The following is a 57197-nucleotide window of genomic DNA, read 5'->3' on the forward strand; positions in this document are numbered from 1 at the left end:
CCGGACTGCTTTCCTCACCGCGCTTCGCGCGAGCTGCGACGCTTTACGTCCGGACACGCACCTCCTCCGACCCCGACCCCCTCCCCCCGGCGGTCCCCCGCGACCCACCGCCCGGCTGGGGATCGGGGGCGGGTGCGGCCCGTGGCCCCGGTCATTCGCCGGCCCAGTAAGGGCGCGTTGGCCAGCGGGCCCCGCCGCTCGCTGCCCTGGTGAGGCCGGGTGCGGGAGATCGCCGCCGCCTCCCCTGCCCGCCCTCGCGCACGGACCCGTTGCTTGTGCGGGCGGTGAAGGGGGGCGCGCAGGGGTCGTGTCCGGGACACTAAAGCGTGATTTGTGGCGCGTGACCGCCCGAACCCATCGTCAGGCCAGCTGCGCGCCGTAAAGGACCGAACCACCCGCACCCGGAAACCGGCCTCGGCCCACAGCTAGCCGAAGAACACCCCCGCCTCGTCGTACAACTCCGGCCGCACCGTCTTCAGTTGGGCCGTCGCCTCCGAGATCGGGACGCGGACTATGTCCGTACCCCGCAGCGCGACCATCGTGCCGTAGTCGCCGTCGCGTACCGCCTCGATCGCGTGCAGGCCGAAGCGCGTGGCCAGCCAGCGGTCGAAGGCGCTGGGGGTGCCGCCGCGTTGGACGTGGCCGAGTACCGTCGTCCTGGCCTCCTTGCCCGTGCGGCGTTCGATCTCCTTGGCCAGCCATTCGCCGACGCCCGACAGCCGGACATGGCCGAAGGAGTCCAGCGTGCCGTCCTTGAGGACCAGGTCGCCGTCCTTCGGCATCGCGCCCTCCGCCACGACGACGATCGGGGCGTACGACGCCTTGAACCGGGACGTCACCCAGGCACAGACCTGGTCGACGTCGAAGCGCTGCTCCGGTATGAGGATGACGTTCGCGCCGCCGGCCAGGCCGGAGTGGAGGGCGATCCAGCCCGCGTGGCGGCCCATCACCTCGCAGACCAGGACGCGCATATGGGATTCGGCGGTGGTGTGCAGCCGGTCGATCGCCTCGGTGGCGATGCCGACCGCGGTGTCGAAGCCGAAGGTGTAGTCCGTGGCCGAGAGGTCGTTGTCGATGGTCTTGGGTACGCCGACGCAGGGGATGCCGTGGGTGTCGGAGAGCTGGGCCGCCACCCCGAGGGTGTCCTCGCCGCCGATCACGATCAGCGCGTCGACGCCGTGCGCGGCGAGGGTCTCCCTGATGCGGCGGACGCCGTCCTCGGACTTGAGGGGGTTGGTGCGCGAGGAGCCGAGGATGGTGCCGCCGCGGGGCAGGATGCCGCGTACCGCGGGGATGTCGAGCCGTAGGGTGTCGTCGTCCAGCGGTCCTCGCCAGCCGTCCCTGAACCCGGTGAATTCGTAGCCGTATTCCTGGACACCCTTGCGTACGATGCCGCGGATGACCGCGTTGAGCCCGGGACAGTCGCCGCCCCCGGTCAGTACTCCGACGCGCATGGAAAACACTCCCCTTCGCCATCGATCGGGTACCCGGGCCACAGGAAGGGTGACTCAGGTCACTCCGGCATGGTGCGCAGGGTCAATTGCGTTACACCAGAGGGCGGATGGAGGCTTGTGAGGATTCTCCGGGGGCGGGCCGGCTCAGACGTCGTCGAGGCCGCGTTCGATGGCGTACCGCACCAGCTCGACGCGGTTGTGGAGTTGGAGCTTGCCGAGGGTGTTCTGCACATGGTTCTGCACGGTGCGGTGCGAGATGACCAGGCGTTCGGCGATCTGTTTGTACGAGAGGCCCTTGGCGACCAGCCGCAGCACTTCGGTCTCGCGCTCGGTCAGTTCCGGGGCCTTGGGTTCGTCGGGGGCGGCGGGCGCGGGCTCGGAGGCGAGTCTGCGGTATTCGCCGAGCACCAGGCCCGCGAGGCCGGGGGTGAAGACCGGGTCGCCGACGGCGGTGCGGTGTACGGCGTCGATCAGGTCTTCCGTACGGGCCGACTTGAGCAGATAGCCGGTCGCGCCGGACTTCACCGCCTCCAGGACATCGGCGTGCTCGCCGCTGGCGGAGAGCACCAGGACGCGGAGTCCGGGAAGGAAGCCGACCAGCTCCTTGCAGACCTGAACGCCGGGCATACCGGGCAAGTTGAGGTCGAGGACGAGCACCCGCGGGGTGGTGGCCTTCGCGCGGCGCACCGCCTGCGGGCCGTCCTCGGCGGTCGCGACCACCTCGAAGCCGGCCGCCTCCAGATCGCGGGCGACGGCGTCGCGCCACATCGGGTGGTCGTCGACCACCATCACCCTGATCGGGTCGGTCTGTTCACTCATCGCTGTGTCTCCCCCCGTGGAACCTTCAACTCGACTTCCGTGCCCTGTCCCGGCACCGAGATCAGCTCGGCCGTGCCGCCCAGGTCCCGCAGCCGGCCGCGGATCGAGAGGGCGACGCCGAGCCGGCCCTCCCCCTCGGCCTGGGCGAGCCGGCCCTCCGGGATGCCGGGGCCGTCGTCCCGTACGGTCACGATCACTTCGTCCGGCCACTCCTCGACCAGGAGCCAGGCGTGGGCGTCGGCGCCCGCGTGTCTGCGGACATTGTCCAGGGCGGCACTGACAGCGGCCGCCAGTTCCTCGGCGGCGGCCGGCGGCAGCAGGACCGGAGCGCCCGGTTCCGAGAAGGTGATCCGTGAACCGGCGTACGGCGCGAGGAGCGTGCGCAGGTCGCACGGCTCGTCGTCCTGGCCGGCCGTACGGACCGCCGTGTCCTGGGACGCGCGGGAGGCGGGCACCAGTCCGCTGGAGACCAGGGTGCGCAGGGCGATCTCCTGCTCCCCCGCCAGCCGGCCCAGTTCGGCGGCCTCGCCGCCCAGCGCCGTACCGCGCCGCTGCACCATCGCGAGCACCTGGAGGACGCTGTCGTGGATGTCACGGGCCAGCCGTTCGCGCTCCCGGGTCGCGGCCTCGATCTCCAGGGCGCGGGCGAGGGTGCGTTCGGAGGCGCGGGCGACCTCGACGACGTATCCGATGGCGATGGAGGCGACCCAGACGAGCAGGACATTGTGGAGCGTGTCCCGGCTGGGGTGCGCGCGCTCGATGAGGTTGGCGACGGCCACGACGGAGGACGCGACCGCGGCCCAGCGCCAGCCGCCCTTGATGGCGAAGGCGAGGACCGAGCCCGCGGCCCATATCGACGGCAGGGTGGGGCCGTCGATCTGCTGGGCATGGGTGTCGGCGAGCGGCGTGAGCAGGATGCCGGTGACCGCGACGGTCAGATCGGCGACGAGGAAGCGCTTGGTGCAGCTGACGGCGTTGGCCACTCTGGGGAGCGTGGCGAGGGTCCATACGGCCAGGAACGCGAGGAAACCGGCGGCGATCCAGGGGCGTTCGAACCGCTCGCGCTCGAAGATGAAGATCAGGACCGCGTAGACCATCGTCAGCGCGCGGTACGCGGTCAGCGCCCGCCACAGCGGCTGCTCCACGGACATCCGTACGACGCGCTCGCGCCTGGCCACTCGCCCCCCTTGTTCCGCTGCGGCCCGTTCGCCTCCGGCTCACTCCCCGCCGGTGTCCGCCGCCTTCGCCGCCTCCGCGAGTTGGCGCTTGGCCGCCGTCGCGTAGATGTCGACATACTCCTGGCCCGAGAGCTTCATGATCTCGTACATCACCTGGTCGGTGACCGAACGCAGGATGAACCGGTCGCCCTCCATGCCCTGGTAGCGGGTGAAGTCCAGCGGCTTGCCGATCCTGATCCCCGGGCGCATCAGCTTCGGGACGACCTTGCCGGGCGGCTGGATCTTCTCCGTGTCGATCATGGCGACCGGGATGACCGGCGCACCGGAGGCGAGCGCCACGCGCGCGAGGCCACCGGGCTTGCCGCGGTAGAGGCGGCCGTCGGGCGAGCGGGTGCCCTCCGGGTAGATACCGAAGAGTTCACCGTTCGCCAGGACCTTTATGCCGCTCTGGATCGCGGCCTCGCCCGCGCCGCGCGCGCCCGAGCGGTCCACCGGCAGCTGTCCCACGCCCTTGAAGAAGGCGGCGGTGAGCTTGCCCTTCACTCCGGGCGAGGTGAAGTACTCGGCCTTGGCGATAAAGGTGACCTTGCGGTCGAGCACGGCCGGGAGGAAGAACGAGTCCGAGAACGAGAGATGGTTGCTCGCGAGGATCGCCGGACCGTCGGCGGGAATGTTCTCCAGGCCCTCCACCCAGGGCCTGAAGGCAAGCTTCAGCGACCCTCCGATGGAGAACTTCATGGCGCCGTAGATCAACTCGAATGCCTCCTGTGTGCTGTCGCACTGACCTTAACCCGTGGGGCCCGCGCACTCTCCTTCATGGGTGCCCGACGGATCTGGTCGGTGTCGGTCCGGTCGCGTACGGTGAAGTACATCGTCCGATCCTCACGAACAGGAGACCCCGGTGCCGGTCCTTCCCGGAGCCGAGCCGTACCGCCATGAGGGCGGCGAGGTCGGTGTCCTTCTCTGCCACGGATTCACCGGTTCCCCGCAGTCGCTGCGCCCCTGGGCCGAGTACCTGGCCGAGCGCGGGCTGACCGTATCGCTGCCGCTGCTCCCCGGGCACGGCACGCGCTGGCAGGACATGCAGGTCACCGGCTGGCAGGACTGGTACGCGGAGGTGGACCGGGCGCTGCGGGAGCTGCTGGAGCGGTGTGCGCAGGTCTTCGTCCTGGGGCTCTCCATGGGCGGGGCGCTGGCGCTGCGGCTGGCGGCCAAGCACGGCGGGGAGGTCACCGGGGTCGTGGTGGTCAACCCCGGGATCAAGGTGCACGGAGCGGCGGCGTACGCGCTGCCCGTGATCCGTCATCTGGTTCCGACGACCAAGGGCCTGACGAGCGATATCGCCAAGGAGGGTGCGCGGGAGCTGGGTTACGACCGGGTGCCGCTGCACGCCGCGTACTCACTGCGGAATTTCTTCCGGCTGGTGGACACGGATCTGCCGCAGGTCACCCAGCCGTTGCTGCTGCTGCACAGCTCCCGGGACCATGTGGTGCCGCCGGCCGACTCGGCCAGGATCCTGTCCCGGGTCTCGTCGGTGGATATCCGTGAGGTCCTGTTGGAACAGAGCTACCACGTGGCGACGTTGGACCATGACGCGGAGCGGATTTTCGAGGAGAGTCACGCGTTCATCGGCCGGCTCGCTCCGAGTGTCGGGAAGAAGGGGAGCACCACCGGTGGCTGAGCATGACGCGGACCGCGAGCCGCAGCCGATCGACGAGGACGCGGCCTGGGCGGCGATCGTGGCCGGGTACGGCGAGGAGCCGGCGGATCCGCCGGGCGCCAAGCCGTTCAAGTCGGTGGACGATCAGGCGCTGCTGGAGAGCGAGCGCAACAGTACGGGCCCGGGGGCCGAGCCGGAGGCGGCGGCTCCGGACAAGAAGCTGGGCAAGCCCCCCGAGAAGAAGCCGGAGAACAAGGCCGAGAAGGAGCCCGATCCGGACGCCGAGGACGGGAAGCCCACGCTGGGCGGTTCGGTGACCTTCGCGCCTGGCGTCGGCGGGCCGCGGGACTACCAGCTGGCCGAGGCGCGGGAGGACGACCTCGACGAGAGCGACGAGGGCCATTTCGTCCCGCCGGAGCCGCCGCCGCTGCCGGAGTCCGACGCGACGGCCAGATTCGCCTGGCTCGCGGTGATCGGCGGCCCGGTGCTGATGCTGGTCGCCGTTCTGCTGCGGTGGGACATGACGTGGTGGCTGAGCACGCTCTGTATCGGCGGCTTCCTCGGTGGTTTCGTCACGTTGGTGGCGCGGATGAAGCATGACGACGACGAGAGCGACGACCCGGGGCGCGGCGCGGTGGTCTGACGGGCGCCATGGTCTGACGGGCGCGGCAGATTCAGGACGCCGGTACGCGGAGGGCGGCCAGCACCGGAAGGTGATCCGTCGCCGCCCTCAGGTCCGCCTCGTCGAGGCCGGGCAGATCGCGTGGCACCCCGCAGCCGAGCACCTCGATGCCGTGCGTGGCGAAGATCGCGTCAATACGCCGGCGTGGGTGCTCGGCGGGCGAGGTGTACTCGTCGCCCCAGGGCGCGAGGGCCCAGCAGTCCTGGAGTTCCCCGGCCAGCAGCCGGAAACTACGGCCGGTGGGGCGGTCGTTGAGGTCTCCGGCGACAATCGTGTGCGGCACGTCCATGGCCTTGAGCCGGTCGAGCACCATCCCCGCCTGCGCGTCACGCTCAGCGGACTGGAGGCTCAGATGACAGCTGAGCAGCCCGATCCGGGCGCCGCCGATCCGTACCACCGCCGTCGCGAATCCCCGTCGGTGCAGGCCCGGGGTGAGCGGCAGCAGGAGGTCCTCCGTCCGCTCGACCGTGGCGCGCAGCGAGCAGAGCAGCAGCGGTCCCGCCGCGGTGGCGCCGCCGCTGAGCACCACGAGATCGGTGTGCGCCGCCAGCCAGGCCGCGCGTTTGCGCCAGCGGAAGAACCGCGGCGCCTCCTGGACGAAGACCAGATCGGGCGCGCAGGCCCTGATCACCCGGGCCAGCGCCTCGTTGTCGTCGCGCATCGACCGGATGTTGTAGCTGAGTACCCGGATCACCGTGGAACCATCCGGCTCGGTACGGGAGTCGGGCAGCGTGGGCATCGCCATGCCGCCAAGATATCGGCAGGCGGGGACGGCCGTACACGCCGACACCAGCGCGCCCGGACATGACGGCGCCCGCCGCACCGAGGACACGGTGACGGCGGGCGCGATCGTGCTGAGTCAGCCCTGTCGGGCCAGGTCCGCGGCTCCCACGAGCCCTGCCTCGCCGCCCAGTTGGGCCGCGAGCACCTGCGCGTGCGGACGCCACTCGCCGCCGATCAGCCAGCGCCGGAAGGACTTGCGGATCGGGTCGAGGACCAGCTCGCCCTCGTCCGACACCCCGCCGCCGACGATGAACGCGGACGGGTCGAAGAGCGAGGCCAGGTCGGCGAGACCGGCACCCGCCCAACGGGCCAGCTCACGGAAGGAGTCGATGGCGACGGGGTCACCGGCGCGGGCCGCCGCGCTGATGTGCCTGCCCTCGATGCCCTCCGGGGTGCCGTCGCCGAGACCGAGGAGCGTCCCGGCGTTCTCCGGCGTCGCGTTGGCGCGCTGCCTGGCGTACCGGACGAGAGCACGCCCTGACGCGTACTGCTCCCAGCAGCCCTGGCTGCCGCAACCGCACAGCAGCCCGTCGGGCACGACCCGGATGTGCCCGAACTCGGCGGCCACACCGAAGCGTCCGCGGCGCAGCTTGTTGCCGATGATGATGCCGCCGCCGAGCCCCGTGCCGAGCGTGATGCAGATGACGTCGTCGTGGCCCTGCCCGGCGCCGAACCGGTACTCGCCCCAGGCGGCGGCGTTGGCGTCGTTCTCCACGACGACCGGCAGTCCGACCCGCTGCTCGACCTTGTCCTTGAGCGGTTCGTGACGCCAGTTGATGTTCGGCGCGAAGAGGACGGTCGCGCGCTTGTCGTCCACATAACCGGCGGCACCGATGCCGACGGCCTCGATCTGGTGCCCCTCGCCGGCACCGGAGACCGCGGCGCAGATCGCGTCCACGATGCCTTCGGCGGTCGGCGGAGTGGGTACCTTGTGCGTTTCCAGGATGGTGCCCTCTTCGTCGACCACGCCGGCCGCGATCTTCGTGCCGCCGATGTCGACGCCGATGGTGAGTCCCATGTGTCCCTCAGTTTTCGGTCGAGCCCCGCTAAGGCCAACCGTACCCGAGGGCGGGCACCGGCCCGGCCGGTCCGGCCACGGATATCGCTGTCCGCCCGGCGGTCAGTCCAGGTCGATCCGGCCGTCCGGACCAGGGCCTTCGTCCCTCGGGTCGGTGGGATCGCCGGCCTTCTCGGTCTCCCGTACGGCGCCGGTGGACGGAGGCGTTCCCTGGGTCCAGCGGGCTTCCTGGGACTCGACGGCGGAGCGGTACGCGGCGAGCAGTTCATTGCCCGCGGCGGCGAGATGGTCGAAGACTCCGGGGTTGCGCTCGATGACCGGCTCGACGGCCGCCTTGGCCTGGTTGATGAACTGCTGAACGGCGCCCTGCGCGGCCACCCCGAACAGCGGGCCCGGCAGCGCGGAGACCTTGTCGGCGACGGCGTCGACCAGCTTGCGCAGTTCCTCGGTGGCGGAGCCTGGCTGCGGTCCGTAGGTGGCGCGGCGACGCGCCTTCTCGGCCTCCAGATCCTCGGCGCATGCCGTGGCCCAGGCGTCCGAGTCGGCGGCGGGGCGCTCGGTGGCATCGCTCATGCGGCACTCCTGCGTCAGAGACAGGGTCTTCCGCCATGGGCAGCGGAAGGGTTCGTACCTTCGACGGTACCCGAACGGAGGTACGTCGTTCAGTGCCCGCGCGGCCACAGGTCGGGGTCGGGGGTGAATCTCACCCGCAGCACGCCGTCCGTGAGGGCCGCGCCGGTGACGCTGCAGCGGCGGAGCGCGGACGGCAGCGGAACGATTCGGCGGAACGGGCCGACGGTGAGCAGGAGTTCATCGTCCCTGCGTACCAGCGCGAGCTCGCTCTTGACCGCGCCGGGCAGTGGCAGGCACCAGACGAGCAGATTCTCCTCGGCGAGCCGGTCCTCGACCGGCCAGGGGTCCTCGACGGGGGTCCCGGCGGCGCCCTCGGGCGCGCTGTCGAGAAGGGCGAGGTCGTCGAGGCCGCGCGGATCGCGGCCCAGATGACCCACCGCGTGGACGGGCATCCCGGGCGGCCATCCCTCGTGCCACTCGTCGAGACACTTGCGCTGCTGGGCGACGAGCGTCGCGAGCCAGGGGTCCGCGGCGTCGCCGGGCAGTATCCGGTTGGGTACGAGCGCGTCGACGCGCAGTCCGTACAGCGCGATCCCGGCGCGGGCGGCGCGCAGGGCCTCGGCCGCCGCGGGCCCCGGCTCGGCGACCAGCCGCAGGGTCGTCGCGGGGTCCTCGATGAGCGACTGGACGGCGGCCAGCTCGGCGTCCCACCGGGCGGCCGTCTCGTACAGCCACTGCGCGGGCATGGGTATCCCGGCGAGCTGGGCCATCATCGGGCGCAGCGCGCGGGCGGCCTGCCGCTCCTGGGGCAGCAGTCGGCGCAGATAGCGGCGCAGTTGCCCGGGCAGGGCGAGCAGGGCCAGGGCGTCGCGCAGCGGCGGCAGGTCGACGACGAGGACGTCCCAGTCCCCGGACGCGGCCCGGCGCAGGGCGTGCAGCAGGGCGGACTGTTCGCTGCCCGGCAGTTCGGTGAGTTCCTCACCGGCCAGCTTGCGGGCGCCGAGGAGTTCGAGCGCGGTGGCGGCCCGCTCCTGGAAGGCGAGCGTCTCCGTACGGAAGTGCGCGCCGGAGTCGACGCGCGCGGCCCACAGGCCGTCCCGTACCGGAGCGGGGTCCTCCGGCGACCCGGCGGGCGTGCCGAGGACATCGCCGAGCGGGTCGGCCGAGAGCAGCAGGACACGTCGGCCGCGCCGGGCGGCGGCGAGCGCGGTGGCGGCGGCGATGGTCGTACGGCCCGCCCCGCCGGGGCCGGTGACGAGGACCGTACGCATCGGCGTCAGGCTCCGGGGACGGATTCGACGCGCTTCTTGAGACCCGCGAGGGCCCGGTCGATGATGACCTTCTCGGCCTTGCGCTTGATCATGCCGAGCATCGGGATCTTGACGTCGACGGTCAGCCGGTAGGTGACCTCGGTGCCGGACCCGGCCGGCGTCAGCAGATACGAGCCGTCGAGGGCGCGCAGCATCTGGGACTTCACCAGCGTCCAGCTGACCTCGTTGTCGCCGGTCCAGGTGTAGGCGAGGGTGTGGTCGTCCTTGATCGCTCCGGCGTCCAGCACCAGCCTGACCTGCTCGGCACGGCCCCGGCTGTCGGTGGCCAGCACCTCGGCCTCCTTCACCTCGCCGGTCCACTCGGGGTAGCGGTCGAAGTCGGCGATCACGCCCATGACGTCGGCCGGTGCCGCCTCGATCGTGATGCTCGAACTGGTGTGTTCCGCCATCGCCGTGCTCCTCCGGTGCTGGGGCTGTCCCGGCTTCTGGATATGTGTGGTGCAGGCTATCGCGAGTGCGCCGGTCACCATTCCATGGCCCACGGCCGCCCGGTCGACGCGAAGTGCCCCACGTTCACGCACTCCGTGGCGCCGATACGCATCCGGCGGGCCAGCGGCTGATGGACATGCCCGAACAGGGAGTACCGCGGCTTCGTACGGCGGATGGCGTCCAGCAGCGCGGTGCTGCCGCGCTCGAAGCGGCGGGCGACCGTGTCGTACGTCAGCTCGGGCACGTCGGGCGGAATGTGCGAGCACAGCACATCCACCTCGCCGAGCGCCTCGACCTTGGCCGCGTACTCCTCGTCGGAGATCTCGTACGGGGTGCTCATGGGGGTACGCAGCCCGCCGCCGACGAAGCCGAAGACCCGGCCGCCCAGCTCCACCCGCTCACCGTCCAGCACGGTGGTGCCCGGCCGCGCGTACTCCGGCCAGAGGTCGGGGATATCGACATTGCCGTATGTGGCGTACGTCGGGGTGGGGAGCACCGCGAACAATTCGGCGTACTGGCGCCGCACGCCCTGCTCGATGGCGGCCTTGGGATCGAGTCCGAGCCCCGCCCACAGCTCCCGGCCGAACTCCCGTGCCTCGTCGAAGCGGCGGGCGGTGCGCAGCGCCACGATCCGGTCGGCGTTCTCGACGCCGAAGAGGTCGGGGAAGATGCCGCGCGAGTGGTCCGCGTAGTCCAGGAAAAGAACGAGATCACCGAGACAGATCAGGGCGTCGGCGCCGTCACCGGCCTTCGCGAGAGCCCGCTCGTTCCCATGGACATCACTGATCACATTGACTCGCATACCTCGCATGACGATCACCCTAGAACCCCGATTCCGCCCTTGGTAGAGGGGCCGGACCTGCGGTTCCTTCCACGGTGTCGGAGGTGTGGACTACTCTGCGCGAAGTACCGCACAGTACGTGTGACGCACGGAACATCTGGCCGGGACCCTCTATCGGTAAGTCAGTACCGATGGGTAACGTCCGGGCAGTCCAGTCGTGCTCGCCCCATCGAGCACCTGCCCGATCTTGGACCGCAGCCGGCGCGCACAAAGCCGTGGCGCCGGCGCCCGATGAGGAGCAGCAGTCTTGCGCGAGTTCAGCCTTCCGGCCCTGTACGAGGTCCCCTCGGACGGCAACCTGACGGATCTCATCCGCCGCAATGCCGCGCAGCACCCCGATGTCGCGGTCCTCGGCCGCAAGGTGGCGGGCGCCTGGACGGACGTCACCGCCACCCAGTTCCTCGCCGAGGTACGGGCCGCCGCCAAGGGGCTGATCGCGGCGGGCATCCAGCCCGGCGACCGGGTCGCACTGATGTCCCGTACCCGCTTCGAATGGGTACAGCTCGACTTCGCGATCTGGAGCGCCGGCGCGGTCACCGTCCCGGTGTACGAGACCAGCTCGGCCGAGCAGGTGCAGTGGATCCTCGGCGACTCGGGCGCGGTCGCGGCGATCGTGGAGAGCCCGGAGCACACCGCCAGGGTGGAGTCGGTACGGGACGGCCTGCCCGGCCTGCGCGACGTCTGGCAGATCGACGACGGCGCCGTCGCGGAACTGACCGCCGCCGGCGCCGAGGTCACGGACGCGACGGTCGACGAGCGCGCCGCGACCGCGAAGGCCGACGACCCGGCGACCATCGTCTACACCTCGGGCACCACCGGCCGCCCGAAGGGCTGTGTGCTGACGCACCGCAGCTTCTTCGCGGAGTGCGGCAACGCGGTGGAACGCCTCAAACCCCTCTTCCGCACGGGCGAGTGCTCCGTACTGCTCTTCCTCCCCGCCGCGCATGTCTTCGGGCGGCTGGTCGAGGTGGCGGCCGTGATGGCACCGATCAAGCTCGGCTGCCTGCCCGACATCAAGAACCTCACCGACGACCTGGCGACCTTCCGGCCGACCCTGATCCTCGGTGTCCCCCGCGTCTTCGAGAAGGTCTACAACTCGGCCCGCGCCAAGGCCCAGGCGGACGGCAAGGGCCGGATCTTCGACAAGGCCGCGCACACGGCGATCGCGTACAGCCGCGCGCTGTCCACCCCGCAGGGCCCGTCCCTCGGCCTGAGGATCCGGCACAAGATCTTCGACAAGCTCGTCTACGGCAAACTCCGCGCGGTCCTCGGCGGACGCGGCGAGTACGCGATCTCGGGCGGCGCCCCGCTGGGCGAGCGGCTGGGCCACTTCTACCGGGGCATCGGCTTCACGGTGCTGGAGGGCTACGGCCTCACCGAATCCTGCGCGGCCACGGCCTTCAACCCGTGGGACCGGCAGAAGATCGGCACGGTCGGCCAGCCCCTGCCGGGCTCGGTCATCCGCATCGCCGACGACGGCGAGGTCCTGCTCCACGGCGAGCACCTGTTCACGGGCTACTGGAACAACCCCGAGGCGACCGCCGAGGCCCTCGCAGACGGCTGGTTCCACACCGGCGACATCGGCACGCTCGACGAGGACGGCTACCTCGCGATCACCGGCCGCAAGAAGGAGATCCTCGTCACCGCCGGCGGCAAGAACGTCGCCCCGGCCGTCATCGAGGACCGCATCCGGGCGCACGCGCTGATCGCCGAGTGCATGGTCGTCGGCGACGGGCGGCCGTTCGTGGGCGCGCTCATCACCCTGGACGAGGAGTTCCTGACCCGCTGGGCCAAGGACCACGGCAAACCCTCCGACGCGACGGCGGCGACGCTGCGCCTGGACCCGGAGCTGCTGGCGGAGGTGCAACGGGCGGTGGACGAGGGGAACGCGGCGGTGTCGAAGGCGGAGTCGGTACGGAAGTTCCGGGTGCTGACGCGGCAGTTCACGGAGGAGGCGGGGCACATTACGCCGTCGCTGAAGCTGAAGCGGAACGTGGTGTCCAAGGACTTCGCCGACGAAATCGAAGCGATTTATCAGGGCTGAGGGGGGTTCGTTTCGGCCGGAGCGGTTTCCGGGTGCGGGGCCGTTGTGGTGCGGGTGTCCGGGCCGGTTTCCGGGTGCGGGTGCGGTGGTCTTTGGCCTGGGCCGGTCTCCGGGTGCGGGCTTGTGGGGGTGCCGGGTGCCGGGGCCTCCGGCCCACGAACACGCGACCGCAACCCGCAACGCCGGACGGCTAAAGCAACGACTTGAGCCGCGACGCCAGCAGGTCCCAGCGCCACCTCTCCTCCACCCAGTCCCGCCCCCGCTCCCCCATCCGCCGCCTCAGCTCCGCGTCCAGCAGCAGCGCCACCACCCGCTCCGCCGTCTCCGCCGACGCCACCCCCCGCGGCCCCCCGCGCACCACCCACCCCGTCTCCCCCTCAAGCACCGCGTCCGGCGCCCCGCCCGAGTCCCCCGCGATCACCGGAAGCCCCGTCGCCGACGCCTCCAGGTAGACGATCCCCAGGCCCTCGACGTCGAGCCCGCCGCGCCGGGTGCGGCACGGCATCGCGAAGACGTCGCCCGCGCCGAAGTGGGCGGGCAGTTCCGACCAGGGGACGGCGCCGGTGAAGCGTACGGAGTCGGCCACGCCCGTGTCGGCCGCCAGCTTGCGCAGTGTCCCCTCGTACGGCCCGCCGCCCACGATCAGCAGCACCGTGTCCGGCACCCGCGCCAGGATCGCGGGCAGCGCGAGGATCAGCGTGTCCTGGCCCTTGCGCGGGACCAGCCGGGAGACGCAGACCACGACGGGCCGGTCCGCGAGGCCGAGCCGTTCGCGGATGGCGTGGCCGCCCGAGCCCGGGTGGAAGGTCTTCTCGTCGACGCCGGGCGGCAGTTGGACCATGCGCGCCGCGGCCTCCGGGGTGAGCGCGGCGGCGATGCGCGAGCGCGTGTACTCGCCGAGGTAGGTGATCGTGTCCGTACCTTCGCCGATGCGGCGCAGCAGCTGCCGGGAGGCGGGCAGCTGGGCCCAGCCCGCCTCGTGGCCGTGCGTGGTGGCGACCAGGCGCCGCGCGCCGGCCGCGCGCAGGGCGGGGGCCATCAGGCCGAGCGGGGCCGCCGCGCCGAACCAGACCGACTCGCAGCCGTGCTCGCGCAGCAGCCGGGTGGCTCTGCGGGTGACGCGCGGGGTCGGCAGCAGCATCGTCGTACGGTCGCGTACGACGGTGAACGGCTGCTCCGCGTCGAACGCCGCCGTCGCCTCCGCGCCCTCGCGCCCGCGCTTCCAGGTGGAGGCGTAGACAACGAGCTGATCGGGGTCCAGACGGAGCGCCATGTTGTGCAGGAACGCCTGGATGCCCCCCGGCCTGGGCGGAAAGTCATTGGTCACGATCAATGTCTTGTGCATCGCCGCAGACAGTACCCAACGCACCGGCGGCCCTGCCTCGTGGCTCCCGCACAGCCCCGCCCGGCATCATGACTCCCGCGGTCACGTACGAGTCGGACGAGGATGAGGCGGTCATGGCGGGCGCGCACGGCACACGGTTCCCGGTCGCGGTGTGGGCCCTCACCAGGGCGGCGCTGCTGCTCTGCGTCTTCAAGGTCGTCACGCTGCCGGGGCCCGACGTCACCGGCGATGTCGCGGTGATCTACCAGGGCTGGTACGAGGTGCTGAAGACCGGCACGTACCCGCTGGACGATGTGACCTGGCAGTATCCGCCGGCCGCGGCGCTGGCGATCGGCTCGCCGGCGGTGCTGCCGTTCCTCGGTTACGCCTCCGCCTTCTTCGTGCTGGCGCTGCTCTGCGACGCGGTGGCCTTCGGTCTGCTGCTGTACGCGGGCGGGCGGAGCGGCCGGTCCATACGGGGGGCGTGGGTGTGGGTGGCGGGGGTGCCGCTGCTGGGTCCGACGGCGTACGCGCGCTACGACCTGATGGTGACGGCGGTGGCGGTCGCGGCCCTGCTCGCCGGGGTGCGCCGGCCGCGGCTGATGGGGGCGCTCGCCGGGTTCGGGGCGCTGCTGAAGGTGTGGCCGGTCCTGCTGCTGGTGGGCACCCCGCGCGGCCGGGCCACCCGGCGGTCCTGGGCGACGGCCGCGGTGGTGGCGGCCGTGCTGGCGGTGGTCTGTTCCGCCGCGATGCCCGGGGCGCTGGCGTTCCTCACCTTCCAGCGCGACCGGGGCACGGAGATCGAGTCGCTGGGCGCGCTGGTCTTCCAGGTGGCGAGGCATTACGGCTGGAACGGGAGCGTGCTGCTCAACTACGGTTCGGTGGAGTTCGTCGGGCCGTATGTCCCGCTGGTCAGCAACGCCGCGCTGGCGCTGACCGTCCTGGCCTTCGGCTGGCTGCTGGTGTGGCGGCTGAGGGCGCGCGCGTTCAGCGCGGGCACGCCGTACGACGCGGCGTTCGCGGCCGTGCTGCTGTTCACCACCACGAGCCGGGTGATCAGTCCGCAGTACATGCTCTGGCTGGTCGGTCTGGCGGCCGTCTGTCTGACGCTGCGGGCGAGCCGGATGGGCCTGCCCGCGTGGCTGGTGGTGGCCGCGACCGCCGTGACACTGCTCGAATTCCCGCTGCTGTTCTCGCATGTGGTGGCCGGCGACCCGCTGGGCATCCTGCTGCTGGCCGTACGGAACGGGCTGCTGGTCGCGGCGACCCTGACCGCGTGTGTGCGGCTGTGGCGGGACACGGTCTCCGGGCCCCGGCGGCGCGACGGGGACGCGCTCGCGGTCAGGCCAGACGCTGACGCACAAAGTCGCGCCAACGTGCCGTGAGGTTCTCCGGCGTGGTGGAGAGCACGTCGTGCGCCGCCTTCTCCACCGCCCCTTCGCGCCCCGGGTGCGCGCCGACCGCCCGGTAGAAGGCGGTCAGCCGCCGCTCGCCCCAGTCCCGGGCGATCAGTTCGCAGGCCAGCCAGCCGCCCTCGTAGGAGCGGGCCAGCCGTTCGGCGTCGCCGCCGAAGGCGAAGTCCTCGTCGGACGGCAGCCGGGCGGGCGTCTCCCCGCGGCGGACGGCGCGCTGGAGTTCGGGGGCGATCTCGCCGGCCGTCCGCTCCGTACCCCGGTACGCGACCCAGTCGGCGAAGCCCTCCGAGAGCCAGGCCGGAGTGGCGGCCGAGGTGGCGGCGCGGGTCGCGACATGGGTGGTCTCGTGGGTGAGGACGATCCGCTGTCCATAGCTGCTCAGGGCGCCGTACGCCTCGGGGTTCACCACGATCCGGTCGGCGGGCGCCGCGCCCGGTGAGCCGACCTCGCCGGTGGTGACCGCCGCGATGCCGCGGTATCCGGCCGCGGGAGCCCCCAGCAGCCCGGCCATGGACTCCAGGGAGTCCGGCACGAGCAGCACCACCCGGCGCGCCCACGGGCCCGGCCAGGCGTCGTCCACGGCGGGCACGGCCCGGTCGGCGGCGGCGGCGATCCCCCGCAGCCGCGCGCCGGCGGCCTCGCCCGCCCCGACGCCGAGGACGAGGCTGTGGGCGCCGCGTACGGCCCGTACCTCGCCCTGCTGCCAGAGCTGTGGGGCGCCGCCCGCGCCCGGCCGGTCCCCGGTCACGTACCAGCGTCCGCCGCGCTCCTCCAGCGCCAGCGTGCGGGGCGTGGAGACCGGCGCAGTGTCGTAGCCGGCGATGCGGTAGCGCAGTTCGGCCTGGACGGTGGCCCGGTCGCCGGTCCGTTCGATGCCCGTGAGGTGGTACGTCCAGGAGCCGAGGGGCACGTCCGCGAGGTTCTCGAACTCCTCGTGCGCGGTGGCGCGCAGGGTCCGCGCGGACGGGGCGAGTACGGCGAGATACGCGTCCTCGTCCCGGTCCATCACGGCCGCGGCCCGGCGCTCCAGGGTCCGCCCGATCGCGTCGGTGGCGGTGTCGGGGGCCTTCTCGGGGGCGGTGCAGCCCGCCGCCAGCAGCAGCGCGGCGAGCCACGGCACGGCCGTACGTCCCCACGCGCCGTGCCGTCCTGCCGCGGTACGCGCCCGACCTGCCACGCCGCCGATCGTACGGGGTGGCAGATCCGGATCAGACGCGTGTGACCGACGAGACCGGCATCATGCCGACCGGGTCGTAGCGCACCGAGGCTCCGGGGTACGGGGCGTGGATCACCTGGCCGTTGCCCACGTACATGCCGATGTGGCTGGCGTCGTCGCGGTACGCCACGAGGTCACCGGGGCGTGCGGCGGAGAGCGGGACCTGCCGGCCCGCGTACCGCTGCGCCTGGGAGGTGCGCGGGAGTCCGACGCCCGCCTGCGCGTACGACCACTGGGTGAGCCCCGAACAGTCGAAGCCCGAGGGCCCGTTGGCGCCCCAGACGTAGGGCCGGCCCACCGCGTTCTGGGCGGCGCGTACCGCCGCGGCGGCGCGCGCCGAGGCCGGGGCGCCGCCCAGGAGCATGGAGCCCTCGCCGCGGTCGGAGCGGGAGGCCCGGTCGTAGGAGTCGCGGTCGGCGGAGGGCAGCGAGTCGAGCAGCCGCCGTGCCTCGGCGAGTTTGCGTTCGACGGTGCGCTTGTGCCGGGATACGGCGGCTCGGCTGCGCTCCAGCTCGGTGAGGTCGTGGGCGGCTTCCATACGCACCTGTCCCAGCCTCCGCTGGGCCTGCTGGAGTTCTCTCAGGGTGCCGGACTGGCGGGCGCCGACCCGGTCCAGTACGGAGGCCTTGTCGAGATAGCTGTCGGGGTCGGAGGAGAGCAGCAGGGCGAGGGCCGGATCGATACCGCCCGAGCGGTACTGGGCGCCGGCGAGTGAACCGAGCGCTCCGCGCATCTTGTTGACGCGCTCCTGGCCGCGGGCGGCGCTGTCCTGCGCCTGGTCGACCAGGCCGCGCAGCCGTCCCACCTGTTCGCCGGCCTTGTTGTACAACTCGGTTGCCTTCTCGGCCTGTTCAAACAGCAGGTCGACCTTGGCGCGGGTGGCCTCCGGCGTCTGCTGCGGGTCGGCGCCCGCGGGGGCGGCTCCGAGCGCCGCCGCTGCCGTGGCCGCCGCGGCGGACACTGCGATGGCGCTGCCGCGGGCGCCGAGGCCCAGGCCGGGCTGTGAGGGGCGGCGATGGGACACCACAGGAAGCCGCACTTCCTTCCGCTGTACGCACTGACGCAGCCCCTGCCGCCCGACGGGCGGACCGCTGGCCGGAGCTGCGCGCAGCAGACAGTAGCCGTGCGACCACGGAGCGACCAACGACCGCCCCGCGCACACAAAGCGGCGCCCCACCGGAGACCACAAGGTCATCGGCGGGGCGCGGCGTCAGTGTGCGTAGCGGGAATTCGCCCGAATGGGCGGGTGTCAGCGGTCCGTCAGCCGATCCGGACACCGAACTGGAAGGGCATGTTGTTGATGGACTCGTAGCGCACGCTGGCACCGGGCTTGGGGGCGTGCAGCACCTGGCCGTTGCCCGCGTAGAAGCCGACGTGGTGCAGGTCGCCGTAGAAGATGACCAGGTCGCCCTGTTGGAGCTGGCTCATCCCGAGGCGCGAACCGGCGTTGGCCTGGGCCTCGGAGGTGCGGGGTATGGAGACACCGGCCTGCGCGTACGCCCAGGAGGTCAGTCCGGAGCAGTCGAACGAGCTGGGGCCGCTGGCGCCGTAGACGTACGGGGTGCCGATCTTGCTCTGGGCGGCGGAGAAGGCGGCGGAGGCACGCTGCGAGGCGGGCACGGAGTTGCCGAGGTCGGCGCGCGAGGAGGTGCCGCCGTCGCGGCTGGCGCGGGACTCGTCCTCCTTGGCGAGTGCGGCGCGCTCCTGCGCGGTGAGCGTGTTGAGCAGCTTCTGCGCGTCGGCGAGCTTGGCCCGGACCTCGTCCTTCTGCTCGCCGAGCTGCTTACGGGTGTCCGCGAGGTCCTTGACCTTGCTCTGGGCCTCCTGGCGCTGCTGCGCGAGGGTCCGCTGCTTGGACTGGATCTGCTGGAGCGTGTCGGCCTGCTTGGCGCTGACCTGGTCGAGCGTGGACGCCTTCTCCAGGTAGCTGTCCGGGTCCGAGGAGAGGAACAGCTGGACGGCGGGGTCGATGCCGCCGGTGCGGTACTGGGCGCTGGCCATCGAACCGAGGCCGTCGCGCAGGTCGTTGAGCTCGTCCTGGCCGCGGGCGACCTTGTCCTGGAGGGCGTCGACCTGCTTTTCGAGCTTGCCCTGCGCCTCCTTGGCCCCGTTGTACTTCTCGGTGGCCTTCTCCGCGTCCTCGTAGAGCTTGTCGACCTTCTCCTTGACGTCTTCCTTGCTCGGCTTCGGCTCGGCGGCCTGAGCGGCCTGGGAGCTGAGAGCAACGGCAGCGGCGGCGGTAGCGGTGAGCACGGTCACACGGGCGCGGCTCGGCTGCTTGGGTCGACGGTGGGACGCCACGGAGGCGAGCTCCTTCTTCCTCAGCCGCCTACCGGGCCATGGGGGACGTGACGTCCCGGCTTCCTGCGTCCATCCCACCAGCGAACTGGACTGAACCGGGCTGAACTGCACGAAATCGGCGGTTCCTTCGCTGCCACCCCGGATGGATGATCAACCGCGCGAAGGTTCGAGGCCTGACCTTAGTAACCTCCTCGTGATCAGTTCAAATCCTTCCAAGGAAAAACTCAGTCAGGACGCACATATTTTACAGACACCACACAGGCAGTCATGGACATTTGACGCTGCGCTCCGACAACGAGCGATCAATTCGGTCATTGTTCACATGAGTTGACCAGTGCCGCGATCGGTATCCGATCGGCACTAGACGCGCGAAAGCCGCTTCAGCAGCAAGGCGGACGCGACCGGCCTGGCACCGGCCTTGGCGACCCCGTCCGCGACCTCCCGGTCGGTGGAGACGACCACCACGGGCCGGCCCGGCGGTTCGGCCCTGACGAGCTGACGGATCAACTCGTCCGCCGTCACGCCCGGTTTGGAGAACAGCACCCGCACCCCGCGCGGCGGGGCGAGCAGCACCGGCGCCGCCAGCTCGGCGCCGTCGAAGACACAGGTCATCTCGGCGCCCGTCTGCGCCGCGAGCATGGCGAGCCCGCCCAGCAGCCGCAGCCGCTGCTTCTCCAGCGGCATCGTCGGATAGCCGGTCTTGGTGACGTTGTAGCCGTCCACGATCAGATGTGCCTGCGGCAGCGCGAGCAACTGGTCGAGCAGCGCCGGATCGGTCTCGGAGAGCGCGCGGGCCGCCACATCCTTGGGCGACATCCGGCCGGGCTCCACCGCGTCGACCGTGTCCGCGGGACGGGCGGCGGCGGGCGGCAGCGCCAGCTCGCGCCGCAGCCCCTGCGCCGACTCCAGCACCGTGTCCAGCAGCAGCCGCAGCCGCATGTCCTCCACCGAGCGGCCCTCACGGGCGGCCCGGCGGCTCGCCTCGACGGACGCCTCCGCCTCGGCGAGACGCGCCCTGATCCGGCGTGTCTCGCTCTCCGCGGCCGAGACCTGCGCCGCCGACTCGGCCCGGAACGCCTCGGACTCCGCGTTCGCGCGGCGCAGCGCGGCCTCGCCCCGCTTCACATCGCTCTGGGCGCTGCGCAGCTTGCGATGGAGCGATTCGGCCTCCTTGCGGGCCGCCTCCAGCTCCGTACGCAGCCGTTCGGTCTCGCTCTTCGTCAGGGCCCGGGCGACGGCCAGCTCCTCACGGAGCCGCTCCAGCTCGCGCCGGGTCTCCGCACCGGCCCGCTCGGCGTCCGCCCGCTGAGCCTCCTCGCCCGCGGCGGCCACCAGCTTCACCCACCCCGGGGGCCTGAGGACATACGCGGCGGCGGCGACATCGACGGGGTCTGCCGCGGCGGGGGGCGAGCCCGCCTCCAGGGCCGCGGCCAGTTCGGGCTGGGACTGGCTGATCCGCTCCCCGATCCGCTGCCGGAACACCGGATCGCTCTCCAGGGCGGCGGCCATCGCGTTCCCCGCGAACTTCGCCCGTCTGTTCGGGGTGAACCGGGCGTACTGCCGCAATTGCGCGGGGAGTTCGGTGACGGTCAGCCCGCCGAAGGCGTCGGAGACCAGCGCGACGACCCGGCGCCGTACCCCGTCCGGGAGCGGGCGGTCGAGCGCCTCCGCGGCGTCACCGCCGGCCGCACCGGCCGGCTCAGCACCGCTCGCGGGCTGCTCCACGATCCGTCACCCCATCTACCCCTTTCGGGCGGCTCCCTCAGGAACCGGCCCCCGGCCTGTCCACCAGCTCGATCTGGTCCACGGCGTTGCACCAGCGGCACCGCACCGACTCGATGGTCTCACTGACCACCTCGCGCTCCTCGACCTTCGGCTCCCCGGCCAGGTCCAGATGGACGTACTCGACGGTCTTCGACGAGCGGGTCACATCGAAGCGCGTGAGGTTGCCGCACAGCGTGCAGCGCCACCGGGTAGCGGCCGTCGGCCGGGGAACCGTCGTCATCGTCGCCGTCCTCTTTTCGTCGTCCCTCGTGCGGTGTCCCGCGGTGCTCCGTCGAAACGCGGATATGCCGAAACACGTATGTGATGCCAGCAACCCTACGGCCTGGCGGCCTCTCCAGGGGGCGGCGAGGCGCTCTGTACCAGTCGGTCCCGGTAGGCAATGCTCTGTCCATGATCAAGTGGCGGACGGCGGCCGACGGCCCGGTGGTGACCTATGGACTGATCGGCCTCTGCTGTCTGGCGTTCCTGGTCAGCCCGCTGTCGGGGTTCAATCCGGGGTACGGGAAGGGGGACACGCTCCTCGCGACCCAGAGCGCGTATTTCGAACGGTGGGGCGTCGTCCCGGTCAATCTGATGCACGGCACCGCGCACGCCCTGCTCACCCCGCTGACCGCGCTCTTCGTCCACGGCAGCTGGCTGCATCTGCTGGGGAACATGCTCTTTCTGTATGTCTTCGGGGCGATGGCGGAGGAGCGGATGGGCCGGGTGCGGTTCGCGCTCTTCTATCTCGCCACCGGCTACTTCGCGCTGTTCGTGTACGCGGCGGCCAACGCCGACTCGGACCAGACGCTGGTGGGGGCGTCGGGCGCGATCTCGGGGGTGCTCGGCGCGTTCCTCTATCTCTTCCCCAGAGCCCGGGTCACCAGCCTGTTCCCGTTCCTTCTCTTCCTGCCGCTGCGCTTCCCCGCCTGGATCGTGCTGATCTTCTGGTTCGTGCTCCAGTGGGTGGCGGCACACGGCGCGGACGCCGGACCCGGGGTCGCCTATCTCGCGCATCTGGTGGGGTTCGGCGCGGGCTTCCTCTACGCCTGGGTGCGGTACTGGCGTACCGATAGAGTGAAAGACCAAACCGCGGCCACCGAGGGAGAACGCCAACCGTGATCACCGCGATCGTGCTCATCAAGACCAGCGTCGACCGGATCCCCGAGATCGCGGAGTCGATCGCGGCCCTCGACAGCGTCAGCGAGGTCTTCTCGGTCACCGGTACGTACGACCTGATCGCCATGGTCCGCGTCCCCAAGCACGACGATCTCGCCGATGTGATCCCCGGCCGGATCAGCAAGATCGAGGGCGTCGAGGCCACGGACACGCATGTGGCGTTCCGTACGTACTCGCAGCACGACCTCGAAGCCGCCTTCGCCATCGGGCTCGACGCGTAGGACCTGTCCGCGTCAGTGCCGGCGTCGGCGTCGGCGTCGGACAGTGTGCGGCGTGCGGTGGATGAAGAAATCCTCATCCGGCCCTCATCCCCGCCTCTCCCGCGCCCGGCACGATGACGGACATGGCTTTCTCCCCTCGCCTGGCGACCCTGGCGGCAGTCGTCGCCATCCCGCTCGGTATCGCCGCGACCAGCTACGCGCTGACGGACAGTCCCGACGCGCCCAAGGTGCCGCCCAAGGTGGAGCTGGACACCACGCCGAGCCCGTCGAAGAGCGCCGGCCCCGGCGGCGCCCCGGGCGACGCCGTCGTACCGGGCCCCTCGGCCACCGACGGTGACGACGATGACGACCGCGGTGACGACACCGGTGAAGAGGGCTGACTCCCGCCGTATCTCCGCCCGGGTACGGATCCTGCTCTGGCTGCTCGTGGTGATGGCGGTCGCGTTGACCGCCGTGGCCACCACCACCCGCTCGATCCTGCTCCGGGACGTCGACCACAGGATCAGTCAGCTGCTCACCCAGGAGACCGGCGAGTTCGCGAACTTCGTCAGCCAGGGTGTCGATCCGGAGACGGGTCAGCGGTTCAGCGACCCGCGCCGGCTGCTCCGGGTCTTTCTGCAGCGCCAGTACTCCGACCCGGACGAGGAACTGCTCGGCCTGACCCGGGCCGCCGCACCCAAACCGCATGTGATCCGGCAGCGCCGCGACCTGCCCGACGCCACCGAACTGCTCGTCGCCTGCAACCCGTTCAACGTGCTGTGCGGCCCGCGCGGGGTGGCCCGGGTGTTCGGCCCGCAGAAGGGCGCCGACCCGGCCCGGGTGGAAGAACTGTCCCTGGCGCTGGAGCGCTGGGCGGCCGTCCTCACCCGGGACCTGTCCCCCGGAACCGATCTGCGCACCGCCCCCGGCACGGGCGCCTCCGGCGGACTGGGAGCCGGGCTGGCCGCCCTTGGCGCGCGCCTGCTGCCCCGCTTCGACGTGCTGCTCGACCGGCTCGACCTCGACGCCCGGCTGGCCCGCGCCGATCTGGTGATCACCGCCGAGGGCGCGCTCGACCACCAGACCGTACGCGGCAAGATCCCGGCCGAAGTGGCCCGCCGCGCCCACGCGTCGGGGGTGCCGGTCCTGGTGCTGGCCGGCACGATCGGGCAGGGCGCGCACGAGGTACGGGCCGTCGGGGTCGACGCGTACAGCTCGATCCTGCCCGCGCCGGTGGCACTGCCCGAAGCCCTGGACCGCGGGGGCGAGTTCCTCGCCGACGCGACCGAACGCGCCCTGCGGATGGTCCTGTTGGGCACCCGCCTCGCGCCCGTCGCGGCCTGACGTCAGCCGCGGTCGGGGACGCAGCGGCCGTCCTCCGTACGGTAGTTCCACCGCGCGCCGTCGGTCACCAGCTCCCGCACGGCCCGGACGAACCGGTCGACATGCTCGTCCGGCGTCCCGGCGCCGAAGCTGACCCGGATCGCGTTGAGCGACCGCTCGCCCGGCTCGGCCTCCGGGGCGCCGCACTCCCCCGGCTCCTGCGGGTCGCTGTCCAGCAGCGTCCGTACCAGCGGGTGGGCGCAGAAGAGCCCGTCCCGTACGCCGATGCCGTACTCCGCGGAGAGCGCGGCGGCGAAGTGCGAGCTGTTCCACCCCTCGACCACGAACGACAGCACCCCGACCCGCGGCGCGTCCTCGCCGAACAGCGAGAGCACCTTCACCTCGGGCACCCCGGCCAGCCCCTCCCGCACCCGCGCCACGAGCCGCTGCTCGCGCGCCACCAGCGCCTCGAACCCGGCGTCGGTGAGCGCCTTGCACGCCGAGGCGATCGCGTACACCCCGATGACATTGGGCGAACCGGCCTCATGACGGGCCGCCGTGGTGTGCCAGTCGACATCCACCCCGCCGTCGGCCCGGCGCGCCACCTTACGGCTGGCGCCGCCCCCGGCGAGATACGGCTCCGCGTCCTGAAGCCAGTCGGCCCGCCCCGCGAGCACCCCGGACCCGAACGGCGCGTACAGCTTGTGCCCGGAGAAGGCCACCCAGTCGACATCCAGCTCGGCGATGTCCACGGGGTGGTGCGGCGCGAGCTGAGCGGCGTCCAGCACGATCCGGGCGCCCCCGTCGTGCGCGGCGGCGGCCAACTCCCGTACGGGCCACAGCTCACCGGTCACATTGGACGCACCGGTCACACAGACCAGCGCGGGCCCCTCGGACCCCCGCCCGGCAAGCGCCCGCTCCAGCGTGGCGACGGCCTCGCCCGGCGTCCGGGGAGCGTTCAGATACGTCACCCGCGCGTCCCGCCAGGGCAGCAGGGAAGCGTGGTGCTCGGTCTCGAACACGAACACCTCGCACTCCGCGGGGACCACGGCCGCCAGCAGATTGAGCGAGTCCGTGGTCGAGCGGGTGAAGACCACCTGGTCACCGGGGCGGCAGCCGAGGAACTCCGCGACCGTGCGGCGGCTGTTCTCGAACAGGTCGGTCGAGAGCTGCGAGAGATAACCGGCGCCCCGGTGGACACTGCCGTAGTACGGGGCGTACGCGGCGACGTCGTCCCACACGCGCTGAAGGGCGGGGGCGCTGGCCGCGTAGTCGAGCGCGGCGTAGGTCACCTCGCCACCGGTGACGAGCGGGACGGTCACCTCACGCCCGAGCACGGGCAGCGGGGCGGCGCAGGCGGGGTCGTCGGACGGGGTCGTGGTGGCGGCGGCGTTCGGGCGTGCGGACATGGCGATATCTCCCGGCGGGACAAGTCGGAACGGCTTCAAGTCCCCCGCGGTGCGGTGAGCCGCGCCGCGCGGCTGCGGCGCGGTGGTGGCGGGGGTGTGCCTCGACGCACGGGGCTGCCGTGCGGAGGGTGTTGAAGAGGGGCGTGACCGCCCTAACGCATTCGCTTGCTCACGAGACTGCTCCCTTGAGGACCAGGACCCCAAAGGTGGCAGGGGTCCGCGCTTGCCGCAGACCTCGCTGCCTACGGCCTGGTCTTCACCCGGGGCACCCCGCCACGGACGGAGGGTTGCCGGACAGCGAGCCGGGGCCTTAATCGCTGTCGCTCATGACCTTGCCGAAGAGTATGCCATATGGGTGACGGGGGTTCGTGGCTGGGGTTGCGTACGGCCGGGCCAGTCCGTGACGGGCGGTGAAGGGGGCGCGCAGGGGTCGTGTCCGGGACACTGAAGCGTGATGTGTGGCGCACGACCGCCCGTCTTCCGACTGTGGGCAGCTGCGCGCCGTACGGGGGTCCGGGGGTGTCCCCCGGGAAAGCACAGCATGCCGTCCCGGGCGCGAGCCCCGGAGCGCCACCCGGCAACAACCCGCACCCGACCACCGGCCCCAGCCGAAACGCACCCCGGACAACGGCCCCCGCCGGAAGCCGCACCGCGAGGGACTACGACTGCGACGACGCGATCCAGCGGGCGAGAGCCCGCCCCGCTTCGCCCGAGTCGATCGACTCCGCCGCCCTCTCCATCCCCGCCGACAGCTGCGCCGACAGCGACTCCCCCGTCGGATCCAGCGCCACCAGCGCCGCCGCCGCGTTCAGCAGCACCGCGTCCCGCACCGGCCCCGTCTCCCCCGCCAGCAGCCGCCGCGCGACATCCGCGTTGTACGAAGCGTCCGCGCCCCGCAGCGCCTCCACCGGCACCAGCTCCAGGCCCACGTCCCGCGGGTCGAACGCCTCCTCCGTCACCTTGCCGTCCCGTACGACCCACACCCGCGATGTCGCGGTGGTGGTCAGCTCGTCGAGGCCGTCGTCGCCGCGGAAGACCAGCGCGGAGGAGCCGCGCTCGGCCAGTACGCCCGCGATGATCGGCGCCATACGGGCGTCCGCGACGCCCGTCGCCTGCGCGCGGACCTTCGCCGGGTTGGTGAGGGGGCCCAGGAAGTTGAAGGTGGTGCGGATGCCCAACTCGCCTCGCGCGGCGGCCACATGACGCAGGGCGGGGTGGAACTTCACCGCGAAGCAGAAGGTGATCCCCGCTTCCTCGGCGACCTCGACGACCCGCTGGGGGGTCAGTGACAGGTTGACGCCGAGCTTCTCCAGTACGTCGGAGGCTCCGCTCGCCGAGGACGCGGCGCGGTTGCCGTGCTTGACGACCTTCGCGCCGGTGCCGGCGACCACGATCGACGACATGGTCGAGATATTGACGGTCTTGGCGCCGTCGCCGCCGGTGCCGACGATGTCGACGGTCCGGCCGGGCACCTCGATCAGGTTGGCGTGCGCGTACATCGCGCGTACGAGGCCGCTGATCTCCTCGACCGTCTCGCCCTTGGCCCGCAGCGCGACGACGAAGCCCGCGATCTGGGCGTTGGTCGCCTCGCCGCTCATGATCCGGTCCATCGCCCAGGCGGTGGCGTCCGCGCTCTGGTCGGCGCCGCTCAGCAGCGCGTCCAGTACGCCGGGCCAGGTGCGGACCGCCGTGGTGTCGCCTCCGACGGGGGTCACAGCGCTCATGCTCGCTCCTGGGTGTCCGGGTCCAATGCGTGGGCCTTGTGTGCGGCCTGTGGCCAGCCTATCGGCGCGTACCGGCGCGCAGGGCGGATGCCCGTACTCCGGGACAGGACGTACGCCGAGGGCCCCGGCCGGTTCCCTCGCGGGAGACCGGGCCGGGGCCCTCGGTGGTGGCGACCTGGTGAGGCCGGGCGGGATCAGTGGTGGCCGTGGCCGCTGGTGATCTCCTTGTACTCCTCGGCGGTGGGCTTGGGGATCTGGCTGCCCTCGCCGTAGTAGCCCTCGCTCAGCTTCGCGCGGAGCTTCTCGCCGGGGCTGACCTTGCGCTCCACGCCGTTCTCGTCGACCGTGGGGCCGATCTCGGCGGGCTTGTACTGCTCGTGCGCGGTGAGCTTGTGCAGGTCTCCCTGCTCCAGCGGGGTGTGGACCTCGACGAACTCACCGTGCGGCAGCCGCTTGATGACACCGGACTCGCGTCCGTGCAGCACCTTCTCGGCGTCGCGCCGCTGGAGACCCAGGCAGATCCGCTTGGTGACGATGAAGGCGATGACCGGTCCGGCGAAGAAGGCGACCCGGACGAACCAGGTGATCGCGTTGATCGACAGATGGAAGTGCGTCGCCCACAGGTCGTTACCGCCACCGACCAGCAGTACGAAGTACCAGGTCAGCCACGCCACACCGAACGCGGTACGGGTCGGTGCGTTGCGCGGGCGGTCCAGGATGTGGTGCTCGCGCTTGTCACCGGTGACCCAGGACTCGACGAACGGGTAGACCGCGATCGCGACCAGCACCAGCGGGAAGATGATCAGCGGGATGAAGACACCCAGGACCAGGGTGTGTCCGGCGAAGTTGATCTCCCAGCCGGGCATCACACGGATGAGTCCCTCGGAGAAGCCCATGTACCAGTCGGGCTGGGCGCCGGTGGACACCTGGTCCGGACGGTACGGGCCGATGGACCAGATCGGGTTGATCGTGGCGATCGCGGAGACGATCACGATCAGACCGAAGACCAGGAAGAAGAAGCCTCCGGCCTTCGCCATGTAGACCGGCAGCAGCGGCATGCCCACGACGTTCCTGTTCGTACGGCCGGGGCCCGCGAACTGCGTGTGCTTGTGGTAGAAGACTAGGATCAGGTGGGCCACCACGAGGCCGAGCATGATGCCGGGCAGCAGCAGGATGTGGACCGAGTAGAACCGGGCCACGAAGTCGCCGCCGGGGAACTCCCCGCCGAACAGGAACATCGACAGATACGTTCCGACGACCGGCACCGACAGGACCGCGCCCTGCATGAACCGGACACCGGTGCCGGACAGCAGGTCGTCCGGGAGCGAGTAACCGGTGAACCCGGTGAACATGCCCAGGACGAACAGCAGGAAGCCGAACAGCCAGTTGATCTCGCGCGGCTTGCGGAACGCGCCCGTGAAGAAGACGCGCATCATGTGGACCAGCATGGCCGCGAGGAAGATCAGCGCGGCCCAGTGGTGGATCTGCCGGATCAGCAGACCGCCGCGGACGTCGAAGCTGATGTCCAGCGTGGAGGCGAACGCCTCCGACATCATCACGCCCTGGAGCGGGACGTAGCCGCCGTGGTACTCCACCTCGTTCATCGACGGGTGGAAGAACAGCGTCAGATACACACCCGTGAGGATGATGATGATGAAGCTGTAGAGCGCGATCTCACCGAGCATGAAGGACCAGTGGTCCGGGAAGATCTTCCGCATGTTGGCCTTGGCCAGGCCGTAGATGCCCAGCCGGCCGTCCGCCCAGTCGGCGACCCGCTCACCGGCGGGCGCCTTGCGGTTCTTGTCGTCAGCGGTACTCATCCGCGCTCCCAGAAGGCAGGGCCGACGGGCTCGTCGAAGTCGCCGAGCGCTTCGAGGTTGCCCTCGGCGTTCACACCGATACGCAGCTGCGGAAGGGCGTGACCGGCGGGGCCGAAGATGACGCGGGCGCCGTCGGAGAGGTCGAAGGTGGACTGGTGGCACGGGCACAGCACATGGTGCGTCTGCTGCTCGTACAGGCTGATCGGGCAGCCGACATGCGTACAGATCTTCGAGTACGCCACGATCCCCTGGTGGGACCATTCGAGCTCGCGCTTGTCCTTGATCTCGTCCGGCTGGATCCGGACGATCATCAGAGCCGCCTTGGCGATCTGCTTCTGGAAGTCCTCGCTGTGCTGGTCGAGGCCCTCGGGCATGGCGAAGGTCAGCGAACCCACGACGACGTCCTCGGGACGCAGCGGCTCATTGGTGTTCATGTTGATGAGCTGCTTGCCCTTGCGCCACATCGTGGTGCGGAGCTTCTTCTCGGGCAGCGGGCCCAGGTCGCGCAGGAGCACCACACCGGAGAGCGGCACCAGTGCCAGCGCGCCGAACATGGTGTTGCGGATCAGCTTGCGCCGGCCGAAGCCGGACTCCGCCGCGCCGATGGCGAAGTCCTCCAGGACCTTCGCCTTGACCTCGGGCGTCGCCTCGATCGGGTGGCGGTCGTCGGCGGTCTCCACGTCCGACATCAGCGTGCGGGCCCAGTGGACCGCGCCGGCGCCGATGCAGAACAGCGCGATGCCCAGGGTCAGGCCCAGCGAGAAGTGCAGGATGCTGACGTGGCCGAACGGGAAGATGAAGACGATCTTGTCGACCGGGAACGCCACGAACGAGGCGATGAAGGCGACTGTCGCGACCATCGACAGCGTGAACAGGAAGGCGACCGCGCGCTCGGACCGCTTGGCCGCCCGCTCGTCGATGTCCTGCACACGCGGCCGGTGGGCCGGCAGTCCCGGGTCGGCGAACGGGTCGTCCGTACGCTCCACCGCGCCGTGCGCGGCCCCCTGCTCGCTCGGCAGGTTCTCTTCTGGAATCTCTTCTTGGCTACTCATGACTTCTTGGCCTTAGCGGTGTGGGCCGCGACCCAGACGGCAACTGCGATCAAAGCACCCAGACCGAAGATCCAGGCGAAGAGCCCTTCGCTGACGGGGCCGAGGCCGCCCAGCTTGAGACCGCCGGGGCTCGCGGACTCCTCGCCGTTCACCGCCTTGACGTAGGCGATGATGTCCCTCTTCTGCTGCTCCGGCATCGTGGAGTCGGGGAAGGACGGCATGTTCTGCGGGCCGGTCTGCATGGCCTCGTAGATGTGCTTCGGATCCACGCCCTCAAGCGACGGCGCGGTCTTGCCGTGTGTCAGCGCCCCACCCTCACCGGTGAAGTTGTGGCACTGGGTGCAGTTGGTACGGAACAGATCGCCACCCTTGGCGATGTCCGCACCGGCGGGGCTGTACTGCTTCGCGGTCGGCGTGATCGGGCCGGCGCCGAGGGACGCGACATACGCGGCGAGCTGGTCGATCTCCTTCTGCGAGTAGATGACCTTCTTCTTCGGCACCTGCGCGCCGGGCGCCATGGCAGGCATCCGGCCGGTGCCGACCTGGAAGTCCACGGCGGCGGAGCCGACGCCGACCAGGCTCGGGCCGTCAGAGGATCCCTGACCGCCGGTTCCGTGGCAGCTGGCGCAGCCGACGGAGTAGAGCTTCTTGCCCTCCTCGATGGCGAGGGACTGGGCGGTTTCGTCAGCCTGTGCCTTGCCCGCGGGCGCGAACGCGGTGTACAGCCCCCCGGTGGCCGCCAGCGCGAGGAGTAGGACGACGACCGCCGCCAGCGGATGGCGTCGTCGTGCGGAGAGCTTTTTCACGGATTACCCCGGTGTCAGGATCTTCTGCGTCGGTGCTTCTGGACTGTGTGCGCTCGGGCGCGGTGCCCGGCTACTTGATCAAGTAGATCGTGGCGAAAAGGCCGATCCAGACGACATCGACGAAGTGCCAGTAGTAGGACACGACGATGGCGGCGGTCGCCTGCTCGTGGGTGAATCTCTTGGCCGCGTACGTCCTGCCCAGGACGAACAGGAACGCGATCAGACCCCCCGTCACATGCAGACCGTGGAAGCCGGTGGTCAGATAGAACACCGAGCCGTACGGGTCCGAGGAGAGCGAGATGCCCTCCGCCTTGACCAGCTCGGTGTACTCGAAGACCTGGCCGCCGATGAAGATCGCACCCATCACGAACGTGATCACGAACCAGGTGCGGAGCTTCTTCACGTCACCCCGCTCGGCGGCGAAGACGCCGAGCTGGCAGGTGAGGGAGGAGAGCACCAGGATCGTGGTGTTCGTGGCCGAGAACGGGATGTTCAGGGCATGAGCCATTTCCTTCCAGTACTCGGCTCCCATCACCGATCGCAGGGTGAAGTACATCGCGAAGAGGGCCGCGAAGAACATCAGCTCGGAACTCAGCCAAATGATGGTTCCGACGCTGGTGAGGTTCGGCCGATTGACCGACGGGTGCGCGTGCCCGGTTTCTACTGTCGTTGCTGTCGCCACGACCGACATTATGTCGGTCGCTTATCCCGCCCTGACTCCGGGGGGTGCCGTTCGGTGTGTCCATGCGGTGTGCCCAGGTCGAACGGACCGGCGAAGGGGCGTCATTACCCGTGCTGACATGGTGTCCGACGGAGTAGCATCCGCGGCATCGGTTCATGGCAATGACGCCCTGAAGCCCTCGCAGACACTGATGTCACGGAGGAACAATGCAGCCGACCGCCACGGTGCTGGTCTACAGCGACGACGCGAACACCCGCGAGCAGGTCCGGCTGGCAGCGGGACGTCGGCCCGCCTCCGACGTGCCGCCGGTCGAGTTCCTGGAGTGCGCCACCCTGCCCGCGGTGCTCACGCATCTGGACAGGGGCGGCATCGACGTCTGTGTGCTGGACGGCGAGACGGTCCCCGCGGGCGGCATGGGGGTCTGCCGGCAGATCAAGGACGAGATCTTCAACTGCCCGCCCGTGCTGCTGCTGATCGGCCGCCCGCAGGACGCCTGGCTGGCCACCTGGAGCCGCGCGGACGCCGCGGTGACCCTTCCGGTCGAACCGGTCGGCTTCGCGGAGGCGCTGGCCTCCCTGCTGCGCGCCAGGCTCTCCGTGGACGCCTAGGCCCTGTCCGGTCGGTCTTCGCGGGCCCACGACGCCTGGCACGGCACCTCGCCGCGTTGTCGGAGTCGTCCAAGTACGTCCAGTACGAGGACGATCCTCCGCCTTGCGATGCACCGCACCAGACGCCCCGGGCTGATCCACGAAGACCGGCCGGACAGGACCTAGGCCCTGTCCGGTCGGTCTTCGCGGGCCCGCGAAGACCGGCCGGACAGAGCCTGAGGGCCGCGGACGCCGGTCAAGGCGTCCACGGCCCTCAGGACTCGGGGAATCAGACGACGGGGCGGAGCCTCGCCTTGTCGGCGGGGCTGCTGCCCTCCCTCGTCCCGGCCTGGAGGACGCTGCCCTCGCGCCAGTCCTTCCAGTCCACGTTCCAGTCCCCGTACCCGTTGCCGAAGTCCTCCATGTAGTCCCCGGCGCTGTTGATGACCTGGACGATGTCGCCCTCCTGGACGGTCTCGAAGAACCAGGCGGCGTTGCCGGTGGACATGCCCACGCAGCCGTGGCTGACGTTCGCGGACCCCTGCGAGCCCACGGACCACGGCGCGGCGTGTACGTACTCCCCGCTCCAGGTGACGCGGGTGGCCCAGTAGACAGGCAGGTCGTAGCCCTCGCCGCCGCCGATGCCCACGCTGGTGCCGCGCATGCGTACGAAGTACTCCTGGCCCAGGACGACCTTGATGCCGTTACGCGTCGAGAAGCCCGGCTTGCCGGTGGTCACCGGAATGCTGTTGATCTCTTCCCCGTTGACATAGACCGTCATGTAATGCGCGCTGGCGTCGACGATGGCCTCGACCCGGTCGCCGGTCTTCATCTTGATCGGCTTGACCGCGCCGCCGTACAGCTTGTTGCTGATCTTCACGCCTTCGAGGGTGCTCGTCGCGGTGACGGTCCCGTTGGCGGGCCAGTAGTCCTTGGGGCGGTAGTGCAGTTCGGTGTCGTCCACCCAGTGCCAGGCGCCGCCGTCCGCGGCGGGCGTGGAGCGGACCTTCAGGGACCGCTCGACCACGTCCCTGGCCTTCTTGGAGGTGACCGGCTCGCTGAGCGTGGCGGTGATGGGCTGGCCGACCCCGTACTCGCCGGAGTCCGGGCCGAATTCGACGGTGAGCTTCTTCTTGGCGGGGCGGGTGTCGAAGGTCAGCGTCCGGAGGCCGGGAACGCCCTTCTTGCTCTCCGTGGAGACCTTGACGGTGTAGCGGCTGCCGGCGGCCAGGGGCGCCGTGGAGTGCCAGCGTGTGCCGTCGGCGGTGAGTTCGCCGGCCAGGTAGTGACCCGTCTTGTCGACGGCGGTGACGTCGGTGATCTTGCCGTCGGCCCCCGTGGAGGTGACTTCCAGCGGCTTGTCCGGGTCGGCCTTGGTTTTGCCCGCGGACGTACTGAAGGAGATCTTGCCGGTGGCGTCGGACGGCTTCGTGGAGAGCGGGTGCTTCTCATCGCTGCTGCACGCGGTCGCGCTCGCCAGGAGGGACACGACCAGCAGGGTGCAGCTCAGGACGGTGCGCAAGCGCGGCTTGTGGTTCATGATCACAAGATAGGAACACTCGCCACTTTCCGCGCGACGAGAGAGGCAAACGGGGGCCCGAGCACTCCGAATGGGAATGCTCGGGCCCCGGGTTCACTCAGCGTGCTACTGGTTCTGGTTCTCGCCCCGGTAGAACTCGAAGACCCAGCCCCAGAGGCCGATCAGGATCAGCGGCAGCGAAAAGTACAGCAGCCACCAGCCGACCGCCACACCCAGGAAGCCCAGCGCGCCACCGACGGCGAGCGAGAACGGCTGCCAGCTGTGCGGGGCGAAGAACCCCACCTCGCCGGCCTCGTCCGCGACGTCGGCCTCCTTGTTGTCCTGAGCCAGCGCGTCCATCCGGCGAGCGGTGAAGGCCAGATAGAAGCCGATCATGACGCTCAGGCCGAAGGCCAGGAACAGCGCCGTCGTACCGACCGGCTCCTTCGACCAGACGCCGTAGACGACGGCGGTGGCCAGGATGAAGACGCTCAGCCAGATGAACAGCCTGCCTTGGATCTTCACTTGCCGACCTCCTTGCCACCCGCGAGGGCGGTGTCCTTCTGGCCGTCGAGCTCAAGGTGTTCCAGCGCGGCGATCTCGGGGTGGTGCAGATCGAACGCCGGCGATTCGGAACGGATCCGCGGCAGCGTGAGGAAGTTATGCCGCGGCGGCGGGCAGGAAGTCGCCCATTCGAGTGAACGGCCATAGCCCCACGGGTCGTCGACCTCGACCTTCTTGCCGTACTTGGCCGTCTTCCAGACGTTGTAGAAGAACGGCAGCACGGAGAGACCGAGGACGAACGAGCTGATCGTGGAGATGGTGTTCAGCGCGGTGAAACCGTCGGCGGCGAGATAGTCCGCGTAACGGCGCGGCATGCCCTCGGCGCCCAGCCAGTGCTGGACGAGGAAGGTGCCGTGGAAGCCGATGAACAGCGTCCAGAAGGTGATCTTCCCGAGCCGCTCGTCCAGCATCTTGCCCGTGAACTTCGGCCACCAGAAGTGGAATCCGGCGAACATCGCGAACACCACCGTGCCGAACACCACGTAGTGGAAGTGCGCCACCACGAAGTAGGAGTCGGACACATGGAAGTCCATCGGCGGCGACGCCAGGATCACACCGGTCAGACCGCCGAACACGAAGGTGATCAGGAATCCGATCGTCCACAGCATCGGCGTCTCGAAGGACAGTGAGCCCTTCCACATCGTGCCGATCCAGTTGAAGAACTTCACCCCGGTGGGCACCGCGATCAGGAAGGTCATGAACGAGAAGAACGGCAGCAACACACCGCCGGTCACGTACATATGGTGCGCCCACACCGTCACCGACAGGCCCGCGATCGCGATCGTCGCCGCCACCAGACCGATGTAACCGAACATCGGCTTGCGCGAGAAGACCGGGATCACTTCGGAGACGATGCCGAAGAACGGCAAGGCGATGATGTACACCTCTGGATGCCCGAAGAACCAGAACAGGTGCTGCCACAGCAAAGCCCCGCCATTGGCGGAGTTGAAGATCTGCGCACCGAACTTCCGGTCCGCCTCCAGCGCGAAGAGCGCGGCGGCCAGCACCGGGAAGGCCAGCAGGACCAGCACACCGGTCAGCAGCACGTTCCAGGTGAAGATCGGCATCCGGAACATCGTCATGCCGGGCGCGCGCATGCAGATGATCGTGGTGATGAAGTTGACCGAACCGAGGATCGTGCCGAAGCCCGAGAAGGCCAGACCCATGATCCACAGATCCGCGCCGATACCCGGCGAACGCACCGCGTCCGACAGCGGCGAGTACGCGAACCAGCCGAAGTCCGCGGCACCCTGCGGGGTGAGGAAACCGCTCACGGCGATGATCGAGCCGAAGAGGTAGAGCCAGTACGCGAACATGTTCAGCCGCGGGAACGCCACATCGGGCGCGCCGATCTGCAGCGGCATGATCCAGTTCGCGAATCCGGCGAACAGCGGCGTCGCGAACATCAGCAGCATGATCGTGCCGTGCATCGTGAACGCCTGGTTGAACTGCTCGTTCGACATGATCTGCGTACCGGGACGGGCCAGTTCGGCGCGCATGAAGAGCGCCATCAGACCGCCGATGCAGAAGAACGCGAACGACGTGACCAGGTACATCGTGCCGATCGTCTTGTGATCTGTGGTGGTCAGCCACTTCACGACGACATTGCCCGGCTGCTTGCGCCGTACCGGCAGCTCACTCTCGTACGAGTCGTCAGCTGCTGCGGCGGCACCCTGGGGTTCGTTGAGGATGCTCACAGTTTGTTCGTCTCCGCATTCCTGGCCGGATCCGTCTGCGCGATGCCCGACGGGATGTAGCCGCTCTGACCCTTCTTGGCCAGCTCTTCCAGGTGCTTCTGGTAGCGCTCGGGAGAGACCACCTTGACGTTGAAGAGCATCCGCGAGTGGTCGACGCCGCAGAGCTCGGCGCACTTGCCCAGGAAGGTGCCCTCCTGGTTCGGGGTCACCTCAAAGGAGTTGGTGTGCCCCGGGATGACGTCCTGCTTCATCAGGAACGGCACCACCCAGAAGGAGTGGATGACATCACGCGACGTCAGGATGAACCGGACCTTCTCGCCCTTGGGAAGCCACAGCGTCGGACCCGGGTTCCCGGTCTGCGGGTTCCGCTGGCCCGGCACACCGGCGTCGTAGACGCCCTCGGCACCCTTGGGGAACTGCTCCGTGAACCGGTTCGGGATGGCGTCGAGCTCCGGGGGGATCTCGTTGCCCGTAGCCGGGTTGCCGTCCACGTTCTCGATGTAGTTGAAGCCCCAGCTCCACTGGTAGCCGACCACGTTCACGGTGTGGGCCGGCTTCTCGGAGAGGGAGAGGAGCTTCGACTCGTCCCGGGCGGTGAAGTAGAACAGCACCGAGACGATGATGAGCGGGACCACGGTGTACAGCGCCTCGATGGGCATGTTGTACCGGGTCTGCGGAGGGACTTCCACCTTCGTGCGGCTGCGCCGGTGGAAGATGATGCTCCACAGGATCAGGCCCCATACCAGGATGCCCGTGACGAGCGCTGCCGCCCACGAGCCCTGCCAGAGGGAGAGGATCCGGGGAGCCTCCTCCGTCACTGGGGTGGGCATTCCAAGGCGGGGGAAGTCCTTGTATGTGCAACCGGTGGCGGTCGCGAGGATCAGGCCCGCAGTCAGCACCTGCGGCAGCTTCCGCCGCATCGGGCGCCGCGACGAGCGGTCGGAGCCGTTGGGACTCACGTAGCGCCTTCCCGAGAGTCTCGCCCGCGCGGCCGGCTGCGGCCGTCTCCTGGTCGGTCGCCGGCCCTGACGCGGGCAGGGGTTTGGATGTTTATGCGGACCAAACCCTACTGGACGCGATTTGGGGCCGTGCGGGGAGGGTGCCCAACGCGCCGCCCGACTCCCCGAAGGGGTGGCCCGACCGTCCCCGGCGCTGCCCGGAGGCCCTGGAAGGGCGGCTTCCGGGGCACTTCTGACGCCCCCTCCGGCCCCCCTCCGGATCTCTCTCCGGATGCGTGGAACCGGCACCTCCGGGTGCACGGAACCGGCACCTCCGGGTACGCGGAACCGGCACGTCCGGGCACCCGCGTTAGCGTGGAGTGTGGCCTACTTCGACGTCGCTTCCTCCGCTCCGCTGCACCCCGTCGCCCGCCAGGCTCTCCAAGCTTCCCTGGACGAGGGGTGGGCCGACCCGGCACGCCTCTACCGCGAGGGCCGGCGGGCCGTACTGCTGCTGGACGCGGCGCGCGAGGCCGCCGCGGAGGCGGTCGGCTGCCGTCCCGACGAACTGGTTTTCACTCCTTCGGGGACATATGCGGTGCATTCCGGAATGTCCGGTGCTCTCGCGGGCCGTCGCCGCATCGGACGGCACGCGGTGGTGTCGGCGGTGGAGCACTCCTCGGTGCTCCACGCGGCGGCGGCCCACGAGGCGGCGACCGGCGGAACGGTGACCGAGGTGCCGGTGGACCGGCTCGGCGCGGTGTCGCCCGACGCGTACGCGGAGGCGCTGCGTGAGGACACGGCGCTGGCCTGCCTCCAGTCGGCCAACCACGAGGTGGGTACGGAGCAGCCGGTGGCGGCGGTCGCCGAGGCGTGCCGCGGCCGGGGCGTGCCGCTGCTGGTGGACGCGGCGCAGTCGCTGGGCTGGGGCCCGGTCGAGGGCGCGTGGTCGCTGCTGACGGGGAGCGCGCACAAATGGGGCGGTCCGGCGGGCGTCGGGCTGCTGGCCGTACGCAAGGGTGTCCGGTTCGCCCCGCAAGGCCCGGCCGACGAGCGGGAGTCGGGGCGCGCTCCGGGGTTCCAGAACATTCCGGCGATCGTGGCGGCGGTGGCCTCACTGCGGGCGGTACGCGCGGAGGCGGCGGACGAGGCGGTGCGGCTGCGGGCGCTGGTGGACCGGATCAGGGCGCGGGTGCCGGAGCTGGTGCCCGATGTGGAGGTGGTGGGCGATCCGGACCGCCGGCTCCCCCATCTCGTCACGTTCTCCTGTCTCTATGTCGACGGAGAGGCGCTGCTGCACGAGCTGGACCGGGCGGGGTTCTCCGTCTCCTCCGGATCGTCCTGTACGAGCAGCACGCTGACCCCGAGCCATGTGCTGCGGGCGATGGGCGTGCTGTCGGAGGGGAACGTCCGGATCTCGCTGCCCCTCGGCACCCCGGAGACGGATGTGGACGGGTTCCTGGAGGTGCTGCCCTCGGTGGTGTCCGGCGTACGCGAGCGGCTCGGCGCGCCGGTCTCCGCCGCCGGGTCCGCCGGCACGGGGCCGTCGCTCGTGGTGGACGCGCTCGGCAAGCGGTGTCCGATCCCGGTGATCGAGCTGGCGAAGGTGTTCGGCGACGTACCGGTGGGCGGGACGGTGACGGTGCTCTCGGACGACGAGGCGGCACGGCTGGACATTCCGGCGTGGTGCGAGATGCGCGGCCAGGAGTACGTGGGCGAGCAGCCGGCGGACCACGGTGTCGCGTATGTGGTCCGCCGGGTGTCGTAGCTCGCGGGCCGTAGCCCACGGGCCGTACGTCAGGCCAGGTGGGCCTGGACCTCGGCGGCGGCGTCATGGCCGTACGCCTTGGTGAAGCGCTCCATGAAGTGGGTCCGGCGCAGGGTGTACTCCTGGGTGCCGACGGTCTCGATGACCAGCGTCGCGAGCATGCAGCCGACCTGGGCCGCGCGCTCCAGGCCGACGCCCCAGGAGAGGCCCGAGAGGAATCCGGCGCGGAAGGCGTCGCCGACGCCCGTCGGGTCGGCCTTGGTCTCCTCCTCGGGACAGCCGACGATGATCGGCTCATCGCCCACGCGGTCGATCCGGACGCCGTTCTTGCCCAGCGTCGTGACGCGGTGGCCGACCCGGGAGAGGATCTCGGCGTCGGACCAGCCGGTCTTGGACTCGATGAGCCCCTTCTCGTACTCGTTCGAGAAGAGATACGTGGCGCCGTCGAGCAGGGTGCGGATCTCGTCCGAGCCCATGCGCGCGATCTGCTGCGAGAAGTCCGCGGCGAACGGGATGCCGCGCGTACGGCACTCCTCGGTGTGGCGGAGCATGCCCTCGGGGTCGTCCGCGCCGATCAGCACCAGGTCCAGGCCGCCGACGCGGTCGGCGACCTTCTTGAGCTCGATCAGCCGGGCCTCGCTCATCGCGCCCGTGTAGAAGGAGCCGATCTGGTTGTGGTCGGCGTCCGTCGTGCAGACGAAGCGGGCCGTGTGCAGGACCTCGGAGATACGGACCGACGCGGTGTCGACCCCGTGGCGGTCCAGCCAGGCGCGGTACTCGTCGAAGTCCGATCCGGCCGCGCCGACCAGGATGGGACCGGTGCCCAGCTGGCCCATGCCGAAGCAGATGTTCGCTCCGACACCGCCCCTGCGCACATCGAGGTTGTCGACCAGGAAGGAGAGGGAGACCGTGTGGAGCTGCTCGGCGACCAGCTGGTCGGCGAAGCGGCCGGGAAAGGTCATCAGATGGTCGGTGGCGATGGAGCCGGTGACTGCGATTCGCACGGCGTGAACGCTCCTGATGAGGAGAACGGTTGACAGTTCACGCTATCGGGTCGGCGGCGGCCTTCCTAAGCTCACGAACTACCTGATAGTGGGGCTTTCTTCATGAGACGGACGGTCATACGGCGCGGGTGAGCCAAACCGGGCGGCCGATCCGGGACACCCACTCGGCGTAGTCCGGGGAACCGCGCGCTCCTCCGTTCCGTCCCACCGGCGTCAGGGGACGACCCGGGACGATCCACAGTCGAAGGAGCGCAGCGGTGACCAGCACGGAGCGGCCTCAGGAGAGCACAGCAGGCGCCGACGCCGCCGAACGCCCGCGCCGGCGGCGTTCCCCGCTCGCCGTCGCCACGGTGACGGCGGCGGTACTGATCGCCGGGGGCGGTGGCGCGTACTTCGCCACAAGCGCCTCCGGCGACGGTACGGACGGCAGGAGCGGTACGGCGGGGAACGGCGGGCCACCGCTGCTCGCCCTCGACAGCGCGGCGAGCGGATCCGGAACCGGATCTGGATCCGCGTCCGGGACCAGCCCCTCCGAGCCGCCCGGTATCGCGCCCGGCGAGCCGGATCCGAGCGGGGTCACCTACCGCGCCAAGGGCTCGCTGCCCGACGGTCCCGCGACGGCCCGTGTCTACCGTACGAACGGAGAGGTCGCGGCGGCGGACGTGGCCCGGCTGGCGGAGGCGCTGGGTGTGCCGGGCACGCCGCGGGCGGACGGGACGGCCTGGAAGGTCGGTACGGAGAAGGACGGTTCGGGCCCGCTGCTCCGGGTCGCCAAGCAGGCGCCGGGAACCTGGACCTTCGACCGGTACCGCCCATCGGGCAGCGACAACTGCCTCAAGGGGAAGAGCTGTCCGAGCGACGGCGGCGGCCCCGGAGAGGGAGCCGTCGCCGGGGGTGACCCCGTGAGCGAGGCGGCGGCGAAGCGGGCGGCGGCTCCGGTACTGAAGGCGCTGGGCCAGGACAAGGCCGCGCTGGACGCCCGCCAGTTGATGGGCGCGATCCGGGTGGTGAACGCGGACCCGGTGATCGGCGGGCTGCCCACCTATGGCTGGTCCACCGGGATCCAGGTGGGCGCCGACGGGCAAGTGACGGGCGGCACCGGCCAGTTGAAGGCACCCGAGCAGAGCGACTCTTATCCGGTGATCGGCGCGGACGAGGCGCTGAAGGAGCTGAACGCGTCGGGCGACACCACCGGCCGCGGCCGCATCGGCGGCTGCGCGACCCCGGCGCCGCTGGAGGGCGGTACGTCGCCGGAGGGCGGGAAGCCCTCGGCTCCGTGCACACCGGAGGACGCCCCCGAGGCGGCGCCGATGGTGGTCGAGAAGGCGGTCTTCGGGCTGGCGATGCTGTCCGTGGACGGGCGCGGGGCTCTCGTACCGTCCTGGCTGTTCGAGGTGGTACCGGGCGGGGACGCCATGCCGTACACGGTCACCCAGCCCGCGGTCGCTCCGGAGTTCCTGGCGAAGCCGAAGCCGAAGCCGGTGCCCCCGCAGGCGCAGCCGCGGCCGGGCGAGGAGCTGCCGGGCGAGCGGGTCACCTCGTACAGCACCGAGGGGCGGACCCTGACGCTGCACTTCTCGGGCGGCGTGTGCAGTACGTACACGGCATCGGCGGACGAGAGCGGTACGGCGGTGAAGGTGAGGCTGAGCGAGTCCCGCCCGGAGCCGGGGACGGTCTGTGTGGCGATGGCCAAGTTCCAGACGGCGAAGGTGACCCTGGAGAAGCCGCTGGGCGACCGGCGCGTGGTGGAGGCGACGACAGGCGACCCGCTGCCGCTGCACTGACGCGGCGCGGGTGACGGGTGAAAGGCGGCGGCCCCGGGGTTCCGGGGCCGCCGCCTTTCGCTCGCGCGCTGTGTCCTGGGTCCGGACAGGGCCTAGCTGAAGGAGTCCCCGCAGGCGCAGGAGCCCGTCGCGTTCGGGTTGTCGATCGTGAAGCCCTGCTTCTCGATGGTGTCGACGAAGTCGATGGAGGCGCCGCCCAGGTACGGGGCGCTCATCCGGTCGGTGACGACCTTGACGCCACCGAAGTCCTTGACGACATCGCCGTCGAGCGAGCGCTCGTCGAAGAACAGCTGGTAACGCAGGCCGGAGCAGCCGCCGGGCTGTACGGCGACGCGCAGTGCGAGGTCGTCCCGGCCTTCCTGGTCCAGCAGGGCCTTGACCTTGCCCGCGGCGGCGTCGGACAGGAGGATGCCGTCGCTCACGGTGGTGGTCTCGTCCGATACGGACATCTGCTTCTCTCCCGGGTTGTACGGACTGCTTGCCGACAGTGCAACCGGCTCGGCCGCGGAATCATTCCGGGCGCTGGCGCGTGTCTTTCCCTCCTTCATGCTCGCACACCGGCTCGCGATGCGGCAGCGGGTGGCCCCCGGGGACCTCGCCCGGCGCACCGGCGGGGCACCGCCCGGGGCACCGGCGGGACCTCGCCCGGGGCACCGGCGGGACCTCGCCCGGGAATGCGTCACATCGACGCTATCGGCATCGTCAAAGTGACGTGAACCAGCTATCATAGATAGCGTCAATTAGACGAAAAGGCTCGTCTGCAGAGAAGAAAGGGTGCGTGACGTGACCACCGCCCAACCCCGTCAGGATCTCGCCGTCCAGCCGACGCCCCTCGCCCTGCTGCTGCTCGGCCGCGAGGCCGACCCGCGCAGCGAGCGGGGCGTGGAGTGTCCGGGCGATCTGCCCGCCGCGTCCGACCCGGACCTGGTGGAGCGCGCCCGCGCGGCGAAGGAGAAGCTCGGGGACAAGGTCTTCGTCCTCGGCCACCACTACCAGCGTGACGAGGTCATCCAGTTCGCGGATGTCACCGGCGACTCCTTCAAGCTGGCCAGGGACGCGGCGGCGCGGCCCGACGCCGAGTACATCGTCTTCTGCGGCGTGCACTTCATGGCGGAGTCCGCGGACATTCTGACCGGCGACGACCAGAAGGTCGTCCTGCCCGACCTGGCCGCGGGCTGCTCCATGGCCGACATGGCCACCGCCGAGCAGGTCGCGGAGTGCTGGGACGTACTGACCGAGGCCGGCATAGCCGAGCGGGTCGTCCCCGTCTCGTACATGAACTCCTCGGCCGACATCAAGGCCTTCACCGGCAAGCACGGCGGCACGATCTGTACGTCCTCCAACGCCGAGCGCGCGCTGAACTGGGCCTTCGAGCAGGGCGACAAGGTCCTCTTCCTCCCCGACCAGCACCTGGGGCGCAACACCGCGGTGCGGGATCTGGGGATGTCGCTGGAGGACTGCGTCCTGTACAACCCGCACAAGCCGAACGGCGGCCTCACGGAACAGGAGCTGCGCGACGCGAAGATGATCCTGTGGCGCGGCCACTGCTCGGTGCACGGGCGCTTCTCGCTGGACTCCGTCCGCGACGTACGGGAGCGGATCCCGGGCGTGAACGTGCTGGTGCACCCGGAGTGCAAGCACGAGGTCGTGGCGGCGGCGGACTATGTCGGCTCGACGGAGTACATCATCAAGGCGCTGGAGGCGGCCCCGGCCGGCTCAAAGTGGGCGATCGGCACGGAACTCAATCTCGTACAGCGGCTGGCGAACCGTTTCGCCGCCGAGGACAAGGAGATCGTCTTCCTCGACCGTACGGTCTGCTTCTGCTCCACGATGAACCGGATCGATCTGCCACATCTGGTGTGGGCGCTGGAGTCGCTGGCCGAGGGCAACGAGGTCAACCGCATCCAGGTCGACAAGGAGACGGCGGACTTCGCGCAGCTGGCGCTGGAACGGATGCTGGCGCTGCCGTAACCCGTGGTCGTATGACCGCGTGGTCGCATGACCGCGTGGTCGCATGACCGCGTGGTCGCATTGCCCGCGCCCAGGGGCGCCCCGCTCGATTGCGGGGCGCCCCTGGTGTCGTCTACGGTCTGTCGCGTTCACCAACCGCTCAGGCGTTCTTGAGCACGGCCGTGGTGCCGTACTCCGCCCGAGGGCAGGTTCCCGGAGCCGCCGCACGTCTTCTCACTACGTCTCGCTCCAGCAATCCCTTGTGTTCCCGGTCGATTCACCGTCTCCCCCGTACCGGACCGAAGAGGTTGCCGCCCCATGCCCCGATCCTGCTCCTGTTCCCGCTCCCGCTCCCGTTCCCGGCTCACCGTCGCGCTCGTACTGCTCTGTTTCGTCGGTCCGTTGTCGACGGACATGTATCTGCCGGCCTTTCCGCGGATGGCCGAGGAGCTGCGTACGGACGCGTCCGGGGTGCAGCTGACGCTGACCTCGTTCCTGGCCGGGATGACGGCCGGCCATCTCGTCTTCGGTCCGCTGTCGGACCGGTACGGGCGACGGGGGCCGCTGCTCGCGGGGGCGGCGGTGTGCGCCGCGGCCACCGCGCTGTGCGCGGTCGCGCCGGGACCGGGCCCGCTGATCGCCCTGCGCTTCGTGGCCGGGTTCAGCGGGGCCGCGGGGGTCGTGATCGGGCGGGCGGTGGTCACGGACGTCGCCGAAGGGGCCGCGGCGGCACGGCTGTTCGGGATCCTGATGACCCTGTCCGGTACGGCGCCTGTGCTCGCGCCGCTCGCGGGCGGCGCCGTGATCGGGGCGGCCGGATGGCGGGGCGTGTTCTGGGTGCTGGCCGGGGTCGCGCTACTGGTCGTGGCGGCCGTGGCGGTAGCCGTACCGGAAAGCCTGCCGCCGTCGCGGCGGCGGACGGGCAGCGGCGGGGAGCTGCTCCGTACGGTACGAGAGGTCGCGGGCGACGGCGTGTATGCCGGCTACACCCTCGCGTACGCCTTCGCCTTCGGCACCCTGTTCTGCTACATCGCCGGGTCGCCGTTCCTGCTGCAGAACGTGCTGGGGCTGAGCGTCGGTGTCTCGTCCGTGACGTTCGCGGGCGGCGCGGTCTGCACCGCGCTGGCCGGGGCGGTGAGCGCGCGGCTGGTGGGCCGGATCGCCCCGGAGCCGCTGTTGCGTACGGGGGTGCGCACCGTGCTCGCGGGCACGGTGTCACTGCTCGCCGCCGCCGTCGCGGAAGTACTGACGGTGGCCGGCTGCCTGGTCTCGATGGCGGTGGTGTGCGCCGGCCTGGGCCTGGTCCTCACGAACGCGACGTCCCTGGCGCTCGCCCGGGTCCCGGCCGCGGCGGGCACGGGCTCGGCACTGCTCGGCACGGCGCAGAGCGCGCTGGGGGCGGTGGTGGCACCACTGGCGGGACTGGGCGGCGCGGACACGGCGGTGCCACTGTTCACGGTGATGACGGCATGCGGCGCGGGGGCGGTGGGGGCGGCGAGGTGGGCGGGGCGGGTGAGATGAATCCACACCCGCCCACAGCGATGCCCCGGAGCGGCCCGGTCCTCGCGGCCGCCCCGGGGCATCCCCGTTCACTACCTCAGACGTTCACTACCTCAGACGTTCACCGGTTCCGGTTCGCGCGGCGACTCCGAGGCCGGGGTGTCGTTCCCCTTCCCCTTCGCCTCCCGCTTCGCCGCCTTCTTCTTCGCCCGGCGTTCCTTCCGCAGCTCCACCATCGCGTACAGCGTCGGCACGAGCAGCAGCGTCAGCAGCGTCGATGTCACCAGGCCGCCGATCACCACGACCGCCAGCGGCTGCGCGATGAAGCCGCCCTCGCCGGTGACGCCCAGCGCCATCGGGAGCAGCGCGAAGATCGTCGCCAGGGCCGTCATCAGGATCGGGCGGAGCCGGTGACGGCCGCCCTCGATGACCGCTTCCACGACGCCCAGGCCCTGCGACCGGTACTGGTTGATCAGGTCGATCAGCACGATCGCGTTGGTCACCACGATGCCGATCAGCATCAGCATGCCGATCATCGCGGGGACGCCCATCGGCGTACCGGTCAGGATCAGCAGGCCGATCGCGCCGGTGGCCGCGAAGGGGATGGAGACCAGCAGGATCAGCGGCTGGATCAGCGAGCGGAACGTCGCGACCAGGAGCATGAAGACGATCGCGATGGCCGCCAGCATGGCGAGCGCCAGCTGTCCGAAGGCGTCTCCCTGGTCCTGCGAGACACCGCCGATGGACGCGGTCGCGCCCTCCGGCAGATCCAGGGCGTCGATCTTCGACTGGAGCGAGGCGCTGACCGCGCCGGTGTTGTCACCGGTCGGCCGTGCCGTGATCGTCGCGGCCCGCGAGCCGTCGATCCGGGTCATCGAGACCGGACCGGGGACCAGCTTCACGTCCGCGATCTGACCGAGCTTCACCGGGCCCAGGGGCAGGTTCTTCAGCTCGGCGATCGTCTTGGCGGGCTTGGCCGAGGTGACGACGACATCGCGCTCGGTGTCGTCCAGGATCGCCTTGCCTGAGGTGGTGCCGCGTACCGCCTGGCCGACGGCGAGACCGAGCGTGGTGTCGTTGAACCCGGCCTCCGCGGCCTTGGCGTTGGCCTTGACGGAGATGCGCGGGACGGACTGCGACAGGTCGCTCTGTACGTCCGTGACGTCGTCGAGCTTCGCGACGGCCGCCTGGACCTGGTTCGCGGCCGTGCGGAGGGTGTCCGCCTCGGATGCCTTGACCACGACGCTCAGGTCCTGGCTGCCGAAGCCGTCACCCGCGGCGATCGTCGTCTGGCCGATGCCGTCGAGCCCGGCCAGCTCCTTCTCGATGCGGTCCTGGGTCTTCTCGTACGACGCGGAGTCCTTCAGGGTCACCTGGTACGACGCCTGGTTGGCGCCCGTCCCGCCGCCGAAGGCCGCCATGAAGCCGGAGGAGCCGACGGTGACCTGGTAGTCCTTGATCTCCCCGATGCCGGAGAGGACCTTCTCGACCTTCTTCGCGGAGGCGTCGGCCGACTCCAGGCTGGTGCCGGGGGTCAGCTCCTGCTTGATGGAGAGGACTTCCTGCTCGCCCTGGTCGAAGAAGTTGGTCTTGAGCAGCGGCGCCATGCCGAACGTACCGAGCAGGACGACGATCGCGAGGACCACGCTGGTGATACGGCGGCGGGTCGCGAAGCGCAGCACCGGCACGTACAGCCGCTGGAGCCGGCTGCGGCCCTCCTTCTCCTCGGCCTGGCGACGGGCCTCGTCGGGGCTGACCCCGACGGCGGCCTTCGGCGGGCGCAGGAACCAGTACGAGAGCACCGGCACGACGGTCAGCGAGACGAGCAGCGAGGCGAGCAGCGCCGCCGTGACCGTCAGCGAGAACGAGCCGAACAGCTCGCCGACCATGCCGCCGGTCAGACCGATCGGCAGGAACACCGCGACGGTGGTGAGGGTGGAGGCGGTGACCGCGCCCGCGACCTCCTTGACCGCGGTGAGGATGGCGCTCTCGCGCTCCTCGCCGTAGCCCAGGTGCCGCTTGATGTTCTCCAGGACGACGATCGAGTCGTCGACGACCCGGCCGATCGCGATGGTCAGCGCGCCGAGGGTGAGCATGTTGAGCGACAGGTCACGCGTCCACAGCACGATCAGCGCCAGGACGACGGAGAGCGGGATGGAGACGGCGGTGACGATCGTGGAGCGGATCGAGGCCAGGAAGACCAGGATCACGAGCACGGCGAAGAGGAGGCCGAGCGCGCCCTCGGTGGTCAGTCCGGAGATCGACTTGGAGACGGCCGGGCCCTGGTCGCTGACGACGGTGAGGGTGGCGCCGGAGCCGAGGTCCTTGCGGAGGCCGGGCAGCTTGTCCTTGACCGCGTTCGAGATGGCGACGGCGCTGCCGTCGTTGTCCATGGTGGCCATGACGGCGAGGCTGGGCTTGCCGTTCGTACGGGTCAGCGAGGTCGCGGCGGCCGGCTTCTGCTCGACGGTGGCGATGTCACCGACGCGTACCGGCGATCCCGCGGAGCCGCCGCCGGAGCCGCCCGCGGGCGCCTGGGGCAGCACCCGCAGGTCCTCGATCTGCTTCAGCGAGGTGAATCCGCCGCCGACCTGGACCGTACGGCTCTTGCCGTCCTCGGAGAACGAACCGGCGGGGAAGGTGGCGCCGCCGGCCTTGAGCGCCTCGGAGAGCGCCATGGTGTTGAGGCCCGCCGCGGCGAGCTTCTTGTCGTCGGGGGTGACGGCGATCTGGAGGTCACGGACACCGTCGACGGAGACCTGGCCGACGCCGGAGATGTCCTCCAGGGCGGGGACGACCGTACGGTCCAGCTGATCGGCGAGCGCCTGCTGGTCCTTGTCGGAGGTGACGGCGAGGACGACGGTCGGGATGTCGTCCGTCGAACCGGCCACGACCTGCGGGTCCACGTCGGTGGGGAGCTGGGAGCGCGCGCGGTTGACGGCCTGCTGGACATCGGCGACGAGCTGCTTGGTGCCCGAGTCCCCGAAGTCGAAGCTGGCCATGATGACGGCGTTGCCCTCACTGGCCGTGGAGGTGACGCCGCTGATGCCGTCGACCGTCTTGATGGAGTTTTCGAGCGGTTCGACGACCTGCTTCTCGACCACATCGGGGGAGGCGCCCTGGTAGGGGGCGAGCACCGACACCATGGGGAGTTCGATGGAGGGCAGGAGCTGCTGCTTGAGCTGCGGTATCGCGATGGCTCCGAAGACGATCGCGATGATCGACATCAGCCCTATCAGGGCCCGTTGCGCGAGGCTGAATTTTGACAGCCAGGACATTGGGTGTCTCTCTTCTGTGGTGTACGCGGCAGGTGGACGCGGCGGCTCGGCCGTGGAGGGGCATTGCGGCGCCTCCGGCGGATGGGCACAACGGCCCCTCTATACGATCGGCCATCAGCGGGGGCCGGAGTGTAGACCGCAGGTCGAGTTCCTTATGCGGCGCATACCGCGCCTGGAGTACACGCGAGCGGTGTGCTACTCCACCCTTGGACGTACCAGGCCCGATTCGTAGGCGATTACCACCAATTGGGCCCTGTCACGGGCCCCTAGTTTGGCCATCGCGCGGTTCACATGGGTCTTGACGGTCAGCGGACTGACCTGGAGGCGCTCCGCGATCTCGTCATTGGAGTGGCCGCCCGCGACCAGCACCAGCACCTCGCGCTCGCGCACCGTGAGGGCGTCCAGCCGTTCCGAGCTGACCGCCGGGTCCGGGCCGTCGCCCGAACTCGCGGCCTGCGCGAGGAAGGTGGCGATGAGGCCCTTGGTCGCGACGGGCGACAGCAGCGCGTCGCCGGCCGCCGCGATCCGGATGGCGTTGAGCAGCTCCTCCGGCTCCGCGCCCTTGCCGAGGAAGCCGGACGCCCCGGCGCGCAGCGACTGCACGACGTACTCGTCGACCTCGAAGGTGGTCAGCATGACGACATGCACCCCGGCGAGGTCCGGCTCCGCGCTGATCATGCGGGTGGCGGCGAGACCGTCCGTGCCGGGCATCCTGATGTCCATCAAGACGACATCGGGCCGGGCGGTACGGGCGAGGGCCACGGCCTGCGCGCCGTCGGCGGCCTCCCCGACGACCTCCATGTCCGGCTCGGAGTCCACCAGTACCCGGAACGCGCTGCGCAGCAGCGTCTGGTCGTCGGCGAGCAGGACCCGGATCGTCATGCGTTCTCCCCCGTGCGGTTCATGACCGGCAGTATCGCCTGGGTGCGGAAACCGCCGCCGTAGCGGGGCCCCGCGGTGAGGGTGCCGCCGAGGGCGGTGACGCGCTCGCGCATGCCGATGAGGCCGTGGCCGCCGCCGTCCGCGGGCTCGCCCGTGCCCTTTCCGTCGTCCAGCACGGTGATCTCGATGGTGGCGCCCACGCGTACGACGCTGACCTCGGCCTTCGCCGCCTGCCCCGCGTGCTTCCGTACGTTGGTCAGGGCCTCCTGGATGATCCGGTACGCGGCGAGGTCGACGGCGGCGGGGAGGCTGCTTCCGGGGCCGTCCACCCCGTCCGCCGCGAACTCCACCGGCAGGCCCGCGTGACGGAAGGTGTCGAGGAGTCCGTCGATATGGGCGAGGCCGGGGGCGGGTTCGGTGGGGGCCGCCGGGTCGCCGGACTGGCGCAGCAGCCCGACGGTGGCGCGCAGTTCGTTGAGCGCGGAGCGGCTGGCCTCCCGTACATGGGCGAGGGCTTCCTTGGCTTGGTCGGGGCGCTTGTCCATGACATGCGAGGCGACGCCTGCCTGCACATTGACCAGGGCGATGTGGTGGGCGACCACATCGTGCAGATCGCGGGCGATACGCAGCCGCTCCTCGGCGACCCGGCGGCGCGCCTCCTCCTCACGGGTGCGTTCGGCGCGTTCCGCGCGTTCGCGGATGGCGTCGATGAAGCCGCGGCGGCTGCGTACGGCGTCGCCCGCGGCGCTGGCCATGCCGGTCCAGGCGAAAATCGACAGATTCTGCTGTGCGTACCACGGCTCGGGGCTCAGCCACATCGCGACGGCGGTGAGCACGCCCATGGTCGCGAGGCCGACCCGCCAGGTGGTGGGCCGGTCGGTGTGGGCGCCGACGTTGTAGAGCGCGATGACGGCGCTGAACACGACGGGGGCGGGCGGATGGCCCGTGAAGAGATCGAGGAGGGTCAGTCCGCCGGTGCACAGCAGTACGGGCATGGGCGCGCGGCGGCGGAAGACGAGCGCCCCCGCGCCGAGCACCATCAGCAGGACGTTGAGCGGGTCCGGGGTGCGGGTGCCGAAGGTGGGGCCGCCGGGGCCGGCGTGCGGCTCGGCGAACGATCCGAGCACCATGCCGGCGAGGACGGCCGCGGCCAGCACCCCGTCGGACGCGAGCGGATGCGCGCGCACCCAGCTCCGCGCACGGGCGAGCGCGGTTCCGAGGGAGGTCACGCCGGGCATCCGGAAGGGGTCACGGAGCAACGGTACGGGGTACGGGTGGCGACGCCCACGCGCATGCGCCCCGTACCGCGGGACGCGGACCGCACAGACGCGTGCCCCGCGCCGCCGGACAGAGCCGGGGACGCGGGGCACGCGGGGTGTGCTGGAGTGCGGGTGGACGCCGGTCAGGCCGAGGGGATCAGGCCGTCGTCGTTCAGCATCTCGCGGACCTCTTCCAGGGTCGCGCCAGGAGCGGGCAGGATCAGTTCGGACGGCTCCAGGGAGTCATCGGGCAGCGGCTCGCCGAGCTCGCGCACCTTGTCCAGGAGGGCGTGGAACGTACGGCGGAAGCCGTCCGTGTCGCCGTTCCTGATCTCGGCCAGCAACTCGTCGTCCAGCGTGTCGAGTTCGGTGAAGTGGCTGTCCGCCAGCTTCACCTGGCCCTCCCCCATGATCCGTACGATCATGACGAGTCCCTACTGCTTGTCGAATTTGTTCGAGGCCGGCGGGGCGTCCTGGGTACCGCCCTCGATCGCCTGCTTCGGGGCCGAGCCGCCCGCGAGCTCCGCCTTCATGCGCTGGAGCTCCAGCTCGACATCCGTACCACCGGAGATCCGGTCCAGCTCGGCGGCGATGTCGTCCTTCGCCATCCCGGACTGGTCGTCCAGGGCGCCGGAGGCCAGCAGCTCGTCGATCGCGCCGGCGCGCGCCTGCAGCTGCGCGGTCTTGTCCTCCGCGCGCTGGATCGCCATGCCGACGTCGCCCATCTCCTCGGAGATGCCCGAGAAGGCCTCCCCGATCCGGGTCTGCGCCTGTGCCGCGGTGTAGGTGGCCTTGATGGTCTCCTTCTTCGTACGGAAGGCGTCGACCTTGGCCTGGAGGCGCTGCGCGGCGAGCGTGAGCTTCTCCTCCTCGCCCTGCAGCGTCTGGTGCTGCGTCTCCAGGTCGGTGACCTGCTGCTGGAGCGAGGCACGGCGGGAGAGCGCCTCGCGCGCCAGGTCCTCCCGGCCGAGCGCCAGCGCCTTGCGGCCCTGGTCCTCCAGCTTCGACGACTGGCCCTGCAGCTGGTTCAGCTGCAATTCCAGCCGCTTGCGGGACGTCGCCACATCGGCGACCCCGCGACGTACCTTCTGTAGCAGCTCAAGCTGCTTCTGATACGAGTAGTCAAGGGTCTCGCGCGGATCCTCGGCCCGGTCAAGGGCCTTGTTGGCTTTCGCGCGGAAGATCATCCCCATACGCTTCATGACACCGCTCATGGGCTTCGCGCGCCCCCTTCTGACGGACTACAGCTCCAGCACTCCAACAGAACCCACAGTACGGGCCCTGCCTCTATTACCGCACTGTTCGAGCGCGGATGCGCTCCTCCCCAAGGACGACTGCTCCGCGCCCCGATCAGGCGCAGGGAGTAGACGGCCGTCAGGGACAGGGGAGACAAAGTCCCCCTCTGTCCACATACAGACGCTCGCTGTTGCGGGATCGTTCCCCTCGGGGGTGGGGTCCAACCACGACACCCCGTACCCTTGGGTTTTGTGTTCCGAAGCCGTTCCAAGGAAGAGAAGGCCCCCGCCACCCAGGTGACACCGGGCCTCTCCACGCAGCCCCGCGACCCGCAGGCCCCCAAGGGCCGCCCGACTCCCAAGCGCAGTGAGGCGCAGACGCAGCGACGTCGCGCCTCCACGACGCCGACCGACCGCAAGACGGCCATGAAGCGCCAGCGCGAGGCACGCCGCGCGGATCTGGCGAAGCAGCGCGAGGCGCTGGCGAGTGGTGACGAGCGCTATCTGCCCGCCCGTGACAAGGGGCCGGTACGCCGCTTCGTCCGCGACTTCGTCGACTCGCGCTTCTGCATGGCCGAGTTCTTCCTGCCGCTCGCGGTGGTGATCCTCGTACTGAGCATGATCAGGGTCGGCGCCCTCCAGAACATCGCGCTGCTGCTCTGGCTCGGTGTGATCGTGCTGATCGTCATCGACTCGATCGGGCTCTGGTTCCGGCTGAAGAAGCAGCTCGCCGAGCACTTCCCGGACACCCCGAAGCGTGGTGCGGTGGCCTACGGCCTGATGCGTACGCTCCAGATGCGCCGACTGCGGCTGCCGAAGCCGCAGGTCAAGCGCGGAGAGCGGCCCTGAGCACGGACGTCTCCGGCCGCGCGGCAGGCTCGGCCGACCGGCCGGCCACCCGTGGCGCGCTGCGTCATGTCGTCCGGCAGGAACTCGTCGCGCGCCAGCTCGACGAGCAGATCGCCGGCCGCTTCCCGGTGGGGCAGCGGCTGCGCGTCCTGGATGTCGGCATGGGACAGGGCACCCAGGCCCTGCGTCTGGCGCGCGCCGGACACACGGTCACCGGGCTGGAGTCGGACGCCGCGCTGCTCACCACGGCGCGTACGGCGCTCGCCGACGAGCCCGCGGGCATACGCGAGCGGGTCAGACTGATCGAGGCCGACGGCCTGGAGACCGGGGTGCACTTCCTCCCCGGCAGCTTCGACGTGGTCCTCTGCCACGGCGTGCTGATGTACGCCGACGAGCGGGACGCGCTGCTCGCGGGGCTGGCGAGGATGCTGGCACCGGGCGGCCTGCTGTCGCTGCTCGTACGCAACGGGGACACCCTGGCCCTGCGGCCCGGCCTGGCCGGGGACTGGGCGGGGGCGCTGGACTCCTTCGACACGGACACCTATGTCAACCGGCTGGGGCTGCGGGTACGCGCGGACCGGCTCGGGGCGCTGACCGCCACGCTGGCGGGGATCGCCGCGCCGCTGCACGCCTGGTACGGCGTACGCGTCTTCACGGACGGCGCGGCCGGGGACGCGGAACCACCGGCCGGGGAGGAACTGGAACGGCTGCTGGCCCTGGAGGACCGGGCGGGGCGCACCGAGCCGTACCGCAGGGTCGCCGCGCTGCTGCACCTGTGCGGCGTGCGCGGCTAGGCGCTGACCACATGACCCGGCCGGGGAGTCGGTCAGGTGACAGGCCCCCGGACGCGTCCTCACGGTCGTGAGCAGCAGCGCGAGCAGCATAGAGAGCGGCGGCACAGCCGGCGCACCCGAGACGGCCCGGCTCTCCGCCGGGGAGACCTGGCGGGCCCTGTACCGGCACTTCCGGCCGCACCGCCGGATCGTGGCCCTCGGCGCGTTCCTGGCGCTGATCGGCGCGGCGAGCGGACTGGCCCAGCCACTCGCCGCCAAGGCCCTGGTCGAGCGGCTCGGTGAGGACGGCTCGGTCACCGGCATCCTGCTGGTGCTCACGGGGCTGGTGGTGTTCGGTACGGCGATCGAGGCGCTCGCCTCGTACCTCCTGGAGCGGACCGCGGAGTCCGTCGTCCTGGCCGCCCGCCGCACCCTGATCGGGCGGCTGCTGCGGCTGCGGCTGCCCGAGGTGGAGCGGACCCAGCCGGGCGATCTGATGTCCCGGGTCACCTCGGACACCACCCTGCTGCGCGCGGTGACGACCCAGTCGATCGTCTCGGCGGGCACCGGCGGGCTCGCGTTCCTGGCGACCGTCGTGCTGATGGGCGTGATGGACGTGGTGCTGCTCGGGGTGACGCTGGGGGTGATCGTGGTGATCGGCTCCGCCGTGGCCCTGGTCATGCCCAGGATCTCGCGGGCGACGAGACGGTCGCAGGAGGCGGTCGGCCATATATCCACCGTGCTGGAGCGGGCCTTCGGCGCGTTCCGTACGGTCAAGGCGTCGGGCGCGGAGGAGCGCGAGGCGGCCGTGGTGGAGGCGGCGGCCAAGGACGCGTGGCGGCATGGCGTACGGGCCGCGAAATGGCAGTCGCTGGCCGGGTCCTCGGTCGGACTGGCCGTCCAGGTGTCGTTCCTGGCGGTGCTGGGGATCGGCGGGGCGCGGGTGGCCTCGGGGGCCATCTCCATCTCGACGCTGATCGCGTTCCTGCTGTTCCTGTTCTATCTGATGGATCCGGTGTCGAAGCTGGTGCAGGCGGTGACGCAGTACCAGGTGGGATCGGCGGCCGTCGCCAGGATCGCGGAGGCGGAGCGGCTGGAGACGGAGGTCCTGGAACCGGCGGCCGACCAGGCGGCAACAGCCGGGCGGCACGACGGAGGTGCGGCCACCGTCGTCTTCGAGGACGTCACCTTCCGGTACCGCGAAGAGCTTCCGTACGTCCATCACGGTGTCTCCTTCGAGATCCCCGGCCCCGGGATGACGGCCTTCGTCGGCCCCTCGGGCGCGGGCAAGACGACCGTCTTCGGGCTGATCGAACGGTTCTACGAGGCGACCGGTGGCCGGGTTCTGGTCGACGGCAGGGACGTACGCGACTGGCCGCTGCCCGAACTGCGCGCCACGATCGGCTATGTCGAGCAGGACGCGCCGGTGCTGGCCGGGACGCTGCGCGAGAATCTGGTCTTCGCCGCCCCCGACGCCACCGACGAGCGGATCCGCGAAGTGCTGGTGCGGGCCAGGCTGGACGGGCTCGTGGAGCGGCTGCCGGACGGTCTGGAGACGCTGGTCGGCCATCGCGGCTCGAAGCTGTCGGGCGGTGAGCGCCAGCGCGTGGCGATCGCGCGGGCGCTGCTGCGCGGGCCCCGGCTGCTGCTCCTGGACGAGGCGACGTCCCAGCTGGACGCGGTCAACGAGCTGGCGCTGCGGGACGCGGTGGCGGAGGCGGCCCGGGAGGTGACGGTGCTGGTGGTGGCGCACCGGCTGTCGACGGTGACGCTCGCGGACCGCATCGTGGTGATGGACGCGGGCAAGGTGCGGGCGGTGGGCACGCATGACGAGCTGGTGGCGAACGATCCGCTGTACGGGGAACTGGCGGCCACCCAGTTCCTGGCGGCGGCGCGCTGAGTACCGCGACGGTGTCTCCGCCTGCCGGGCCCCTGATCGGCGGTGCACCGCAGGCCACACCGATAGGACAAACGGGATACTCCGGGCATGGATGTTTCCCTTCACCGCCGCCGCGCCCGCCGGCCGCTGCTGCCTCTGACCGCCGCGATCTGTGCGGCGGCGCTGGCCGGCGGCTGCGCCGGCCCCGGCACCCCGGGCTCCCGTATGTCGAACCCCGACACCACGACCCAGGCGGCGGCCATGCGGCGCGCCGGCAACGATCTGCAGACCGCCTACGAGACGGCGATCAGGAATGTGCTGCCCTCGGTCGTCCAGATCCAGGCCGGGAACAATCTGGGGTCGGGCGTCGCCTACGACGGACAGGGCCACATCGTCACCAACGCCCATGTCGTCGGCAAACAGCGGACCTTCTCGGTCACCGTGGCCAACAGCGAGCAGCTTCTCGGGGCCAAGCTCGTCTCCAGCTTCCCCCAGCAGGATCTGGCCGTCATCAAGCTCGACAAAGTCCCGGCGGGGCTGAAGGCCGCCAAGTTCGGCGAGACCTCGGCGGTCGCGGTCGGTCAGATCGTGCTGGCCATGGGGTCACCGCTGGGGCTGTCGGGCAGCGTCACCCAGGGCATCGTCTCGGCGGTCGGACGGACCGTCAGCGAGGCCTCCTCGGGCGGCGGTACGGGTGCCACCATCGCCAACATGGTGCAGACGTCCGCCGCGATCAACCCGGGCAACAGCGGGGGCGCGCTGGTCAATCTGAACAGCGAGGTGATCGGCATCCCGACACTGGCCGCGACCGATCAGCAGCTGGGCAACAGCGCCGCGCCCGGTATCGGCTTCGCGATCCCGGCGTCGATGGTGAAGACGGTCGCCGACCAGATCATCAAGAACGGCCGGGTCATCGACTCGGGCCGGGCGGCCCTGGGCATCAGCGGCCGTACCGTACTCGGCCCCGACTTCCAGCCGGCCGGCGTCGCGGTCGTCACGGCCCCGAGGGGCGGCGCCGCGGCCAAGGCGGGGATCGAGCCCGGGGACATCATCACCAAGATCGACGGCGCCCCCGTCACGACGATCACCTCGCTGTCCGAGGAACTCGCCTCGGACAAGCCGGGTCAGAAGATCAAGGTGACCTTCACGCGGGGCGGTGCGACAAAGACCGTGGAGGTCACGCTCGGCGAGATGTAGGCGCCCTACGAGCACCCGGACGCCCGCGGACCGCTCCGCGGGCGCCCGCACGCGTACGGTCAGCTCTCCTCGGCCCGCAGGCTCATCGGACCGTAGATCTTGGCACCGTCCTCGAACAGCGTGACCTGCTCCGCGCCCCCCGCGAGGAGCTCCTTCCACGCCTCGCCGACCCACGACTCGGCGTCCCCCTGCGTCGTGAACTCCTCCGGCTCCACCGCCGGCGGGACCTCCGTCCCGTCGGCCTTCTCGAACCGCCACGTCCACGCCATGTGCGCCTCCCAGGTCCCGCGGAACTGATCGATTTCCTGCCCGCAGCGTAGCCGGGCGCGCACCGTGAGCGGTGACACGGGAGGATCAACCCCGTGGAACTGACTCTGCTCGGCACCGGAGCCCCCGCGGGACTCCCCCGCCCCCACTGCCCCTGCGCCGCCTGCGCGACCGCCCGCGGCGAGCGCGCCCGCGCCGCGACCGCGCTGCTGGTGGACGGCGTCCTGCTGCTGGACCTCACCCCGGGGGCCGCGCTCGCCGCGGCCCGCGCCGCGCACTCCCTCGCGGGCGTACGGCAGGTCCTGCTGAGCCATCCGCACGACGGTCCCGCTGTGGAGCTGCCCGCCGGACTGCCCACGGCGGGCCGCGTGGCGGACGGCCGGGTCCTGACGCTGCTCAGCGGGCACCGGGTACGGGCGGTGCCGATGGACGCGCCGGGTACGGGGTACGAGGTGACGTCGTCCGGCGGCCAGCGGCTGCTGTATCTGCCGCCGGGCGGGGCGCCCGCCGGTCTCTCACCGGAGAACGGCCGGGCCGCGGTCCCGTACGACATGGTCGCCGCCGATGTGGTGGGCCGGCCCGACGCGGTGGCGCGGCTGCGGGCTGCCGGTGCGATCGGGCCCGACACCGATGTCGTCGCCGTCCACCTCGACCACGATGTGCCGCCCGGCGCGGAACTGGACCGGCGGCTGGCGGCGGCGGGCGCGCGGGCCGTCCCCGACGGGACGACGCTGACGGTCGGCGCGTACCACCCGGTGCCCGAGGTGCCGCGGCGCACGCTGGTGACCGGCGGCGCGCGCTCGGGCAAGTCCTGGGAGGCGGAGCGGCGGCTCGCGGCGTTTCCGGGGGTGCTGTACGTGGCGACGGGCGGCGGCCGCGAGGGCGACCCGGAGTGGGACGCCCGGGTCCGCGCGCACCGCGAGCGCCGGCCGGCGTCCTGGCGCACGGAGGAGACCTGCGACCTCGTCCCGCTGCTCGCGGCGGAGGGGCCACCGCTGCTGATCGACTGCCTGTCGCTGTGGCTGACGGACGCGATGGACCGGGTGAACGCGTGGGACGACGCGGCGTGGGCGGCGGGGGGCGAGAAGGCGCTGCGGGAGCGGACGGGGGCGCTGGTGGCGGCGGTGCGGGCTACGCGGCGAACGGTGGTGGCGGTGACGAACGAGGTGGGGGCGGGGGTGGTGCCGGGGACGGTGTCGGGGAGGCGGTTCCGGGACGAGCTGGGGAGGCTGAACGCGGG

The 57197-nt window shown here is 70.8% G+C and carries 52 protein-coding genes and 1 riboswitch (1 of these 53 running past the window's edge); of the genes, 18 read left to right on the forward strand and 34 right to left on the reverse strand.

The genetic code is table 11. The features are described from left to right. Nucleotides 1-425 precede the first annotated feature (425 nt). From IF11_RS0132565 to IF11_RS0132580, 4 genes are all read right to left on the reverse strand, one after another. Nucleotides 426-1454, reverse strand: a complete 1029-nt coding sequence (locus tag IF11_RS0132565) for a 6-phosphofructokinase (RefSeq protein WP_030355391.1) — start codon at nt 1452-1454, stop codon at nt 426-428. 144 nt (nt 1455-1598) lie between these two features. Continuing rightward, nucleotides 1599-2273: a response regulator gene (locus IF11_RS0132570; protein WP_030355392.1), complete on the reverse strand. Its 675-nt coding sequence runs from the start codon at nt 2271-2273 to the stop codon at nt 1599-1601. Beyond that, entirely contained in the window at nt 2270-3451 is a 1182-nt protein-coding gene (gene macS / locus IF11_RS0132575) for a MacS family sensor histidine kinase (RefSeq protein ID WP_030355393.1), read from the reverse strand. Before macS ends, IF11_RS0132570 begins: the two co-directional genes overlap by 4 nt. Nucleotides 3452-3490: 39 nt before the next feature. Further along, the gene (locus tag IF11_RS0132580; RefSeq protein ID WP_030355394.1) at nt 3491-4204 is read right to left on the reverse strand and encodes a lysophospholipid acyltransferase family protein; all 714 of its coding nucleotides are present in this window, start codon (nt 4202-4204) and stop codon (nt 3491-3493) included. A gap of 148 nt (nt 4205-4352) precedes the next feature. On the opposite strand from IF11_RS0132580, the gene IF11_RS0132585 reads away from it, so the two are divergent. Both IF11_RS0132585 and IF11_RS0132590 read left to right on the forward strand, forming a co-directional pair. Next, nucleotides 4353-5132, forward strand: coding sequence for an alpha/beta hydrolase (locus tag IF11_RS0132585; RefSeq protein WP_030355395.1), 780 nt, complete (start codon nt 4353-4355; stop codon nt 5130-5132). Continuing rightward, a complete protein-coding gene (locus tag IF11_RS0132590) occupies nt 5041-5754 on the forward strand; it encodes a hypothetical protein (protein WP_407706456.1) in 714 nt (237 codons plus the stop codon). Before IF11_RS0132585 ends, IF11_RS0132590 begins: the two co-directional genes overlap by 92 nt. Nucleotides 5755-5785: 31 nt before the next feature. Here IF11_RS0132590 and IF11_RS0132595 read toward each other — a convergent pair whose 3' ends face one another. From IF11_RS0132595 to IF11_RS0132620, 6 genes are all read right to left on the reverse strand, one after another. Beyond that, nucleotides 5786-6538: an endonuclease/exonuclease/phosphatase family protein gene (locus IF11_RS0132595; protein WP_030355397.1), complete on the reverse strand. Its 753-nt coding sequence runs from the start codon at nt 6536-6538 to the stop codon at nt 5786-5788. 114 nt (nt 6539-6652) lie between these two features. Further along, entirely contained in the window at nt 6653-7594 is a 942-nt protein-coding gene (locus IF11_RS0132600) for an ROK family glucokinase (protein WP_030355398.1), read from the reverse strand. A 102-nt stretch (nt 7595-7696) separates the two neighbouring features. After that, nucleotides 7697-8167 (reverse strand): DUF5304 domain-containing protein, encoded by a 471-nt coding sequence (locus IF11_RS0132605; RefSeq protein ID WP_030355399.1) that lies wholly within the window; start codon nt 8165-8167, stop codon nt 7697-7699. Nucleotides 8168-8256: 89 nt separating this feature from the next. Next, the gene (locus IF11_RS0132610; RefSeq protein ID WP_030355400.1) at nt 8257-9438 is read right to left on the reverse strand and encodes an ArsA family ATPase; all 1182 of its coding nucleotides are present in this window, start codon (nt 9436-9438) and stop codon (nt 8257-8259) included. A 5-nt stretch (nt 9439-9443) separates the two neighbouring features. Beyond that, nucleotides 9444-9887, reverse strand: a complete 444-nt coding sequence (locus IF11_RS0132615) for an SRPBCC family protein (protein ID WP_030355401.1) — start codon at nt 9885-9887, stop codon at nt 9444-9446. A 74-nt stretch (nt 9888-9961) separates the two neighbouring features. After that, entirely contained in the window at nt 9962-10729 is a 768-nt protein-coding gene (locus IF11_RS0132620) for a metallophosphoesterase family protein (protein ID WP_030355402.1), read from the reverse strand. A 286-nt stretch (nt 10730-11015) separates the two neighbouring features. Between IF11_RS0132620 and IF11_RS0132625 the strand changes: the two genes are divergently transcribed. Then, nucleotides 11016-12812 carry an AMP-dependent synthetase/ligase gene (locus IF11_RS0132625; protein ID WP_030355403.1) on the forward strand — a complete coding sequence of 599 codons (1797 nt, stop codon included), beginning with the start codon at nt 11016-11018 and terminating at the stop codon, nt 12810-12812. 190 nt (nt 12813-13002) lie between these two features. Here the strand turns inward: IF11_RS0132625 and IF11_RS0132630 are convergent, their stop codons facing one another. Further along, nucleotides 13003-14157, reverse strand: a complete 1155-nt coding sequence (locus tag IF11_RS0132630) for a glycosyltransferase family 4 protein (protein ID WP_030355404.1) — start codon at nt 14155-14157, stop codon at nt 13003-13005. Nucleotides 14158-14270: 113 nt separating this feature from the next. On the opposite strand from IF11_RS0132630, the gene IF11_RS0132635 reads away from it, so the two are divergent. Then, a complete protein-coding gene (locus IF11_RS0132635) occupies nt 14271-15521 on the forward strand; it encodes a glycosyltransferase 87 family protein (protein ID WP_037729178.1) in 1251 nt (416 codons plus the stop codon). On the opposite strand, the gene IF11_RS0132640 is transcribed toward IF11_RS0132635, so the two are convergent. The 5 genes from IF11_RS0132640 to IF11_RS0132660 all read right to left on the reverse strand — a co-directional run bounded on the left by IF11_RS0132640 (nt 15478) and on the right by IF11_RS0132660 (nt 21073). Next, nucleotides 15478-16728 (reverse strand): hypothetical protein, encoded by a 1251-nt coding sequence (locus IF11_RS0132640; protein ID WP_425315202.1) that lies wholly within the window; start codon nt 16726-16728, stop codon nt 15478-15480. The genes IF11_RS0132635 and IF11_RS0132640 overlap by 44 nt on opposite strands. A 31-nt stretch (nt 16729-16759) precedes the next feature. Beyond that, on the reverse strand, nt 16760-17794 hold the full coding sequence (locus IF11_RS0132645) for a C40 family peptidase (RefSeq protein ID WP_030355407.1): 1035 nt from the start codon (nt 17792-17794) through the stop codon (nt 16760-16762). A 233-nt stretch (nt 17795-18027) separates the two neighbouring features. Continuing rightward, nucleotides 18028-19068, reverse strand: a complete 1041-nt coding sequence (locus tag IF11_RS0132650; RefSeq protein WP_030355408.1) for a C40 family peptidase — start codon at nt 19066-19068, stop codon at nt 18028-18030. Between the two features lie 360 nt (nt 19069-19428). After that, on the reverse strand, nt 19429-20793 hold the full coding sequence (locus tag IF11_RS0132655) for an NYN domain-containing protein (RefSeq protein WP_030355409.1): 1365 nt from the start codon (nt 20791-20793) through the stop codon (nt 19429-19431). A 37-nt stretch (nt 20794-20830) separates the two neighbouring features. After that, nucleotides 20831-21073: a hypothetical protein gene (locus IF11_RS0132660; protein ID WP_030355410.1), complete on the reverse strand. Its 243-nt coding sequence runs from the start codon at nt 21071-21073 to the stop codon at nt 20831-20833. A 170-nt stretch (nt 21074-21243) separates the two neighbouring features. Here IF11_RS0132660 and IF11_RS0132665 point away from each other — a divergent pair, with 170 nt between their 5' ends. From IF11_RS0132665 to IF11_RS42500, 4 genes are all read left to right on the forward strand, one after another. After that, a complete protein-coding gene (locus IF11_RS0132665; protein ID WP_051746416.1) occupies nt 21244-21954 on the forward strand; it encodes a rhomboid family intramembrane serine protease in 711 nt (236 codons plus the stop codon). Beyond that, nucleotides 21951-22232 (forward strand): Lrp/AsnC family transcriptional regulator, encoded by a 282-nt coding sequence (locus tag IF11_RS0132670; RefSeq protein WP_030355412.1) that lies wholly within the window; start codon nt 21951-21953, stop codon nt 22230-22232. The genes IF11_RS0132665 and IF11_RS0132670 overlap by 4 nt, the downstream gene beginning before the upstream one ends. A 122-nt stretch (nt 22233-22354) precedes the next feature. Then, nucleotides 22355-22612: a hypothetical protein gene (locus tag IF11_RS0132675; protein ID WP_030355413.1), complete on the forward strand. Its 258-nt coding sequence runs from the start codon at nt 22355-22357 to the stop codon at nt 22610-22612. Further along, nucleotides 22575-23555, forward strand: a complete 981-nt coding sequence (locus IF11_RS42500) for a glycerate kinase (protein ID WP_165840624.1) — start codon at nt 22575-22577, stop codon at nt 23553-23555. Before IF11_RS0132675 ends, IF11_RS42500 begins: the two co-directional genes overlap by 38 nt. Before the next feature lie 2 nt (nt 23556-23557). Here the strand turns inward: IF11_RS42500 and IF11_RS0132685 are convergent, their stop codons facing one another. The 6 genes from IF11_RS0132685 to ctaE form a co-directional block, all read right to left on the reverse strand. Then, complete coding sequence (locus IF11_RS0132685) at nt 23558-24943, reverse strand: aminotransferase class V-fold PLP-dependent enzyme (protein ID WP_030355415.1); 1386 nt, start codon at nt 24941-24943, stop codon at nt 23558-23560. A 214-nt stretch (nt 24944-25157) separates the two neighbouring features. After that, nucleotides 25158-25275: riboswitch (SAM riboswitch) on the reverse strand. Between the two features lie 327 nt (nt 25276-25602). Continuing rightward, nucleotides 25603-26667, reverse strand: coding sequence for an anthranilate phosphoribosyltransferase (gene trpD / locus IF11_RS0132690; protein WP_030355416.1), 1065 nt, complete (start codon nt 26665-26667; stop codon nt 25603-25605). Between the two features lie 194 nt (nt 26668-26861). Then, the gene (gene qcrB / locus IF11_RS0132695) at nt 26862-28487 is read right to left on the reverse strand and encodes a cytochrome bc1 complex cytochrome b subunit (protein ID WP_030355417.1); all 1626 of its coding nucleotides are present in this window, start codon (nt 28485-28487) and stop codon (nt 26862-26864) included. Further along, entirely contained in the window at nt 28484-29539 is a 1056-nt protein-coding gene (qcrA, locus tag IF11_RS0132700; protein WP_037729171.1) for a cytochrome bc1 complex Rieske iron-sulfur subunit, read from the reverse strand. Before qcrA ends, qcrB begins: the two co-directional genes overlap by 4 nt. Continuing rightward, nucleotides 29536-30345: a cytochrome bc1 complex diheme cytochrome c subunit gene (gene qcrC / locus IF11_RS0132705; protein ID WP_030355419.1), complete on the reverse strand. Its 810-nt coding sequence runs from the start codon at nt 30343-30345 to the stop codon at nt 29536-29538. Before qcrC ends, qcrA begins: the two co-directional genes overlap by 4 nt. Nucleotides 30346-30415: 70 nt before the next feature. After that, complete coding sequence (gene ctaE, locus IF11_RS0132710; protein ID WP_030355420.1) at nt 30416-31036, reverse strand: aa3-type cytochrome oxidase subunit III; 621 nt, start codon at nt 31034-31036, stop codon at nt 30416-30418. Nucleotides 31037-31233: 197 nt separating this feature from the next. Here ctaE and IF11_RS0132715 point away from each other — a divergent pair, with 197 nt between their 5' ends. Then, the gene (locus IF11_RS0132715; protein ID WP_030355421.1) at nt 31234-31635 is read left to right on the forward strand and encodes a hypothetical protein; all 402 of its coding nucleotides are present in this window, start codon (nt 31234-31236) and stop codon (nt 31633-31635) included. 268 nt (nt 31636-31903) lie between these two features. Here the strand turns inward: IF11_RS0132715 and IF11_RS0132720 are convergent, their stop codons facing one another. From IF11_RS0132720 to ctaC, 4 genes are all read right to left on the reverse strand, one after another. After that, nucleotides 31904-33154: a L,D-transpeptidase gene (locus IF11_RS0132720; protein WP_030355422.1), complete on the reverse strand. Its 1251-nt coding sequence runs from the start codon at nt 33152-33154 to the stop codon at nt 31904-31906. A 105-nt stretch (nt 33155-33259) separates the two neighbouring features. After that, entirely contained in the window at nt 33260-33658 is a 399-nt protein-coding gene (locus IF11_RS0132725) for a cytochrome c oxidase subunit 4 (RefSeq protein WP_030355423.1), read from the reverse strand. Then, nucleotides 33655-35394, reverse strand: a complete 1740-nt coding sequence (gene ctaD, locus IF11_RS0132730) for an aa3-type cytochrome oxidase subunit I (RefSeq protein ID WP_030355424.1) — start codon at nt 35392-35394, stop codon at nt 33655-33657. The genes IF11_RS0132725 and ctaD overlap by 4 nt, the downstream gene beginning before the upstream one ends. Continuing rightward, nucleotides 35391-36353, reverse strand: a complete 963-nt coding sequence (gene ctaC, locus IF11_RS0132735; protein WP_030355425.1) for an aa3-type cytochrome oxidase subunit II — start codon at nt 36351-36353, stop codon at nt 35391-35393. The genes ctaD and ctaC overlap by 4 nt, the downstream gene beginning before the upstream one ends. A gap of 361 nt (nt 36354-36714) precedes the next feature. On the opposite strand from ctaC, the gene IF11_RS0132740 reads away from it, so the two are divergent. Then, nucleotides 36715-38100, forward strand: a complete 1386-nt coding sequence (locus IF11_RS0132740) for a cysteine desulfurase/sulfurtransferase TusA family protein (protein ID WP_030355426.1) — start codon at nt 36715-36717, stop codon at nt 38098-38100. Between the two features lie 29 nt (nt 38101-38129). Here the strand turns inward: IF11_RS0132740 and IF11_RS0132745 are convergent, their stop codons facing one another. Next, on the reverse strand, nt 38130-39104 hold the full coding sequence (locus IF11_RS0132745; RefSeq protein WP_030355427.1) for a carbohydrate kinase family protein: 975 nt from the start codon (nt 39102-39104) through the stop codon (nt 38130-38132). 257 nt (nt 39105-39361) lie between these two features. Between IF11_RS0132745 and IF11_RS0132750 the strand changes: the two genes are divergently transcribed. Then, nucleotides 39362-40888 (forward strand): hypothetical protein, encoded by a 1527-nt coding sequence (locus tag IF11_RS0132750; RefSeq protein ID WP_030355428.1) that lies wholly within the window; start codon nt 39362-39364, stop codon nt 40886-40888. 92 nt (nt 40889-40980) lie between these two features. Here IF11_RS0132750 and IF11_RS0132755 read toward each other — a convergent pair whose 3' ends face one another. Continuing rightward, nucleotides 40981-41337 carry a HesB/IscA family protein gene (locus IF11_RS0132755; RefSeq protein WP_030355429.1) on the reverse strand — a complete coding sequence of 119 codons (357 nt, stop codon included), beginning with the start codon at nt 41335-41337 and terminating at the stop codon, nt 40981-40983. Between the two features lie 334 nt (nt 41338-41671). Between IF11_RS0132755 and nadA the strand changes: the two genes are divergently transcribed. Together nadA and IF11_RS0132765 are read left to right on the forward strand one after the other, a co-directional pair. Then, entirely contained in the window at nt 41672-42859 is a 1188-nt protein-coding gene (gene nadA / locus IF11_RS0132760; protein ID WP_030355430.1) for a quinolinate synthase NadA, read from the forward strand. A 297-nt stretch (nt 42860-43156) separates the two neighbouring features. Next, a complete protein-coding gene (locus IF11_RS0132765) occupies nt 43157-44359 on the forward strand; it encodes a multidrug effflux MFS transporter (protein WP_051746417.1) in 1203 nt (400 codons plus the stop codon). A 92-nt stretch (nt 44360-44451) separates the two neighbouring features. On the opposite strand, the gene IF11_RS0132770 is transcribed toward IF11_RS0132765, so the two are convergent. From IF11_RS0132770 to IF11_RS0132790, 5 genes are all read right to left on the reverse strand, one after another. Next, the gene (locus IF11_RS0132770) at nt 44452-47616 is read right to left on the reverse strand and encodes an efflux RND transporter permease subunit (RefSeq protein ID WP_030355432.1); all 3165 of its coding nucleotides are present in this window, start codon (nt 47614-47616) and stop codon (nt 44452-44454) included. Between the two features lie 195 nt (nt 47617-47811). After that, the gene (locus tag IF11_RS0132775) at nt 47812-48498 is read right to left on the reverse strand and encodes a response regulator (RefSeq protein WP_030355433.1); all 687 of its coding nucleotides are present in this window, start codon (nt 48496-48498) and stop codon (nt 47812-47814) included. Continuing rightward, nucleotides 48495-49736 carry a sensor histidine kinase gene (locus IF11_RS0132780; protein WP_206300611.1) on the reverse strand — a complete coding sequence of 414 codons (1242 nt, stop codon included), beginning with the start codon at nt 49734-49736 and terminating at the stop codon, nt 48495-48497. The genes IF11_RS0132775 and IF11_RS0132780 overlap by 4 nt, the downstream gene beginning before the upstream one ends. A gap of 164 nt (nt 49737-49900) precedes the next feature. Next, nucleotides 49901-50182 carry a PspA-associated protein PspAA gene (gene pspAA, locus IF11_RS0132785; RefSeq protein WP_030355435.1) on the reverse strand — a complete coding sequence of 94 codons (282 nt, stop codon included), beginning with the start codon at nt 50180-50182 and terminating at the stop codon, nt 49901-49903. A 9-nt stretch (nt 50183-50191) separates the two neighbouring features. Beyond that, a complete protein-coding gene (locus IF11_RS0132790) occupies nt 50192-50959 on the reverse strand; it encodes a PspA/IM30 family protein (RefSeq protein WP_030355436.1) in 768 nt (255 codons plus the stop codon). Nucleotides 50960-51244: 285 nt separating this feature from the next. Between IF11_RS0132790 and IF11_RS0132795 the strand changes: the two genes are divergently transcribed. The 4 genes from IF11_RS0132795 (at nt 51245) to IF11_RS0132810 (ending at nt 55690) form a co-directional block, all read left to right on the forward strand. After that, entirely contained in the window at nt 51245-51841 is a 597-nt protein-coding gene (locus IF11_RS0132795) for a DUF3043 domain-containing protein (RefSeq protein ID WP_030355437.1), read from the forward strand. A 59-nt stretch (nt 51842-51900) separates the two neighbouring features. Then, nucleotides 51901-52635, forward strand: coding sequence for a class I SAM-dependent methyltransferase (locus IF11_RS0132800; protein WP_078491037.1), 735 nt, complete (start codon nt 51901-51903; stop codon nt 52633-52635). 88 nt (nt 52636-52723) lie between these two features. Beyond that, a complete protein-coding gene (locus tag IF11_RS0132805) occupies nt 52724-54514 on the forward strand; it encodes an ABC transporter ATP-binding protein (RefSeq protein ID WP_030355439.1) in 1791 nt (596 codons plus the stop codon). A gap of 87 nt (nt 54515-54601) precedes the next feature. Next, nucleotides 54602-55690 carry a S1C family serine protease gene (locus IF11_RS0132810; RefSeq protein ID WP_030355440.1) on the forward strand — a complete coding sequence of 363 codons (1089 nt, stop codon included), beginning with the start codon at nt 54602-54604 and terminating at the stop codon, nt 55688-55690. Nucleotides 55691-55749: 59 nt separating this feature from the next. On the opposite strand, the gene IF11_RS0132815 is transcribed toward IF11_RS0132810, so the two are convergent. Further along, complete coding sequence (locus IF11_RS0132815; protein WP_030355441.1) at nt 55750-55959, reverse strand: hypothetical protein; 210 nt, start codon at nt 55957-55959, stop codon at nt 55750-55752. 93 nt (nt 55960-56052) lie between these two features. Here IF11_RS0132815 and IF11_RS0132820 point away from each other — a divergent pair, with 93 nt between their 5' ends. Further along, nucleotides 56053-57197, forward strand: partial view of a bifunctional adenosylcobinamide kinase/adenosylcobinamide-phosphate guanylyltransferase gene (locus IF11_RS0132820; protein ID WP_030355442.1) — the 5' portion only. It continues 64 nt past the right edge of the window; only the first 1145 of its 1209 coding nucleotides appear in the window; its start codon is at nt 56053-56055; its stop codon lies beyond the right edge, outside the window.

The sequence above is a fragment of the Streptomyces scopuliridis RB72 genome, from assembly GCF_000718095.1.
Classification (GTDB): domain Bacteria; phylum Actinomycetota; class Actinomycetes; order Streptomycetales; family Streptomycetaceae; genus Streptomyces; species Streptomyces scopuliridis.

Coding starts and splice junctions, on each gene's coding strand:
- trpD (WP_030355416.1), bottom strand. CDS start 26,667: ATGAGCGCTGTGACCCCCGTCGGAGGCGACACCACGGCGGTCCGCACC.
- IF11_RS0132685 (WP_030355415.1), bottom strand. CDS start 24,943: ATGTCCGCACGCCCGAACGCCGCCGCCACCACGACCCCGTCCGACGAC.
- IF11_RS0132765 (WP_051746417.1), top strand. CDS start 43,157: ATGCCCCGATCCTGCTCCTGTTCCCGCTCCCGCTCCCGTTCCCGGCTC.
- IF11_RS0132590 (WP_407706456.1), top strand. CDS start 5,041: ATGACGCGGAGCGGATTTTCGAGGAGAGTCACGCGTTCATCGGCCGGC.
- IF11_RS0132620 (WP_030355402.1), bottom strand. CDS start 10,729: ATGCGAGTCAATGTGATCAGTGATGTCCATGGGAACGAGCGGGCTCTC.
- IF11_RS0132660 (WP_030355410.1), bottom strand. CDS start 21,073: ATGACGACGGTTCCCCGGCCGACGGCCGCTACCCGGTGGCGCTGCACG.
- IF11_RS0132715 (WP_030355421.1), top strand. CDS start 31,234: ATGCAGCCGACCGCCACGGTGCTGGTCTACAGCGACGACGCGAACACC.
- ctaE (WP_030355420.1), bottom strand. CDS start 31,036: ATGTCGGTCGTGGCGACAGCAACGACAGTAGAAACCGGGCACGCGCAC.
- IF11_RS0132605 (WP_030355399.1), bottom strand. CDS start 8,167: ATGAGCGATGCCACCGAGCGCCCCGCCGCCGACTCGGACGCCTGGGCC.
- IF11_RS0132755 (WP_030355429.1), bottom strand. CDS start 41,337: ATGTCCGTATCGGACGAGACCACCACCGTGAGCGACGGCATCCTCCTG.
- IF11_RS0132635 (WP_037729178.1), top strand. CDS start 14,271: ATGGCGGGCGCGCACGGCACACGGTTCCCGGTCGCGGTGTGGGCCCTC.
- IF11_RS42500 (WP_165840624.1), top strand. CDS start 22,575: ATGACGACCGCGGTGACGACACCGGTGAAGAGGGCTGACTCCCGCCGT.
- IF11_RS0132780 (WP_206300611.1), bottom strand. CDS start 49,736: ATGCCCGGCGTGACCTCCCTCGGAACCGCGCTCGCCCGTGCGCGGAGC.
- IF11_RS0132815 (WP_030355441.1), bottom strand. CDS start 55,959: ATGGCGTGGACGTGGCGGTTCGAGAAGGCCGACGGGACGGAGGTCCCG.
- IF11_RS0132675 (WP_030355413.1), top strand. CDS start 22,355: ATGGCTTTCTCCCCTCGCCTGGCGACCCTGGCGGCAGTCGTCGCCATC.
- IF11_RS0132615 (WP_030355401.1), bottom strand. CDS start 9,887: ATGGCGGAACACACCAGTTCGAGCATCACGATCGAGGCGGCACCGGCC.
- IF11_RS0132570 (WP_030355392.1), bottom strand. CDS start 2,273: ATGAGTGAACAGACCGACCCGATCAGGGTGATGGTGGTCGACGACCAC.
- IF11_RS0132595 (WP_030355397.1), bottom strand. CDS start 6,538: ATGGCGATGCCCACGCTGCCCGACTCCCGTACCGAGCCGGATGGTTCC.
- IF11_RS0132565 (WP_030355391.1), bottom strand. CDS start 1,454: ATGCGCGTCGGAGTACTGACCGGGGGCGGCGACTGTCCCGGGCTCAAC.
- IF11_RS0132665 (WP_051746416.1), top strand. CDS start 21,244: ATGATCAAGTGGCGGACGGCGGCCGACGGCCCGGTGGTGACCTATGGA.
- IF11_RS0132720 (WP_030355422.1), bottom strand. CDS start 33,154: ATGAACCACAAGCCGCGCTTGCGCACCGTCCTGAGCTGCACCCTGCTG.
- IF11_RS0132630 (WP_030355404.1), bottom strand. CDS start 14,157: ATGCACAAGACATTGATCGTGACCAATGACTTTCCGCCCAGGCCGGGG.
- IF11_RS0132770 (WP_030355432.1), bottom strand. CDS start 47,616: ATGTCCTGGCTGTCAAAATTCAGCCTCGCGCAACGGGCCCTGATAGGG.
- pspAA (WP_030355435.1), bottom strand. CDS start 50,182: ATGATCGTACGGATCATGGGGGAGGGCCAGGTGAAGCTGGCGGACAGC.
- IF11_RS0132610 (WP_030355400.1), bottom strand. CDS start 9,438: ATGCGTACGGTCCTCGTCACCGGCCCCGGCGGGGCGGGCCGTACGACC.
- qcrA (WP_037729171.1), bottom strand. CDS start 29,539: ATGAGTAGCCAAGAAGAGATTCCAGAAGAGAACCTGCCGAGCGAGCAG.
- IF11_RS0132600 (WP_030355398.1), bottom strand. CDS start 7,594: ATGGGACTCACCATCGGCGTCGACATCGGCGGCACGAAGATCGCGGCC.
- qcrB (WP_030355417.1), bottom strand. CDS start 28,487: ATGAGTACCGCTGACGACAAGAACCGCAAGGCGCCCGCCGGTGAGCGG.
- IF11_RS0132790 (WP_030355436.1), bottom strand. CDS start 50,959: ATGAAGCGTATGGGGATGATCTTCCGCGCGAAAGCCAACAAGGCCCTT.
- IF11_RS0132810 (WP_030355440.1), top strand. CDS start 54,602: ATGGATGTTTCCCTTCACCGCCGCCGCGCCCGCCGGCCGCTGCTGCCT.
- IF11_RS0132775 (WP_030355433.1), bottom strand. CDS start 48,498: ATGACGATCCGGGTCCTGCTCGCCGACGACCAGACGCTGCTGCGCAGC.